At 65.1% G+C, this 54,289-nt stretch carries 55 protein-coding genes; 21 read left to right on the top strand and 34 right to left on the bottom strand.

Features of this window, described 5'->3' with window-relative positions:
* Positions 1 to 33: 33 nt before the first annotated feature.
* The 4 genes from GYB81_RS20370 to pmcY all read right to left on the bottom strand — a co-directional run bounded on the left by GYB81_RS20370 (position 34) and on the right by pmcY (position 2,470).
* Positions 34 to 252: a DUF2788 domain-containing protein gene (locus tag GYB81_RS20370; RefSeq protein WP_161867318.1), complete on the bottom strand. Its 219-nt coding sequence runs from the start codon at positions 250 to 252 to the stop codon at positions 34 to 36.
* Between the two features lie 90 nt (positions 253 to 342).
* On the bottom strand, positions 343 to 822 hold the full coding sequence (locus GYB81_RS20365; protein WP_037051675.1) for an Lrp/AsnC family transcriptional regulator: 480 nt from the start codon (positions 820 to 822) through the stop codon (positions 343 to 345).
* Positions 823 to 1,164: 342 nt separating this feature from the next.
* The gene (locus tag GYB81_RS20360) at positions 1,165 to 2,046 is read right to left on the bottom strand and encodes a cation diffusion facilitator family transporter (protein ID WP_161867317.1); all 882 of its coding nucleotides are present in this window, start codon (positions 2,044 to 2,046) and stop codon (positions 1,165 to 1,167) included.
* 4 nt (positions 2,047 to 2,050) lie between these two features.
* Entirely contained in the window at positions 2,051 to 2,470 is a 420-nt protein-coding gene (pmcY, locus tag GYB81_RS20355) for a periplasmic Zn2+ metallochaperone PmcY (protein ID WP_161867316.1), read from the bottom strand.
* Positions 2,471 to 2,598: 128 nt separating this feature from the next.
* Here pmcY and hrpB point away from each other — a divergent pair, with 128 nt between their 5' ends.
* Both hrpB and GYB81_RS20345 read left to right on the top strand, forming a co-directional pair.
* Positions 2,599 to 5,133: an ATP-dependent helicase HrpB gene (hrpB, locus tag GYB81_RS20350; protein WP_161867315.1), complete on the top strand. Its 2,535-nt coding sequence runs from the start codon at positions 2,599 to 2,601 to the stop codon at positions 5,131 to 5,133.
* Positions 5,134 to 5,140: 7 nt separating this feature from the next.
* Complete coding sequence (locus tag GYB81_RS20345; RefSeq protein WP_161867314.1) at positions 5,141 to 5,947, top strand: TlpA disulfide reductase family protein; 807 nt, start codon at positions 5,141 to 5,143, stop codon at positions 5,945 to 5,947.
* A gap of 4 nt (positions 5,948 to 5,951) precedes the next feature.
* Here the strand turns inward: GYB81_RS20345 and GYB81_RS20340 are convergent, their stop codons facing one another.
* The gene (locus tag GYB81_RS20340; protein ID WP_161867313.1) at positions 5,952 to 6,686 is read right to left on the bottom strand and encodes a substrate-binding periplasmic protein; all 735 of its coding nucleotides are present in this window, start codon (positions 6,684 to 6,686) and stop codon (positions 5,952 to 5,954) included.
* Positions 6,687 to 6,772: 86 nt separating this feature from the next.
* Entirely contained in the window at positions 6,773 to 7,864 is a 1,092-nt protein-coding gene (locus tag GYB81_RS20335) for an endonuclease/exonuclease/phosphatase family protein (RefSeq protein WP_161867312.1), read from the bottom strand.
* Between the two features lie 189 nt (positions 7,865 to 8,053).
* Here GYB81_RS20335 and GYB81_RS20330 point away from each other — a divergent pair, with 189 nt between their 5' ends.
* Both GYB81_RS20330 and GYB81_RS20325 read left to right on the top strand, forming a co-directional pair.
* Positions 8,054 to 8,899: an SDR family oxidoreductase gene (locus GYB81_RS20330; RefSeq protein WP_161867311.1), complete on the top strand. Its 846-nt coding sequence runs from the start codon at positions 8,054 to 8,056 to the stop codon at positions 8,897 to 8,899.
* Positions 8,899 to 9,642: a substrate-binding periplasmic protein gene (locus GYB81_RS20325; RefSeq protein WP_161867310.1), complete on the top strand. Its 744-nt coding sequence runs from the start codon at positions 8,899 to 8,901 to the stop codon at positions 9,640 to 9,642. Before GYB81_RS20330 ends, GYB81_RS20325 begins: the two co-directional genes overlap by 1 nt.
* A 10-nt stretch (positions 9,643 to 9,652) precedes the next feature.
* On the opposite strand, the gene GYB81_RS20320 is transcribed toward GYB81_RS20325, so the two are convergent.
* Genes GYB81_RS20320 through GYB81_RS20310 form a run of 3 tightly spaced genes read right to left on the bottom strand, consistent with a single transcriptional unit; the run spans position 9,653 to position 11,327 of the window.
* On the bottom strand, positions 9,653 to 10,087 hold the full coding sequence (locus tag GYB81_RS20320) for a VOC family protein (RefSeq protein ID WP_161867309.1): 435 nt from the start codon (positions 10,085 to 10,087) through the stop codon (positions 9,653 to 9,655).
* A gap of 30 nt (positions 10,088 to 10,117) precedes the next feature.
* Entirely contained in the window at positions 10,118 to 10,786 is a 669-nt protein-coding gene (locus GYB81_RS20315) for a YciC family protein (protein WP_161867308.1), read from the bottom strand.
* A 55-nt stretch (positions 10,787 to 10,841) separates the two neighbouring features.
* Positions 10,842 to 11,327, bottom strand: a complete 486-nt coding sequence (locus GYB81_RS20310; RefSeq protein WP_178101887.1) for a YbaK/EbsC family protein — start codon at positions 11,325 to 11,327, stop codon at positions 10,842 to 10,844.
* A 50-nt stretch (positions 11,328 to 11,377) separates the two neighbouring features.
* Here GYB81_RS20310 and GYB81_RS20305 point away from each other — a divergent pair, with 50 nt between their 5' ends.
* From GYB81_RS20305 to rhlE1, 3 genes are all read left to right on the top strand, one after another.
* Entirely contained in the window at positions 11,378 to 11,908 is a 531-nt protein-coding gene (locus GYB81_RS20305) for a LabA-like NYN domain-containing protein (protein ID WP_178101886.1), read from the top strand.
* A 147-nt stretch (positions 11,909 to 12,055) separates the two neighbouring features.
* Positions 12,056 to 12,658, top strand: coding sequence for a 3'-5' exonuclease (locus tag GYB81_RS20300; protein WP_161867305.1), 603 nt, complete (start codon positions 12,056 to 12,058; stop codon positions 12,656 to 12,658).
* 350 nt (positions 12,659 to 13,008) lie between these two features.
* Positions 13,009 to 14,352, top strand: coding sequence for an RNA helicase RhlE1 (gene rhlE1, locus GYB81_RS20295; RefSeq protein ID WP_161867304.1), 1,344 nt, complete (start codon positions 13,009 to 13,011; stop codon positions 14,350 to 14,352).
* Between the two features lie 281 nt (positions 14,353 to 14,633).
* Here rhlE1 and GYB81_RS20290 read toward each other — a convergent pair whose 3' ends face one another.
* The 4 genes from GYB81_RS20290 to GYB81_RS20275 form a co-directional block, all read right to left on the bottom strand.
* Positions 14,634 to 14,996 (bottom strand): VOC family protein, encoded by a 363-nt coding sequence (locus GYB81_RS20290; protein WP_161867303.1) that lies wholly within the window; start codon positions 14,994 to 14,996, stop codon positions 14,634 to 14,636.
* Between the two features lie 89 nt (positions 14,997 to 15,085).
* Complete coding sequence (locus GYB81_RS20285) at positions 15,086 to 15,523, bottom strand: PAS domain-containing protein (RefSeq protein ID WP_161867302.1); 438 nt, start codon at positions 15,521 to 15,523, stop codon at positions 15,086 to 15,088.
* Between the two features lie 4 nt (positions 15,524 to 15,527).
* Positions 15,528 to 16,529, bottom strand: a complete 1,002-nt coding sequence (locus tag GYB81_RS20280) for a response regulator (RefSeq protein ID WP_161867301.1) — start codon at positions 16,527 to 16,529, stop codon at positions 15,528 to 15,530.
* 144 nt (positions 16,530 to 16,673) lie between these two features.
* Positions 16,674 to 17,906, bottom strand: coding sequence for a TIGR03862 family flavoprotein (locus GYB81_RS20275; RefSeq protein ID WP_161867300.1), 1,233 nt, complete (start codon positions 17,904 to 17,906; stop codon positions 16,674 to 16,676).
* A gap of 113 nt (positions 17,907 to 18,019) precedes the next feature.
* Between GYB81_RS20275 and GYB81_RS20270 the strand changes: the two genes are divergently transcribed.
* On the top strand, positions 18,020 to 19,150 hold the full coding sequence (locus tag GYB81_RS20270) for an aminotransferase class V-fold PLP-dependent enzyme (RefSeq protein ID WP_161867299.1): 1,131 nt from the start codon (positions 18,020 to 18,022) through the stop codon (positions 19,148 to 19,150).
* A 3-nt stretch (positions 19,151 to 19,153) separates the two neighbouring features.
* Here the strand turns inward: GYB81_RS20270 and GYB81_RS20265 are convergent, their stop codons facing one another.
* Positions 19,154 to 20,074 (bottom strand): histone deacetylase family protein, encoded by a 921-nt coding sequence (locus GYB81_RS20265; protein WP_161867298.1) that lies wholly within the window; start codon positions 20,072 to 20,074, stop codon positions 19,154 to 19,156.
* Positions 20,075 to 20,132: 58 nt separating this feature from the next.
* Between GYB81_RS20265 and GYB81_RS20260 the strand changes: the two genes are divergently transcribed.
* Genes GYB81_RS20260 through GYB81_RS20245 form a run of 4 tightly spaced genes read left to right on the top strand, consistent with a single transcriptional unit; the run spans position 20,133 to position 23,751 of the window.
* Complete coding sequence (locus GYB81_RS20260; RefSeq protein ID WP_161867297.1) at positions 20,133 to 20,693, top strand: GNAT family N-acetyltransferase; 561 nt, start codon at positions 20,133 to 20,135, stop codon at positions 20,691 to 20,693.
* Entirely contained in the window at positions 20,690 to 22,285 is a 1,596-nt protein-coding gene (locus GYB81_RS20255) for a SagB/ThcOx family dehydrogenase (RefSeq protein WP_161867296.1), read from the top strand. The genes GYB81_RS20260 and GYB81_RS20255 overlap by 4 nt, the downstream gene beginning before the upstream one ends.
* Before the next feature lie 6 nt (positions 22,286 to 22,291).
* Positions 22,292 to 23,161 (top strand): acyl-CoA thioesterase II, encoded by an 870-nt coding sequence (tesB, locus tag GYB81_RS20250; RefSeq protein WP_161867295.1) that lies wholly within the window; start codon positions 22,292 to 22,294, stop codon positions 23,159 to 23,161.
* Entirely contained in the window at positions 23,158 to 23,751 is a 594-nt protein-coding gene (locus GYB81_RS20245) for an HAD family hydrolase (RefSeq protein ID WP_161867294.1), read from the top strand. The genes tesB and GYB81_RS20245 overlap by 4 nt, the downstream gene beginning before the upstream one ends.
* A 556-nt stretch (positions 23,752 to 24,307) precedes the next feature.
* On the opposite strand, the gene adeC is transcribed toward GYB81_RS20245, so the two are convergent.
* The 3 genes from adeC to GYB81_RS20230 are packed head-to-tail and all read right to left on the bottom strand — an operon-like array spanning position 24,308 to position 30,044.
* Entirely contained in the window at positions 24,308 to 25,741 is a 1,434-nt protein-coding gene (gene adeC / locus GYB81_RS20240) for an AdeC/AdeK/OprM family multidrug efflux complex outer membrane factor (protein ID WP_161867293.1), read from the bottom strand.
* Complete coding sequence (locus tag GYB81_RS20235) at positions 25,738 to 28,881, bottom strand: efflux RND transporter permease subunit (protein ID WP_161867292.1); 3,144 nt, start codon at positions 28,879 to 28,881, stop codon at positions 25,738 to 25,740. Before GYB81_RS20235 ends, adeC begins: the two co-directional genes overlap by 4 nt.
* Before the next feature lie 14 nt (positions 28,882 to 28,895).
* The gene (locus GYB81_RS20230) at positions 28,896 to 30,044 is read right to left on the bottom strand and encodes an efflux RND transporter periplasmic adaptor subunit (protein WP_024309516.1); all 1,149 of its coding nucleotides are present in this window, start codon (positions 30,042 to 30,044) and stop codon (positions 28,896 to 28,898) included.
* Between the two features lie 179 nt (positions 30,045 to 30,223).
* Between GYB81_RS20230 and GYB81_RS20225 the strand changes: the two genes are divergently transcribed.
* Positions 30,224 to 30,859, top strand: coding sequence for a TetR family transcriptional regulator (locus tag GYB81_RS20225; RefSeq protein WP_024309515.1), 636 nt, complete (start codon positions 30,224 to 30,226; stop codon positions 30,857 to 30,859).
* A 72-nt stretch (positions 30,860 to 30,931) separates the two neighbouring features.
* Here GYB81_RS20225 and GYB81_RS20220 read toward each other — a convergent pair whose 3' ends face one another.
* Positions 30,932 to 31,114, bottom strand: a complete 183-nt coding sequence (locus GYB81_RS20220; protein WP_161867290.1) for a hypothetical protein — start codon at positions 31,112 to 31,114, stop codon at positions 30,932 to 30,934.
* Positions 31,115 to 31,373: 259 nt separating this feature from the next.
* A complete protein-coding gene (locus tag GYB81_RS20215; RefSeq protein ID WP_161867289.1) occupies positions 31,374 to 32,390 on the bottom strand; it encodes a zinc-binding alcohol dehydrogenase family protein in 1,017 nt (338 codons plus the stop codon).
* Between the two features lie 116 nt (positions 32,391 to 32,506).
* Here GYB81_RS20215 and vimR point away from each other — a divergent pair, with 116 nt between their 5' ends.
* The 6 genes from vimR (at position 32,507) to GYB81_RS20185 (ending at position 38,580) form a co-directional block, all read left to right on the top strand.
* Complete coding sequence (vimR, locus tag GYB81_RS20210; RefSeq protein WP_161867288.1) at positions 32,507 to 33,421, top strand: transcription regulator VimR; 915 nt, start codon at positions 32,507 to 32,509, stop codon at positions 33,419 to 33,421.
* Positions 33,422 to 33,663: 242 nt separating this feature from the next.
* Positions 33,664 to 34,050, top strand: coding sequence for a DUF2946 domain-containing protein (locus tag GYB81_RS20205; protein WP_161867287.1), 387 nt, complete (start codon positions 33,664 to 33,666; stop codon positions 34,048 to 34,050).
* Between the two features lie 81 nt (positions 34,051 to 34,131).
* Complete coding sequence (locus GYB81_RS20200) at positions 34,132 to 35,526, top strand: PepSY-associated TM helix domain-containing protein (RefSeq protein WP_161867286.1); 1,395 nt, start codon at positions 34,132 to 34,134, stop codon at positions 35,524 to 35,526.
* Between the two features lie 44 nt (positions 35,527 to 35,570).
* Positions 35,571 to 36,065, top strand: a complete 495-nt coding sequence (locus tag GYB81_RS20195; protein ID WP_161867285.1) for a copper chaperone PCu(A)C — start codon at positions 35,571 to 35,573, stop codon at positions 36,063 to 36,065.
* Positions 36,065 to 36,436 carry a DUF2946 family protein gene (locus GYB81_RS20190; RefSeq protein WP_161867284.1) on the top strand — a complete coding sequence of 124 codons (372 nt, stop codon included), beginning with the start codon at positions 36,065 to 36,067 and terminating at the stop codon, positions 36,434 to 36,436. The genes GYB81_RS20195 and GYB81_RS20190 overlap by 1 nt, the downstream gene beginning before the upstream one ends.
* A gap of 59 nt (positions 36,437 to 36,495) precedes the next feature.
* Entirely contained in the window at positions 36,496 to 38,580 is a 2,085-nt protein-coding gene (locus GYB81_RS20185) for a TonB-dependent copper receptor (RefSeq protein ID WP_161897942.1), read from the top strand.
* Between the two features lie 88 nt (positions 38,581 to 38,668).
* Here GYB81_RS20185 and GYB81_RS20180 read toward each other — a convergent pair whose 3' ends face one another.
* The 5 genes from GYB81_RS20180 to GYB81_RS20160 form a co-directional block, all read right to left on the bottom strand.
* Positions 38,669 to 39,616, bottom strand: coding sequence for an adenosine deaminase (locus GYB81_RS20180; RefSeq protein WP_161867282.1), 948 nt, complete (start codon positions 39,614 to 39,616; stop codon positions 38,669 to 38,671).
* A gap of 243 nt (positions 39,617 to 39,859) precedes the next feature.
* Entirely contained in the window at positions 39,860 to 40,819 is a 960-nt protein-coding gene (locus tag GYB81_RS20175; protein WP_161867281.1) for a 2-oxoglutarate and iron-dependent oxygenase domain-containing protein, read from the bottom strand.
* 213 nt (positions 40,820 to 41,032) lie between these two features.
* A complete protein-coding gene (locus tag GYB81_RS20170; RefSeq protein ID WP_161867280.1) occupies positions 41,033 to 42,115 on the bottom strand; it encodes a BMP family ABC transporter substrate-binding protein in 1,083 nt (360 codons plus the stop codon).
* Between the two features lie 290 nt (positions 42,116 to 42,405).
* Positions 42,406 to 43,761, bottom strand: a complete 1,356-nt coding sequence (locus GYB81_RS20165) for an 8-oxoguanine deaminase (protein ID WP_161867279.1) — start codon at positions 43,759 to 43,761, stop codon at positions 42,406 to 42,408.
* Positions 43,762 to 43,886: 125 nt separating this feature from the next.
* Positions 43,887 to 44,237, bottom strand: a complete 351-nt coding sequence (locus tag GYB81_RS20160; RefSeq protein ID WP_161867278.1) for a MerR family transcriptional regulator — start codon at positions 44,235 to 44,237, stop codon at positions 43,887 to 43,889.
* An 82-nt stretch (positions 44,238 to 44,319) separates the two neighbouring features.
* Here GYB81_RS20160 and GYB81_RS20155 point away from each other — a divergent pair, with 82 nt between their 5' ends.
* Positions 44,320 to 44,736, top strand: a complete 417-nt coding sequence (locus GYB81_RS20155; RefSeq protein WP_161867277.1) for a hypothetical protein — start codon at positions 44,320 to 44,322, stop codon at positions 44,734 to 44,736.
* A gap of 89 nt (positions 44,737 to 44,825) precedes the next feature.
* Positions 44,826 to 45,290, top strand: coding sequence for an REP-associated tyrosine transposase (locus tag GYB81_RS20150; RefSeq protein ID WP_161867276.1), 465 nt, complete (start codon positions 44,826 to 44,828; stop codon positions 45,288 to 45,290).
* Between the two features lie 77 nt (positions 45,291 to 45,367).
* Here GYB81_RS20150 and GYB81_RS20145 read toward each other — a convergent pair whose 3' ends face one another.
* From GYB81_RS20145 to GYB81_RS20100, 10 genes are all read right to left on the bottom strand, one after another.
* Positions 45,368 to 46,294 carry an ABC transporter permease gene (locus GYB81_RS20145; RefSeq protein WP_161867275.1) on the bottom strand — a complete coding sequence of 309 codons (927 nt, stop codon included), beginning with the start codon at positions 46,292 to 46,294 and terminating at the stop codon, positions 45,368 to 45,370.
* A gap of 95 nt (positions 46,295 to 46,389) precedes the next feature.
* Complete coding sequence (locus tag GYB81_RS20140; RefSeq protein ID WP_161867274.1) at positions 46,390 to 47,487, bottom strand: ABC transporter permease; 1,098 nt, start codon at positions 47,485 to 47,487, stop codon at positions 46,390 to 46,392.
* 10 nt (positions 47,488 to 47,497) lie between these two features.
* On the bottom strand, positions 47,498 to 49,045 hold the full coding sequence (locus GYB81_RS20135; RefSeq protein WP_161867273.1) for an ABC transporter ATP-binding protein: 1,548 nt from the start codon (positions 49,043 to 49,045) through the stop codon (positions 47,498 to 47,500).
* A gap of 236 nt (positions 49,046 to 49,281) precedes the next feature.
* Complete coding sequence (locus GYB81_RS20130; protein ID WP_161867272.1) at positions 49,282 to 49,848, bottom strand: MFS transporter permease; 567 nt, start codon at positions 49,846 to 49,848, stop codon at positions 49,282 to 49,284.
* Between the two features lie 162 nt (positions 49,849 to 50,010).
* Positions 50,011 to 50,478: a GNAT family N-acetyltransferase gene (locus GYB81_RS20125; RefSeq protein WP_161867271.1), complete on the bottom strand. Its 468-nt coding sequence runs from the start codon at positions 50,476 to 50,478 to the stop codon at positions 50,011 to 50,013.
* A gap of 64 nt (positions 50,479 to 50,542) precedes the next feature.
* Positions 50,543 to 51,226, bottom strand: coding sequence for an SDR family oxidoreductase (locus tag GYB81_RS20120; RefSeq protein WP_161867270.1), 684 nt, complete (start codon positions 51,224 to 51,226; stop codon positions 50,543 to 50,545).
* Positions 51,227 to 51,383: 157 nt separating this feature from the next.
* Positions 51,384 to 51,950, bottom strand: a complete 567-nt coding sequence (locus GYB81_RS20115) for a DUF922 domain-containing protein (RefSeq protein WP_161867269.1) — start codon at positions 51,948 to 51,950, stop codon at positions 51,384 to 51,386.
* Positions 51,947 to 52,531 (bottom strand): IMPACT family protein, encoded by a 585-nt coding sequence (locus tag GYB81_RS20110; protein WP_161867268.1) that lies wholly within the window; start codon positions 52,529 to 52,531, stop codon positions 51,947 to 51,949. Before GYB81_RS20110 ends, GYB81_RS20115 begins: the two co-directional genes overlap by 4 nt.
* Positions 52,531 to 53,193 carry a TetR/AcrR family transcriptional regulator gene (locus tag GYB81_RS20105; protein WP_161867267.1) on the bottom strand — a complete coding sequence of 221 codons (663 nt, stop codon included), beginning with the start codon at positions 53,191 to 53,193 and terminating at the stop codon, positions 52,531 to 52,533. Before GYB81_RS20105 ends, GYB81_RS20110 begins: the two co-directional genes overlap by 1 nt.
* A 157-nt stretch (positions 53,194 to 53,350) precedes the next feature.
* The gene (locus GYB81_RS20100) at positions 53,351 to 54,268 is read right to left on the bottom strand and encodes a LysR family transcriptional regulator (RefSeq protein ID WP_161867266.1); all 918 of its coding nucleotides are present in this window, start codon (positions 54,266 to 54,268) and stop codon (positions 53,351 to 53,353) included.
* Positions 54,269 to 54,289: the final 21 nt, after the last annotated feature.

The raw sequence follows: 54,289 nt of genomic DNA, 5'->3' as shown, positions 1-54,289 counted from the left end.
CGTCTCGCGCGGGCTTGGCGATACTCTGCTCGCTCAACCGTGAATGCCGCGCGCGGTCTCGATGATGTAGGTGATTACCGGCTTGGCCAGGAAGGCGAACAGGCACAGGCCCAGGCCGAGGAACAGAATGGCAGTGCCCAGGCGGCCGGCCTTGGACTTCTTCGCCAAGTCCCAGATGATGAAGAACATGAACAGAATCAGGCCGCCCACCAGGACGTACATCATCAGCGCTTCGAATTGTTCGGTTTCCATGGTGCCTCATGATTCGGACGGAAAACGCAGGGCGGGAATTATACGCACCCTGGATTGGACCGCAGCATGATCCATTTCGCCCTGCGACTTTCAGTCGCGCAGGTGCTGCAACGGCAGCTGCGTGCTGGAGAGAATCTGCTGCAGTACGAAGCTCGAGCGCACGCTGGACACGCCGTCGATACGGGTCAGGGTGCCCAGTAGCAGCTTCTGGTAATGATCCATGTCCGGCACCACCACCTTGAGCTGATAGTCGGCGTCCATCCCTGTGACCAGGCAGCATTCCAGTACCTCAGGGCATTTGCGGATTTCTTCCTGGAAATGCTCGAAGCGCTCTGGCGTATGCCGGTCCATGCCGATCAGAACGTAGGCGGTCAGGCTAAGACCGAGTTTCTTGCGGTCGAGCAGGGCGACCTGGCCAGTGATGTAGCCGTCGTCTTCCAGTTGCTTGACCCGGCGCGAGCAGGGGGAGGGCGACAGGCCGATGCGTTCGGCCAGCTCCTGATTGGACAGGGCAGCGTTGCGCTGCAATTCGGCGAGAATATTCAGGTCGTAGCGATCGAGTTTGTCCATTTTCTAATCGGCTCGTTATCTGGTTGCGAATAATAGTGCTCCTTTAGCTATTAATTGCGCAACAAGACGTTTTGCAAGCAATCTTCGCAATCTTATTTCGGTGCGGCAGGCGTAAGCTTTACCTCAGTTTCACGGCCCGGACGAGAAGTCCTACCGGCCTCGCCCAACCAGGTGAGCCGGCGCCGACGGTCCTACCGGATCGCACCGGCACCCGGGTCCGCACTGCCCAACCAGGCGGGCGACGAAAGCGGCGACAACATCGCCAGCACCGGACAGATTTCCCGAGGGGGCCGCGAGGCCCCTTTTTTATTGCCCGCAGTTGCGGGTAGCAGACGGCCGTGGTCAGTGCCTGACCACTTCCTGAGGGTCGGCATGTACCAGCACCTCGGCGCGGGGGTAGCGTTCGTGGATGGCCTTTTCCACCGCTTCGCAATGCTCATGAGCTTGCGACAGACTCATTTCACCGGGAAGCTCCAGATGCAATTGGACGAACCAGCGTGTGCCGGAAACCCGCGTGCGCAGATCGTGTGCGCCGAGCACGCCAGGGACGGCGCACGCCAGCTCGTGCATCTGCGTGCTGACGTCGGCGGGCAGTTCCTCGTCCATCAGCACGGCCACCGCGCCGCGGACGATGCTGATGGCGCTCCAGAAGATGTAGAAGGCGATACCGATGGCGAACAGCGCATCCATCTGCTGCCAGCCAAAGCGGGTCAGCAGCAGGGCGACGAGGATGCTGCTGTTGAGCAGGATATCGGAGCGGTAGTGCAGCGAATCGGCGTGGATGGCGGTAGAGCCGGTTTCACGCACGACTTTGCGCTGGAACTGCAGCAGGGCCACGGTCAGTGCCAGCGACAGCAGCATCACCGCGACACCTATACCTTCGGCGTCCAGCGGCTGCGGCGATTGCAGGCGCTCGACGCCCTGCAGGCCGATGAGGATGGCGCTGACACCGATGAACAGCGCCTGCCCCAAACCTGCCAGCGCTTCGGCCTTGCCATGGCCGTAGCGATGATCTTCGTCGGCCGGGCGCAGAGCGAAGTGCACGGCGATCAGGTTGATCAGCGAGGCCGCGCTGTCGAGCAGCGAGTCGGTGAGGCCGGCCAGCAAGCTGACCGAGCCGCTCAGCCACCAGGCAATCGCCTTGGCCAGCACCAGGGTCAGCGCCACCGTCAGCGCTGCCCGGGTGGCCAGGCGCATCAACCTGGCGTGCTGCGGGTTTTGCATGAAGTCAGGCAGCCGGGCGCAGGCCGTAGGCAGCCAGTTGCTCGGCGCTGCCGCTGTGCTGGATCAGGCGCGGATCGTCCAGCGGCAGCTGGTGGCCGGTGCTGGTTTCGATCAGCGTTTTCAGCGCGTACTGGTCGACCTTGCCGTCTGCGCCGATCAGTTGCTTGAGCTGTTGCGGGTCGACCTGAGCGGTCTGGCCTTCCGGCAGGTAGATGGCGCCGGTGGCGAAATCCACGGCGAAGGCAATCAGGCCGGGAATCACGTAGAACAGCAGACCGATGGCGTTGGCACCGGCGATCACCGGGTCGATCCGGCCTTCGATCTGGCCCCGGCGATCCGGGTAGAAAATCGAACCGCACGCGGTCAGTTGAGCGAACAGGGTAGCGGCGACCAGGCCGGCAATAACGCGGGATTTCGTGCGCATGAGCACCTCCAGAAAAAAGTGGCGCAACTATAGCAAGGCGTTGATTGTAAAACTGCTGTGCGCTTTTTATGACTCGCGGGGCGTCTGGCAGTTCGCCGTTATAATCGCCGGCCTGTTGTGGAGATACCATGAACGACCTGCCGATCGACGCCCTGTTACCCGCCCTGTGTGATGCCCTCAGCGCCCGCCACGAAGTGGTGCTGGAGGCGCCGCCCGGTGCCGGCAAGACCACCCGCGTGCCGCTGGCATTGCTCGATGCGCCCTGGTTGCGCGGGCAGAAGATCCTCATGCTCGAACCGCGCCGGCTGGCTGCCCGCGCGGCCGCCGAGCGCCTGGCCAGCGAGCTGGGCGAGCGCGTCGGCGAGACGGTCGGCTACCGCATCCGCCTGGATAGCAAGGTGGGACCGAACACACGCATCGAGGTGGTCACCGAGGGCATCCTCGCCCGCCGCCTGCAGGATGACCCGGCGCTGGAAGGCGTTGGTCTGGTGATATTCGACGAGTTCCACGAGCGCAGCCTGGATGCCGATCTGGCCCTGGCGCTGACGCTCAATGGCCGCGCCATGTTCCGTGCCGAGGATAGCGGCGAGGCGCCGCTCAAGGTGCTGCTGATGTCGGCGACCCTCGAAGGCGAGCGCCTGGCCGCCTTGCTGAGCGACGCCCCGGTACTGCGCAGCGAAGGGCGCATGTTTCCGGTGGATATCCGCTGGGGCGCGCCGTTCCAACCGGGCGAGTGGGTCGAACCGCGTGTGCTGCAGACGGTACAGCAGGCGCTGGCCGATGAGTCCGGCAGCCTGCTGGTGTTCCTGCCGGGCCAGGCCGAGATTCGCCGCGTGGCCGAGCAACTGGGCGAGGCGCTGGCCGGTCGCGACGATATCCTGCTCTGTCCGCTGCATGGCGAGCTGGAACTGTCCGCGCAACGTGCGGCCATCGAACCGGCACCGGCGGGCAAGCGCAAGGTGGTGCTGGCCACCAACATCGCCGAGACCAGCCTGACCATCGACGGCGTGCGTGTGGTGGTCGATGCCGGCCTGGCGCGAGTGCCGCGCTTCGATCCGGCCAGCGGCATGACGCGCCTCGATACCCAGCGCATTTCCCGTGCTTCGGCCACCCAGCGTGCCGGCCGCGCCGGCCGCCTCGAGCCAGGCGTATGCTACCGCTTGTGGTCACAGGCGCAGCACGAACAACTCAGCGCCTATTCCGGCGCGGAAATCCTTGCGGCCGATCTGGCCGGGCTGGCCCTGCAACTGCTGCGCTGGGGTGTGACGCCGCAGGAGCTGAGCTGGCTCGACGTGCCGCCGCCGGCTGCTTATGCCCAGGCGCTGGACTTGCTCGGCCGCCTCGGTGCGCTGGACGAGCGTGGCGCGCTCAACGCACATGGCCAGGCCATGGCCGAGCTGCCCAGCCATCCGCGCATCGCTCATCTGCTGCTGCGTGGCCAGGCGCTGGGCCTGGGCGCTCTGGCCTGCGACTTGGCCGCGCTGCTGTCCGAGCGCGACATTCTTCGGGGGGCTGGCGCCGATCTGCACAGTCGCCTGGCCCTGCTCAGCGGCGAAACCCGCGGCACGCGCGGCGCTCAAGGCGGCGTGCAGCGCGCGCGGCAGTTGGCCAAGCAATTTCAGGGACTGCTCCGGGGCCGGCCGGAAAACCAGGCCGTGAGCGACCCCGAGCACCCGCGCTGGCTCGGCTGTCTGCTGGCTTTCGCCTACCCCGACCGCATCGCCCAGCAGCGCCGCGCCGGTGGCGCCGACTACCGCCTGGCCAACGGTCGCGCCGCGCAGTTCGCTGAAGCCGATGCGCTGATGAAGCACGAATGGCTGGTAGTAGCAGACCTGGGTAGCCGCCAGGGCCAGCGCGAGGAGCGTATCTATCTGGCGGCCGATCTCGATCCGGCGCTGTTCGAGCGCGAACTGGCCGAGCAGGTGCAGACGCTGGAGGTGCTCGACTGGGACGAGCGCGAAGGCGCGCTGCGCGCCGAGCGTCAGCGCAAGGTGGGCGAACTGGTGCTGGAGCGTCAGGCGTTGGCCACACTGGATGAGGACACGCGCAGCCGCGCCCTGGTCGGCCTGGTGCGGCGCAAGGGCCTTGAACTGTTGCCCTGGACGCCGGAGCTGCGCCAGTGGCAGGCGCGCGTTGCGCTGCTGCGCGAGCTCGATTTGCAACAACACCGGCAAAGCGAATGGCCGGATCTATCCGATGCTGCGCTGCTGGCCAGCCTCGAGCAGTGGCTGACGCCCTTCCTGGGCAAGGTCAACCGCCTCAGCCACTTCGCCAATCTCGACCTGCCATCGATCCTGCAAACGCTGCTGCCCTGGCCGCTGCCGCAACGCCTTGACGAGCTGGCGCCGCGCACGTTGGGTGTGCCGTCCGGCTCGCGCATCGCCATCGACTACACGGAAAACCCGCCGGTGCTGGCCGTACGCCTGCAGGAACTGTTCGGCCTGGCCGCCACGCCGCACATCGCCGGCGGCCGCCTGGGCCTCAAGCTGCACCTGCTGTCACCGGCGCGCCGTCCGGTGCAGGTGACCCAGGACCTGGCCAGCTTCTGGGCCAACACCTACGCCGAGGTGAAGAAGGACCTGAAGGGCCGCTATCCCAAACATTACTGGCCCGACGACCCCTTGATTGCCGAGCCCACCGCGCGGGCCAAGCCGAGAAAGTGAGAAACCGATGCTGACCCTGAATGTCGGGCCGCTGGCCCTGGGTGTTACCCATGTGCTGCTGTTCGGCAGCCTGCTGGCGGCGACGCTGGTCGGCTGGCTGATCGGTCGTCGGCATGGTTGCAATCCAGAAGGCCAGTTGTTCCGCATGCTCATGCTCGGGCTGCTGGTGGCGCGGGTGGCCTTCGTGCTGGTGTATGCCGAGTTCTACCGTGATGCGCCGTGGCGCGCGCTGGATATTCGTGATGGCGGCTTCATCGCCTGGCCGGGTGTGCTCGCCGGGCTGGCGCTGGGTGGCTGGTATCTCTGGCGCCAGGTGGGGCTGCGGCGGCCGCTGGGTGTGGCGATGTCTGTCGGCGTGGCGCTATGGCTCGCTGGCAACCTGATGCTGCACGCGTTGGAGCAGGGCACGCGGCTGCCTGATCTTCAGGTGCAGGATATGCGGGGTAACCCGGTGAACCTGCGCGATTACGCCGGTCAGCCATTGGTGGTCAATCTTTGGGCCACCTGGTGCCCGCCGTGTCGGCGCGAGATGCCGGTGTTGATGCAGGCGCAGCAGCGCGAGGCGGCTATCACTTTTCTTTTCGTCAATCAGGGGGAAGGCGCCGCGCTGGTAAGCGAGTTCCTCGCTGCGCAGCAACTGAGCCTGGATCACCTGCTGCTCGACGAACAGGTCAAGCTGGGGCAACTGGTGGGCTCACGCGCACTGCCCACCACGCTGTTCTACGACGCCGAGGGGCGTCAGATCGGCAGCCATCTCGGCGAGCTGTCGCACGCCAGCCTGGAGCGGGCGCTGGCCAGGTTGCGTGACGAATGAAGGGTCAGTACAGCCACAGATCCTCGCCGGTATCCTTCAGCTGTTGATAGGCCCGATCCAGGTCATCACGCAGGCGCTCGGCACCTGGTGCATGGCGCGAGTAGATCATCCTCAGCGGCAGGCGTTGCACTTCGACGAAGGGCAGATCATCCATGCCCAGCTCACGCATGGCCTGTTCGACCGGCGCGCGATAGTCCAGCAAATAGTCGGCACGTCGGCGCTGGAGCATTTCCAGAGCCGAGGTGTGGCTGCGGGTGCGGTGCGCGATGACGTTACGTACCGGATCTTCCAGCCATTGATTGACGTCCTGCCAGTAGCTGTAGCCCGTGATCAGGATCACCCCGCGGTCGTGCAATTCATCCGGGATGATGGGCGCCGGCGTGTCGAGGCGAAAATACAGGTTGAGGGTGATTTCCCCCAGTAGGTGCCGGCCCTCCAGCGTGTGGCCGGCCAGCTCCGGCTTGCCGGATGCGCCGGCCCAGAGCTGGATGCTGCCGTCGAGCAGGCCGGCGTAAAGGCGGGCGCCGGGGTAGGAGCGAAAGTCGGCCTCATAGCCCGCCGCATCGAGCAGGCGCGCGGTGAGCTCCAGCCCCGAGCCGCTTGGCTGACCTTGGGCATCGGTATAGGAGTAGGGCGGAAACTCGTAGTAACCCACATGAATGCGCTGCCTGGTCTCGGCGGCGTGGGCAGCCGAGAGCCAGAACAGGGCGATGAATATCAGGCAGAAGCGTCTTGGCATTTGGCTCGCGGCTCTTCGCCGTCTTTTCATTCTTCAGTGGTGCACCGCGAGGATGGACAAGAGATGGCCGGCTTGTCCAGCCCGGCCTAATCCTCGCTGGGCAGGAAGAAGCGACCGATGACCGGCAGGTGGTCGGAAATGGCCAGGGTATCGTGCTGGCGAACCTGACTGGCGAGCAGGGTCAGGCGCGGGCTGTAGAACAGATAGTCGAGGGTGCGATCGGGGCCGTGTGCGGCCGGGTCGTTGGGGTAGTGGGTGTACCACTGCGCCTGCTTGGTGCCGCTGGCCTGCTGCAGACTCGGGATCATCGGGTAGCGGCGAGCCAGGCCCTGCAGCTCGCTGTCGGCTGCGTACCAGCTGCGTTGGTCCTCCGGCAAATGCCGGAACTGGCCGGGCGGCAGCAGGTTGAGATCGCCGCCCAGTACCCAGGTCTTGCCCGCGCCTTGCAGTTGCTGGAGCAGGCCGTCGGTCATCTGCACCTGGCGCTGCATGGTGTTCTGGCCCTGGGCGAAGGCATCGAAATGGGTGTTGATCGTCACCAGTTCTTCGCCGCCACGAATCGGTAGGTAGCTGACCAGCAGCGCGCGTTTGAGCTGGAACTGGCGGCTTAGCGGATCGGCCTCCAGCATGGGCAGTTGCAGGCGTTCGGCGCGGGCGATCTGGAAGCGGCTGAGGGTGCCCAGCTTCATGCCGACACTGCCGAGAATGCGTGGATGGGGGACGAACGCGGCCTTCCAGTAAAACGCCTGGCTGCTGCACGGATAGAGGTCGCCCAGGCGCGCCTGCAGCAGGGCCAACTGGTCCTGGTGGTCGCTGGCCTTGGCGTTGTCGTGCAGTTCCTGCAGCAGCACCAGGTCGGGCTGCTCGGCGCGCAGTACGCGCACCACTTCTTCGAGCGTCAGCGCCAGGTCCTCGCTGCTCGGGCGCTCGTCCGGACCGTCGCTGCCGGGCAGGTCGTACCAGAACACATAGCGTTTGCCGGCCAGGTACTGCACGTTCCAGGTCATCACCTTGAGCGCCTGGCCAGGTTGCAGCTGCGCTACCTGGCCGGTGCAGGTCACGACCGCGTCCTCCCGTGGCAGCGGGCGCCAGGTCAGGCCGTAGATCAGTGCGACCAGCGCCGCGAGAGAAGGCAGCGCAATCAACAGAAGCAGACGAAGCGGGCGGGGCAGCGACATGGCGAAGCGGGCGACTATGCTCAAAGCTGGCGAGGATACCCGAGCGCGCGGCATCGTCCCAGGCATGCGAGCTGCGCCTACCGCTGCCCGCTTCGCCCTGCCATGCGCCTGCAGTACCATGCCGAAAGGTTCGACAGGCCGGGCGATGGAACGGGCTTGTCGTTGACACTGGGCCGCCGGGAGTCACCCATGTATCGCAAGGTATTTGCCAACAAGGTATTCGACCGCAAGGTGGTGCTGATCACGGGCGGTTGCGCGGGGATCGGTCGGGCGCTGGCCATGCGCCTGGCGCAGGCCGGAGCGCGGCTGGTGATTCTCGATCTGCAGCAGGCAGCGCTGGACAGCCTGGTGCAGCACCTGGCCGACCACCATAACGCCGAGGCGCTGGGGCTGCTTTGCGACGTCGCCGATGCCGAGGCGGTACAGCGCGCCGTGGCCCTGGCGGTTGAGCGTTTCGGCGGGATCGATGTATTGATCAACAATGCCGGCATCACCCACCGCAGCACGTTCGCCGAGACCAGTCTGGAGGTCTTCCAGCGGGTCATGGCGGTCAACTATTTCGGTGCGCTGCACTGCACTCAGGCGGCGCTACCCAGCCTTATCGCCCGGCGCGGGCAGATCATCGTGCTCAGTTCGCTGTCGGGTATCGCGCCCTTGCTTTACCGCAGCGCCTACAACGCCAGCAAGCATGCGTTGCATGGCCTGTTCGAAACGCTGCGCTACGAGCTCAAGGGCTCGGGAGTGAATGTGATGCTGGTGTGCCCAGGCTTCACCGCCACCGACCTGCGCAAGAACGCCCTGGTTGGTGACGGCTCGGTGGCCGCACAGGCGCCCCTGGCGATGGGTAAGGTCGCCTCACCGCAGGATGTTGCCGAGGCCGTCTATCAGGGTGCGCTCAAACGCCGGCGCTTGCTGGTGCTGTCGAATGTCGACTGGCGCGCGCGGGTGCTGGCGCGCTTCTTCCCGAGAGTCTTCGAGCGTGTGCTGTTGCCGCGTCTGTCCGGGTTGCGGCCGCAGGGTTCGGGGCGCCACTGATGCGTCTCTGGCTACTCGTCCTGCTCATGCTGTCGCCGCTGTACCGCGCCGGCGCAGCCGAGCCTTTGCGGGTGATGACCGACCTGTGGCCACCCTTTCGCATGGAAGACGAGAACGGCCAGCTGCAGGGATTGGACATCGATTTGCTCGCTGAACTGTCGCGCCGCACCGGCCTGCGCTTCGAGGTGCAGCGGGCGCCCTGGGCGCGTGGCCTGGCGGCGTTGGAACAGGGCACAGCGGACCTGATGACCGGTCTGGCCAGGACGCCCGAGCGCGAGCGCTACATTCGCTACCTGGACGCGCCTTACTACGCTTGCTCGCCGCGCTTCTATGCCAGCCCGGCGCTGGCCATGCGCTTGAACGACTACGCATCGCTACGCGGGTTGCGCATCGGCTATGTGCTGGAATCGGTTTACTTTCAGCCGTTCGACGATGACAAGTCGCTGGACAAGGTCGGCGTCAGCAGCGAACGGCAATTGCTGGAGATGTTGGTGCGCGGTCGTATCGATGTACTGGTCGGTACCGATTGTCAGGTCGACTACGCCTTGCTTGCCCCCGAACTGGCCGGGCGCATCGTCAAGGCTGCCTATCACCCCGATGCGCGCACGGCGCTCTATATCGGTTTCTCGCGCAAGCGCCTGGCGCGCCAGCCAGCACTGGCCGCTGCGCTCGCGGAGTTGTTGCGCGAGGGCTGGATTGCCAATGCCGCGCTGCGCTATCAGCCGGTGGTGGCACGCCAGTAGGCGAGCCGGGTCAGCCGTGCTCGTGCTGTGCAGCGCCGGCCAGCATCAGTTCCATGTCCCAGAAGGCCGCCTCGATCTTGTGGCCGTCGAGATCCCTGACGAAGCAGCCGTAGTAGGGCTCGCCATACTCGGGGCGCGGTCCCGGCTGGCCTTCGTCCTGGCCGCCCGCTGCCAGCGCTGCCTCGTGAAAGGCATGCACCGAGGCCTTGTCCGGGGCGACGAAGCCGAAGTGACTGCCGTTGCCGAGTGTCGCCGGCTGGCCATTGATCGGCGTTTGCACCCAGAACTCCGGATACTCGCGGCCGAAGGCCACCGCCCCCGGGTGGCGCATGATTTCCCGGCAACCGAGGGTTGCCAGTACCTTGGCGTAGAAGGCACTGGCGGCGTCGAAATCGTTGGTGCCGATGGACACGTGGGACAGGATGCTGGGGTTGGTTTCGCTCATGACGCTCTCCGGGCCGGGAAAACAGCAAGCCTAGTCACTGTTCTCGCTATTTGCCGCCTGCTGGGGTTCGAGCAGCATGAACAGGCGGAACAGCACCACGAGGGCGAACAGTTGCAGGAAGCCATTGCCGGTCTGATGCAGCACCCACAGCAAGGTGTCGCTGTGGTTCGGCTGCGTCCACCAGTCCAGCAGCCACAGCGGCACCAGCACATTGGCCAGGCAGGCGAACACCGGCCAGAAGCGCCCCTCGGTCAGCGCGAAGCTGGCTTGCAGGGCGCGCATTGGCGGCTCCTGGCGCAGCACCAGGATCAGTTCGGAGAAGGCCAGGCGCATCATGATCCAGATGCCCGGGACGATGAACAACGACAGGCCGAGCATGATCGCCAGTGTGCTCAGCCCGGTCATCAGGGCGAAGGACGGCCACAGCTGCAAGCCGGCCGCGAACAGCTGCGCGTTGCCGGGCGTCTGGCCGATGCTGCGGGCGTGCAGGAAGAGAATCAGCGGCGCGGCGTACAGCGGGTAGAAGAGAATGCCGAGCAGCACGCCATAGGCCGGGTTGGCGCCTTCGCCGAGCTGAGCGGCGAGGATCGTCTGGGCGATGGCTTCGAGCAGCAACAGCGGCAGGGTCAGGCGGGCAATGGCGGCGAGGTTGTGGCTGGAGAAGAACCAGGCGTCACGCAAAACGGAAAGTGGGCTCATCGACAGGTTACCAGGTGTCAGGGCTCCAGCACTGTGGCTGGTTGCCGGGATGGGATCAAGAGTACTCCAGCTGCGCATTGGGCTGCGCGGCGAGCAGGCGCGGCAGTTCATCGCCGGGCACTTCCAGGGTCAGCTGCGGCGGGCCCGGCGAATACAGCAGAAAGTCGCAGGCCAGCAGCGCGCGGTCGATCAGCAGGGTGATGGTGGCGTCGTGGCCGAACGGGCAGGCGCACATCGGCACGCAGCCGGTGTGCTCGATCAGCTCCGCGTCGCTGGCGATGCGCGGGCGCTTGCCGAGCAACGCTTTGAGTCTGGCCCAGTCGGCGCGAGCGCCTTCGAGGGTGACCAGCATGGCGTAGCGCTGCGCATCGATGCGCAGGAACAGGCTCTTGCTCTCCACACCGCGCAGGCCGAAACGCTGGCGTACGGCGTGGGCGGTGGGGTAGTCGAGCACCGCTTCGTGCTCGACCAGGCGATGGCTGATTTGCAGGCGCTGGAGCAGGTCGAGGTTGCGCTGGCAGAGGCGTTCTAGAGGCGTCATGGCGGCAAGCATAGGGGCTGCGTCGCGCCCCGGCCAGCCCTGGACGCAGGATGGCGCCGGCTCTGGCATACTGGCGCCTTCGTTGCCCCCGAGGACTCCCGGTGAAGAAGATCGCCGTATTCGCCGATGTGCAGAACCTCTACTACACGGTGCGCCAGGTGCATGGCTGCCATTTCGACTACAGCGTGCTGTGGGCCGAGGTCAGTCGCCGTGGCGTGATCGTCGAGGCCTATGCCTACGCCATCGACCGTGGTGACGCCAAGCAGCAGCAGTTCCAGCAAATTCTGCGCAAGCTGGGTTTCACCGTGAAGCTCAAACCCTATATCCAGCGTGCCGACGGTTCGGCCAAAGGGGATTGGGACGTGGGCATCACCATCGATGTGCTCGACGCCGCCGAGCGCGTCGACGAGATCGTCCTGGCCTCCGGGGACGGTGATTTCGACCTGTTGCTCGAACGCGTGCGCAGTCGTGGCCTGGATGCCATCGCCTTCGGTGTGCCGGGGCTGACGGCGCAGTCGCTGATCCGGGCTGCCAGCCTGTACGTGCCCATCGAAGGCGATCTTTTGCTGCGCAATCACTGAGATCGTGTCAGTCGACGGTGTTCGCATCTCGCGCGTCGGCTGTGCTCGCAATGCTCATGCAGTTCAATACACTCTGCCTGTCGTGCGCATCCCCAACGTGACCGGTCTCCGCTCGCGCCGACTTCTTCACAAGCTCCGAGGTTTTACGTGGAATCCATCGCCGTCATCGACTTCGAAACCACCGGCGTGTCGCCGACCAAGGCGCGTGCCACCGAGATCGGCGTGGCGATCATCGAGGACGGGCGTATCGTCGACCGCTACCAGAGTCTGATGAACAGTGGCGCCTGGGTGCCGCCGTTCATCGAGCAGCTGACCGGCATCAGCAACGCCATGCTGCGCAAGGCGCCGCCGTCGGAGCAGGTGATGAACGAGGTGGCCGACTTCATCGGCGAAAGGCCGTTGCTGGCGCATAACGCGTCCTTCGACCAGAAGTTCTGGGACGCCGAGCTGGCGCGGGTGCGTCGGTGTCGCTTGCAGCCGTTCGCCTGTTCCCTGCTGCTGTCGCGGCGTTTGCTGCCGGAGGCGCCGAGCCACAAGCTGGGCAACCTCAACACCTGGGCCGGCCTGCCGGATACCGGCCGCGCTCACCGCGCCCTGGCCGATGCCGAGATGGCGGCGAACCTGACCCTGCATCTGTTCGGCCTGCTGCGCGAACGCCATGGCCGGTACCAGGCCGATCATGCCTTTCTCTGCCAGCTGCAGAACCTCTCGGCGGCCAAGGTGCGGGCGTTGCTGGCCAGCGCTTGCTGAGCTGGCCTCGTCCTTGTAGGAGCGGCTTTAGCCGCGAGCTTTTATCGCGGCTAAAGCCCCTCCCACGGTTTTTCTTGCGCGTTGGGGATTGCTGCGGCTGAAGCTGCTGCGGGTTGGTAGCCCGGATGCAATCCGGGGAGAGTGGCGCATGTTCCCGGATTACATCCGGGCTACAACGTCTTTCGTTTCTGTGGGAGGCGCTTTAGCGGCGAGCTTTTGTCGCGGTTAAAGCGGAATGCTGCCCTGCCGCTCCTACGGCGTTTTGCCGAGGATTTTCGCGGCTGAAGCCGCTCCTACATATAGGGACAGGTTAAACTGCGCGCCTGTTTCCTTTCCGATTCGGTTGCCCCATGACCTTCGCCTCCCTCGGTTTGATCGAGCCGCTGCTGCGCACTCTCGCCGAACTCGATTACCAGACCCCGACTCCGGTGCAGAGCCAGGCCATCCCCGCCGTGCTCAAGGGCCGCGACCTGATGGCCGCGGCGCAGACCGGCACCGGCAAGACCGCGGGTTTCGCGCTGCCGCTGCTGCAGCGCCTGACTCTGGAAGGCCCGCAGGTGGCCAGCAACTCGGTGCGTGCGCTGGTGCTGACCCCGACCCGTGAACTGGCCGAGCAGGTGCTGCAGAGTTTCCAGGCCTACGGCCGCAATCTGCCGCTGACCAGCTATGCGGTATACGGCGGGGTCAGCATCAACCCGCAGATGATGAAGCTGCGCAAGGGCGTCGACGTGCTGGTGGCCACGCCGGGCCGTCTGCTCGACCTGTACCGGCAGAACGCGGTGAAGTTCTCCCAGCTGCAGACCCTGGTGCTGGATGAGGCCGACCGCATGCTCGACCTGGGCTTCGCCCGCGAATTGGACGAGCTGTTCAGCGCGCTGCCGAAAAAGCGCCAGACCCTGCTGTTCTCCGCCACCTTCTCCGATGCCATCCGGCAGATGGCCGGCGAGCTGCTGCGCGACCCGCTGTCGGTGGAAGTCAGCCCGCGCAACGCCGCAGCCAAGACCGTCAAACAGTGGCTGATCCCGGTGGACAAGAAGCGCAAGAGCGAGCTGTTCCTGCATCTGTTGCAGGAAAAGCGCTGGGGCCAGGTGCTGGTGTTCGCCAAGACCCGCAAGGGCGTCGATCAGCTGGAACAGGAACTGCTGGCCATGGGCGTGTCCGCCGACTCGATCCATGGCGACAAGCCACAGCCGAGCCGCCTGCGCGCGCTGGAGCGCTTCAAGGCCGGCGAGGTGCAGATCCTGGTGGCCACCGATGTGGCTGCGCGCGGGCTGGATATCGACGACCTGCCGCTGGTGGTCAATCTCGACCTGCCGATCAACGCCGAGGATTACGTGCACCGCATTGGCCGTACCGGCCGCGCCGGCAGCACGGGCGAGGCGATCTCCCTGGTCTGCGCTGACGAAGTGGATCAACTGGCAGCGATCGAGAACCTGACTCAGCAGTTGATCAAGCGTGTCGACGAACCGGATTTCATTCCTGATCACCGCGTACCGCTGACTGCGGTCGGTGGCCAGGTGCTGAAAAAACCCAAGAAGCCTAAGCAGAAGCTGATCCCCGGTGCGGGCAAGGCCGCTGGCAAAGGCAATATTCACCTCGGCCGCTGGTTCGAGGAAGAAGACGCCAAGCCCAAGGTCAAGGCAGTACGCAAGGTGCCGAGCTTCGGCAGCAAGCCCAAGGGCGGCAAGAAGTAGTCATCGGAAAAGCTCGCGGCTAAAGCCCCTCCCACAGGCGTAATGTCGCTCTCACAGGAAACGGTCGAACGCCACCAGGCCCCTCGCCCTCTGGAAGAGGGTTAGGGAGAGGGGGGAACTGGCAGTTTTGCGGTGTTTTCAGCCCTCTCCCCAACTGCTCTCCACCAGGCGTGCCCCTAATAAATGGGAGAGCGGAGCCAAGCTCATAAAGCTCTAAGTGAATAGCTTCATTCTCACAGGCGCAGCTTGTTGCATGTGGGAGGGGCTTTAGCCGCGACGAGTCAGCTGTTCTGGCCGATGCGCCAGAGCACGCCGCTGGGGTCGAACGCCATGAACTCGCGCATGCCCCAGGGCTGATCCTGCGGCGCGATCAGGCGCGTGCCGAAACGCTCGTCCAGGCGTGCAGCCTGAATCTGCGCCCACCAGCTATCGACTTCCTCCACCAGCAGGTGCATGACGAAGTTCTCTGCCTGCTCCTTGACGTAGAAGTTCTGCAGCAGGAACGCACAGTGTTCGCCGTGGCTGAAGTAGGCCATCTGATCGTCCGACCAGCCGGGCTTGAAGCCCATGGCCTGGTAGAAGTCCTTGCTCAGTTCGAAGTCCCGCGCCGGGACGAAGGTTTTCAGTTCAACGCTGCGCAGCATGTAAATCCCTTTTTCGTCGGAACCGTAGCCCGGATGCAATCCGGGAGCATCTGGCATCGGCCCCGGATTGCATCCGGGCTACGAGCGCATCAGTTAGTCGATTGTGTCTGCGCCGCCACGGCCGCCGCCGTCATGTCGTAGATCACCAGACACACATGCTCCACCGGCTGGCCGGCCAGTGGCAGCAGGGTGACGTTCTGGTACATGAAATCGGCCTGGCCGGTGATCGGCTGGTAGCTCTTGAAGCGCATCAGGTAGGGGCGCTGCTGCCACAGGCTGAAGGCGCGGGTGCCGAGTTGCACGACGCTTTCCACCTTGCGCTCCAGCCACGAGCGGTCGATGTCGGGGAACAGCTCGAACAGCGAGCGGCCCTGTACCTGATCCGGGCCAAGCCCTGAATGGTTCTCCATGAAGGCATTCCACACCTCGACGCGGTACTGGCGGTCGAGCACCACCACGCCCACATCGATGCATTGCACGATGTCGAGCAGCCAGTGGACTTCCTTGATATCGATCTGCGCGGGCATGGCCTTACTCCATCAGGTAGCCGATCTTGGCGGTCAGGCGCTTGATCGAGTCTTCGGTGAACAACAGCAGCAGGTCGAAATGGATGGCGTGGCCCTCCAGGCTGTAGCTGATCTCCACGGCCAGGGTCTTGCGCCAGCGCTGGCGGTTGACCTGGATGAGCTGGTCGAGGCTGGCATGCTGGCCCAGTAGCTGCGGGTGGCCCTGGGAAAAACGCAGGTCGAGTTGCTCGGCAACGCCGGCAAGGCAGGCACCGATCAGGATGCTGGCCAGGTCCAGCAGCATCTCCGAGGTTTGCGCTTCGTTCTTCGGCTGCCAGCCGAGCAGGCGCGCCATGTCGTTCACTTCCGAATCATGGAACAGCAGCAGCGCCTCGCCGGCGATGGCCTCGCCGATGAAACCCTGGCAGATGGCGCTGAAGCGCTCGCCGCGCTGGGCGTCGAGCAGGGTCATGTGCAGTTCGCTGACCTCGAAGATATTGACCTGCGGCACCGGCAGCTGCACGAACACCCCGAGCACCTTGGCCAGCAGGGCGGCAGCGCGGCCCATGGCGACGTTGCTCACCTCGCGCAGCGCATCACGGAAGCTCACCTTAAGCTCCGACAGCGCCGCAGCCTGGGCCTGCGCGGCCGGTGTGCCCTGAGGGTCGAACAGTTTCAGCTCGATCAGCGTCTGGCGCAGGATTTCCGGGTCGGCTGGTTTCTTGATGAACGCCAGGGCGCCCAGTTCGCGTACGCGACGCACGGCTTCTTCCTGCACGTCACCGGAGACCACGATCACCTGGGTGCTCAGCCCTTCGGCGCGCAGCGCCGCGAGGGTCTGATAGCCGTCGAGTACCGGCATGGTCAGGTCGAGCAGCATGACCTGGCCCAAGCCCTGGCGAATCAGGGCCAGCGCCTCCTCGCCGTTGCTCGCCTGGCTGAGGGAAACCGACCATTCAGCCGGCAGGGCGCGGATCAATTGCTTGCGCGCCATGTTGGAGTCGTCGCAGACCAGCAGCGGAATCACGGCGGGGGATTACCTGTGTGGGAGAGCGCTGGAAAAGAGCATAGCTGCACGCCGAGCGGTGTCACAGCGCTGTGCGCGCTTTTTCAACCGTACCCCGGATGCAATCAGGGGGCATGGCGCGATGTTCCCCGGATTGCATCCGGGCTACTGCAGCCAGTTCAGTACGCCCTGCGCGGCCACCCGCCCGCTGGCGAAGCAGGCGGTGAGCAGATAGCCACCGGTGGGCGCTTCCCAGTCGAGCATTTCACCGGCGCAGAACACGCCGGGCAGCGCCTTGAGCATCAGGCCGTCATCCACAGCCTCGAAGGGCACGCCGCCGGCGCTGCTGATCGCCTCGTCCAGCGGGCGGGTGCGCAGCAGGGTGATGGGCAGCGCCTTGATCCACGGAGCAAGCGCGGCGGGATCAGTGAAGGCCTCGGCCGGGGCCAGCTCGCGCAGCAGGGCGGCTTTCACGCCGTCGAGGCCGGCCTGGCGGTGCAGGTGCTTGGCCATGGAATGCTTGCCGCGCGGCCTGGCCAGTGCCTGCTGCAGTTTGGCCAGCGGCATCTGTGGCAGCAGGTCGAGGTGGATCAGGGCCTGGCCGTCGGCCTCGATGGCGCGGCGGATATCGGCGGAAAAGGCGTACACCAGGCTGCCTTCGATGCCGCCTGCGGTCAGCACGAATTCACCGATGCGAGGCGCCTGGCCGGGCAGCCTCAAGGCGACGTTCTTCAGCGGCGCCCCGGCGAATTTCTCCCTGAGATATTCGCTCCAGCCAGCCACTTCGAAGCCGCAGTTGCTCGGTTTCAGCGCCGCCACCTCGATGCCGCGCGCCTGCAAAAGCGGCACCCAGGCGCCGTCGGAGCCCAGTCGCGCCCAGCTGCCGCCGCCCAGAGCCAGCAGGCAGGCATTGGCGGCCAGTGCGCGTTCGCTGTCTGCGCCGGCGATACGCAGGCTGCCGTCCTGGTTCCAGCCCAGCCAGCGGCTGCGCGTGTGGATGGTCACGCCCAGCTCGCGCAGGCGGCGCAGCCAGGCGCGCAGCAGCGGCGCAGCCTTCATGTCGGTGGGGAACACGCGGCCGGAGGTGCCGACGAAGGTGTCGATGCCCAGGCCATGAATCCAGGCGCGCAGGGCATCGGCATCGAACTCGTGCAGCAGTCTTGCGACCTCGGCCTGGCGTTCGCCGTAGCGGCCGATAAAGGCGTCCTTGGGCTCGGAATGGGTGATGTTCATGCCGCCAACGCCGGCCAGCAGGAACTTGCGCCCCACCGAGGGCATGGCGTCGAACAGCTCCACGCGCACGCCACCCTGCGCCAGCACCTCGGCAGCCATCAGCCCGGCAGGGCCGCCGCCGATAATGGCGACGTGATGAGCATTGGGCTGAGCGGCAGTAGTCATGGCGATGAGCAGACAGGAGAAAGGCTGCGCATTCTACCCGAGTGCTCCCCGGCCTTGTCATTTGCCCCGGGTTGGGGCAGGTTCAGCTCGAACCTTTTCGGCTGGAGTCCGCTATGTCCCAGATCTGCCCCGACATCGATCCCGATGGCCTGCTCGAATATTCGGTGGTTTACACCGACCGCTCGCTGAACCATATGTCGCAGTCGTTCCAGGGCGTGATGCGCGATATCTCCGCCACCCTCAAGCAGGTCTACAACGCCCATGCCGTGGCGGTGGTGCCGGGCAGCGGCACCTATGGCATGGAGGCGGTGGCGCGCCAGCTGGCGACCGGGCAGAAGTGCCTGGTGCTGCGCAACGGCTGGTTCAGCTACCGCTGGACGCAGATCTTCGACATGGGCCGCATTCCCGCCGAGGCCCAGGTGCTCAAGGCGCGCCCGGTCGCCGAAGGCCATCAGGCCGCCTTCGCCCCGGCACCGCTGGAGGAAGTGCTGGCCAGCATCGCCGAGCAGAAGCCGCAGGTGGTATTCGCTCCGCACGTGGAAACCTCCTCGGGCATGATCCTGCCGGACGACTACCTGCGCGCGGTGAGCGATGCGGTGCATGCCGTCGGCGGCCTGTTCGTGCTCGACTGCATCGCGTCCGGCACCCTCTGGGTGGACATGCAGGCCTGTGGCGTCGACGTACTGATCAGCGCGCCGCAGAAGGGCTGGAGTGCCTCGCCCTGCTGCGCCCTGGTGATGCTCAGCGAAGCGGCCCAGGCGCGCGTCGAAGCCACCCAGAGCACCAGCTTCGCCTGCGACCTGAGGAAGTGGCTGCAGATTATGCAGGCCTACGAGCAGGGCGGCCACGCCTACCACGCCACCATGCCCAGCGATGCCCTGGCGCGTTTCCGCGACGCCATGTTCGAGGCCAAGGCCATCGGCTTTGCCAAGGTGCGTGAGCAGCAGCAGGAACTCGGCGACCGGGTGCGTGCGCTGCTGGCGGCGCGCGGCTTCAGAAGCGTCGCCGCCAAGGGCTTCGAGGCGCCTGGCGTGGTCGTCTGCTACACCGACGATGCGCAGATCAAGACCGGCGCCAAGTTCGCCGCCGTCGGCCTGCAGATCGCTGCCGGCGTGCCGCTGCAGTGCGACGAGCCGGCGGACTTCCAGACCTTCCGCCTCGGCCTGTTTGGGCTGGACAAGCTGGGCAACGTCGAGCGCACGGTGAAGACGCTGGAGCAGGCGTTGGACAAGGTGCTGGGCTGATCCTCAGCCCAACCCTCGCGCCGCCCACACCCTTGCGGCGCTGTGATGCAGGATACCGTGGCGGCGGGCGAGGGCGGCGTGATCCTTCGAGTAACCGCCGCCAATCACTCCGAGTACAGGAATGTCGCGGCCCAGGCAGTGCTGCAGCACGGCTTCGTCGCGGGCGGCCAGACCGGCGTCGGTGAGTTGCAGGTAGCCCAGAGCGTCGTCCCTGTGCACGTCGACGCCGGCGTCGTAGAGCACCAGGTCCGGCTGATAGATGGGCAGCAGGTAGTTCAGGGTGTCGTCCACCACCTTCAGGTAATCGGCGTCGCCCATGCCGCGCGGCAGGGGAATGTCCCAGTCGCTTTCGGCCTTGCGCGCCGGGAAGTTCTGCTCGCAATGCAGCGACACGGTGACAGCATCCGGCTCGTTCTCCAGCAGCCGCGCGGTGCCGTCGCCCTGGTGCACGTCGCAGTCGAAGATCAGCACGCGGTGCGCGCGACCGGCTTCCAGCAGGTAACGGGCGATCACCGCCAGGTCGTTGAAGATGCAGAAACCGGAGGGAAAGTCGTAGTGCGCATGGTGCGTGCCGCCCGCCAGGTGGCAGGCCAGGCCATGTTGCAGGGCCAGTTCGGCAGTCAGCAGCGAGCCGCCCACGGCGCGCACGGTGCGCCGCGCCAGCGCATCGCTCCAGGGCAGGCCGAGGCGGCGCTGGTCTTCGTATGACAGCTCGCCGGCCATGTAGCGGGCGATGTAATCAGGGCAGTGAACCAGGGCGAGAATCTCCGCCGGGCACAGCTCCGGGCGTTGCAGCTCTGCATCCGTGGTCAAGCCGCTATCGACCAGGTGATCGCGCAGCAGGCGGAATTTTTCCATGGGAAAACGATGCCCGGCCGGGAAGGGCGGGCTGTAATCCTCGTGGTAGACCAGCGGTAGCGGCATACAATGACGACTCAAGCGAATTGACGGCTTATGGTCGCAGCCAATCGAGACAACTGCCATGCCCCTGATCGAAACCTCCACCGAACGCCTGCTGCTGCGCGCCTGGCGCGACAGTGATCTGCCGGCGCTGGCCACGCTGAATGCCGATGCCGAGGTGATGCGCCATTTCCCCGCGCCACTGGACGCCGAACAGAGTGCACAGCTGCTGGCGCGCTTGCGTGCGCATCATGAGCAACATGGTTTCACCTTCTGGGCACTGCAGCGGCGCGACAGCGGCGAGCTGATCGGTTTCACCGGCCTGGCGCAGGTCGGCTTCGAGGCGCCTTTCGTACCGGCCGTGGAAATCGGCTGGCGTCTGGCGCGGGCGCACTGGCGCCAGGGCTATGCCGGCGAGGCAGCGCGCGCTGCGTTGGCCGTGGCCTTCGAGCAGCTTGGGCTGGACGAAGTGGTGAGCTTTACCGGGCCGGCCAATCTGCCGTCGCAGGCGGTGATGCGCAGCATCGGCATGCAGCGCGACGAGGCCGGCGATTTTCTCCACCCGCGACTGCCGGACGGTCATCCGCTGCAACTGCATGTGCTCCACCGCATTCGTCGCGAGCAGTGGGAGGCCGGACGATGAAGGATGTGCTCGCCTATCACCAGCTCAGCAAGCACGCGCCGGAACGCTTCGCGCCGGGGCCGGGGCAGCTGGACTGGGCGACCCAGCCGGCGCCGTTTCGCCGCTATGCGGGGGCGCGGCTGATCGAGCTGTACCACCGCCCGCTGGAGGAGGGGCCGGGCTACGACACGGCCTTTGCCGGGCCGCAGACACCGTCTGCGCCGCTGGATCGCGCCTGCGTCTCGCAATTGCTGTACGACAGCCTGGCCATTTCCGCCTGGAAGGAAGCCGGCGGCAATCGCTGGGCGCTGCGGGTCAATCCGTCATCCGGCAACCTGCACCCGACCGAGGCCTATCTGCTGTTGCCGCCAGGTGCCGTGGATGAGTTCGCTGTGCTGGCCCACTATGCCGCGGATGTCCATGCGCTGGAGGTGCGCAGCGAGCTGCCCGCGCCGCTTGGCCGGCAGCTTGCCGACAGTTTGCCGCCCGGTGGTTTTCTCCTGGGGTTGAGCAGCATCGCCTGGCGCGAGGCCTGGAAGTACGGCGAGCGGGCTTATCGTTATTGCCAGCACGACCTGGGGCATGCCCTGGCGGCGCTGGCCATCGCCGCCAGCGTGCAGGGTTGGCAGGTGCGCATGCTGCACGGCGTCGCCGAAGCGCGTCTGGACGGCCTGCTGGGACTGGAAGGAGACGACTTTCATGAGGCCGAACACGGCGACTGCCTGCTGTGGATCGGCCCGGCGCAGGCGATGGAGTTCGCGCTGCCCGAAGCCCTGCTGAACGGGTTGGCGCAGCTCGAGCGGGTTGGGGCGCCCAATCGTCTGTCGCGCGAGTATCGCCACTGGCCGCAGCTGCAGCGGGTGCATGGGCTGTGCCGCGCGCCGGCACGTCCTCGCGCGGTCTGGAGTCTGGATGCGGCCAACGCACGGGCCGACAACCCCGGCCTGCCACTGCGGCCAATCCTGCATCGCCGACGCAGTGCGCAGGCCATGGACGGCCGCAGCGGCATCCAGGCTGACCTGCTGCTGGCCTGGCTGCGCCGGCTGATGCCGCAGCAGTCGCCGGTGCCCTTCGCCGTGAACGGAGAGCCGAACGAGATCGACCTGCTGCTGTTCGTCCACCGCGTGCAGGGTCTGGCGCCTGGGCTGTACTGGCTGGATCGCACAGGCAACGGCGTGCAGCCACTGCGCGAGGATTACCAATGGCTGCGGGTGGATGACGGGCTGCCGCTGTACCGCCTGCTCGAAGGTGACGCCCGTGGTCTGGCGGGCTTTCTCAGTTGCGGGCAGGACATCGCCGCCGATGGCTGCGTGGCCTTGGCCATGCTGGCGCGGGTGGAGCGCGCCCTGGCCAATGGCGCCTGGCGCTATCCCAGGCTCTACTGGGAGTGTGGCCAGATCGGTCAGTTGCTCTATCTCGAAGCCGAAGCGGCAGGGCTTTCCGGTACGGGCATCGGTTGCTACTTCGACGACCCCTTGCGCGAGTTGCTCGGCGATGCCGACAGCGGGCTGCAAAGTCTTTACCATTTCACCCTTGGCCGCGCCGTTTGGGATGAACGCCTGACGTCGCTGCCGGCCTACCCGCAATTGCGTATACCCCGTGCAAGGAGATGACACCCCATGACTCAGGTTCTCGATGATCTGGTGGCGCTGCTCAGCCTGGAGCAGATCGAGGAAAACCTGTTCCGTGGCCGCAGCCAGGATCTCGGTTTTCGCCAACTGTTCGGCGGCCAGGTGCTTGGCCAATGCATTTCCGCCGCCAGCCAGACCGTCGAGGAGGCGCGTCACGTGCACTCCATGCACGGCTACTTCCTGCGCCCTGGCGATGCCAGCCTGCCGGTGGTCTATCAGGTCGAGCGCACCCGCGATGGCGGCAGCTTCAGCACCCGCCGCGTGGTCGCGGTGCAGAAGGGCAAGCCGATCTTCTTCTGCAGTGCCTCGTTCCAGTACGACGAGGAAGGCTTTCACCATCAGAGCGAGATGCCGGATGTGCCAGGCCCCGAGGACCTGAAGTCGGAGACCGATCTGGCGCGCATGGTGGCGCCGATGATCCCCGAGCGCATGCGCGAGCGTGCGATCAGCGACAAGCCCATCGAGATCCGCCCGGTCACCCTGATCAACCCCTTCGCCCCGCAGCCTTGCGAGCCGGTCAAGTACGTTTGGTTCCGCGCCGCCGGCGAGCTGCCGGATGACCCGCAGCTGCACAAGTACCTGCTGGCCTACGCCAGCGACTTCAACCTGCTGACCACCTCGATGCAGCCGCACGGCGTGTCGGTGTTCCAGAAGTTCATGCAGGTGGCCAGCCTCGACCACTCGCTGTGGTTCCACCGCAACCTGCGTATGGACGACTGGCTGCTGTACGCCATGGACAGCCCCTGGGCCGGCAATGCCCGCGGCTTCTCCCGCGCCAGCATCTACAACCGCCAGGGCGAGCTGGTGGCCTCGGCCGCGCAGGAAGGTCTGACCCGCGTACGTGAGGACTGGAAGTGAGAACACTGCGCGACGCGCGCCACTGGGTGTTCGACATGGACGGCACCCTGACTCTGGCGGTGCATGATTTCCCCGCAATCAAGCGGGCGCTGGGCATTCCTGAGGAAGACGACATCCTCCATCACCTGGCCGCGCTGCCGGCAGAGGAGGCCGCGGCTAAGCATGCCTGGCTGCTGGAGCACGAACGCGAGCTGGCCGTGGCCTCGCGCCCGGCGCCGGGCGCCATCGACCTGGTGCGCGCGCTGTGCGAGCGCGGCTGCCAGCTCGGTATCCTGACCCGCAATGCCCATCCGTTGGCTCTGCTGACCCTGCAGGCCATCGGCCTGGATGACTGCTTCGCCACGGCCGATATCCTTGGCCGCGATGAGGCGCCGCCCAAACCGCATCCGGGCGGACTGCTGCACCTGGCCGAGCGCTGGGCGGTCAAGCCGCAGGAGCTGGTGATGGTCGGCGACTACCGCTTCGACCTGGAATGTGCCCAGGCTGCGGGTGCGCGCGGCGTGCTGGTCAACCTGCCGGACAACCCCTGGCCGGAGCTGACCGAGCTGCATGCGCAGGATTGCGCGCAGCTGCTGGCTGCGTTGGGCTGACATTCGCGGTTCACGGCGTTTTTCCGGACTTTGTCGTCGTGGGACTTGGCACTATCCATTGGCGCGTTGTTGGATCTGATGGGTTTCGCCCCTTACGGGCGAGTCACTTGATTCGCTGCGCTCACCCTTCGGGCCAGCCTGCGGCTGTTACTTCGCTGCGCTTCGTAGCTCTTGCTTGCCCAAGAGAAAGTAACCAAAGAGAAGGGCACCCGTTCATACGGCCCCGGCTGCGCCGGGGTTCCCTCGCTCCATCACCGCTCCAGGGGCACGACCGGATGCGGCCCACCGACGAAGGGCCATCCCTGGCCCATCACGGCTCTCGCGACATCCATGTCACTCAACCCCTTCCACGGTGATTCCACTCGGCCTCCTGAAGGGGGCTTGGGCGTCGTCTGTGAGATCCGGGCTTCAAGAGCAAAAGCCAAGACCCGGCCGCCGCAGGCCTAGGGGGATTACGCTCGGTCTGTAAGCAATACGAAGCACAAAAAAACGCCCCCGCAAAGACTGCAGGGGCGGCGCGTTGGGTAAGGTCGTCCTTGAAGCGGGTTACGCGCGGTCAACCTTGTGGGGCGTTGCTCCCCGTATCGCTCCAGCCACCACCCAGAGCCTTGTACAGCTCGACTTCACTGCTGAGCTGGGCCAGGCGGTCGGTGATCAGCTGCTGGCGCACGCTGAACAGCTGGCGCTGGGCGTCGAGCAGGGTCAGGTAGCTGTCCACGCCGGTGCGGTAGCGGCGCTCGGCCAGATCGTAGTAGGTCTCGGTGGTTTCCAGCAGGGCGCGCTGGGCGTCCAGTTGCTGACGGTAGGTGGTGCGCGCGGCGAGGCGGTCGGCGACTTCCTGGAACGCCACCTGGATGGCTTTCTCGTACTCGGCGACGCGGATATCGTTCTGCAGCTCGGCATAGTCGAGGTTGGCGCGCAGGCGGCCGGCGTTGAAGATCGGCAGGCTGATCTGCGGCTGGAACAGCCAGGTGCCCGAGCCGCTGTCGAACAGGCCGGACAGCTGACTGCTGGCGGTGCCGGCATTGGCGGTCAGGCTGATGCTGGGGAAGAAGGCCGCGCGCGCCGCGCCGATATTGGCGTTGGCCGCCTTGAGCTGGTACTCGGCCTGCAGCAGGTCGGGGCGACGCTGCAGCAGGTCGGCGGGCAGGCCGGCGGGAACCTGTTCCAGCAGTTCGGCGTTGAGCGCCAGGCCCTGCGGCAGATCGGCCGGCAGACCGGTGCCGAGCAACTGGGTCAGGGCGTTGCGGTCCTGAGCGACCAGGCGCTGATACTGCGCTAGGCTGACGCGTGCGCTGTCCACCGCGCTGCGTGCCTGGCTCAGGGCCAGGGCATCGGCGACGCCGACGTCGAAGCTGCGCTGGGTCAGCTGATAGCTTTCCTCGAAGGTCTTCAGGGTGTCCTGGGTCAGCTCGAGCAGTGCCTGATCCGCCTGCCATTGCAGGTAAGCGTTGGCGACGCTGGCCACCAGGCTGATCTGTGTGCTGCGCTGCGCCTGTTCGGTGGCCAGGTACTGTTGCAGGGCCTGCTCGCTGAGGCTGCGCAGGCGGCCGAAGAAATCCAGCTCCCAGGCGTTGACGCCCAGCGTGGCGCTGTACTGGCCGCTGGTGCGAGCTTCGCCGGTCTGGTTCAGATCGGCCGGCAGGCGCTGGCGCGTCCCGGCGCCGTCGGCGGATACCGAAGGCAGCAGGTCGGCGCGCTGTATGCGGTACAGGGCACGGTAGGCTTCGACGTTCAGCGCGGCGACGCGCAGGTCGCGGTTGTTCTCCAGCGCTACCTGCACCAGTTGCTGCAGCGCCGGGTCACGGAAGAACTCGCGCCATTGCAGGTCAGCCGCGGCGCGGCTGCCTTCGCTGGCGGCGCTGCCGTAGGCCTCGCCCTGCGGCCAGTCGGCGGCCACCGGGGCCTCCGGGCGCTCGTAGTCGGGAATCAGGCTGCAGCCGCTGAGCAGAGCGGCGGCCACGGCCAGGGACAACAGGGACTGCCTCATTGCAGTACCTCCTTCTCGTTTTCACGGGTCGGCTCGGGGCGCTTCTTCTCGAACAGCGAGCAGACCACTACGTAGAACAGCGGGATCCAGAAGATCGCCAGAACCATCGCGCTGAGCATGCCGCCGATAACGCCGGTGCCGATGGCGTGTTTGCTGCCCGCGCCGGCACCGCTGGCGATGGCCAGCGGCAGACAGCCGAGCATGAACGCCAGCGACGTCATGATGATCGGGCGCAGACGCATGCGGCAGGCTTCGATGGCCGCTTCGGCGAAGGTCATGCCCTGTTCGTACTGGGCCTTGGCGAATTCGACGATAAGGATCGCGTTACGCGCCGACAGACCAATGGTGGTGAGCAGGCCGACCTTGAAGAACACGTCGTTGGACAGCCCGCGCAGCTCGGTGAACAGCAGCGCGCCGATGATCCCCAGCGGCACCACCAGCATCACCGAGAACGGGATCGACCAGCTTTCGTACAGCGCTGCCAGGCAGAGGAATACGACGATGGCGGAAATCACGAACAGTGCGGTGGTCTGCGAGCCTGCCAGGCGTTCCTCGTAGGACAGACCCGTCCAGGAGTAGCCGACGCCCTGTGGCAGTTGCGAGGCGATTTCCTCGACGGCGGCCATGGCATCACCGGTACTGTAGCCGGGCGCTGGTGCACCGAGAATTTCCACTGCCGAGACGCCGTTGTAGCGCGCCAGCTTGGGCGGGCCGTAGGTCCACTCGCCACTGGCGAAGGCGCTGAACGGCACCATGCGACCCTGGTCGTTGCGTACATACCATTTGTTCAGGTCTTCCGGGGCCATGCGCGCGTCGGCCACGCCCTGCAGATAGACCTTCTTCACCCGACCGCGGTCGATGAAGTCGTTGACGTAACTGGCGCCCCAGGCAATCGACAGGGTGCTGTTGATATCCGCCAGCGACAGGCCGAGTGCGCGGGCGCGCTCGTCATCGATCAGCAACTGGTACTGCGCCTCGTCACGCAAGCCGTTGGCGCGCACGCTGTCGAGCACCGGATGCTGGTTGGCCAGTTGCAGGAACTTGTCGCGCGCCTCGTTCATCACCTGATGGCCGACGCCCGCCTGGTCCTGCAGGAAGAAGTTGAAGCCGGTGGCGTTACCCATTTCCATCACCGCCGGCGGAGCGAAGGCGAACACCATCGCGTCGCGGAAGCTGAAGAAGTGCATCTGCGCACGTTGCGCCAGCGCCGCCACGCCATTCTCCTCACCCGGACGTTCACCCCAGGGCTTGAGCATGATGAAGGCCATACCGGAGCTCTGGCCGCGGCCGGCGAAGTTGAAGCCGGTCACGGTGAACACCGACTTGACCGTGCTCGCCTCGTCTTCCAGCAGGTACTGACGCATTTCGTCGACCACCACCTGGGTACGCTCCGCACTGGAGCCGGACGGCGTCTGCACCTGGGCGAAGAGCACGCCCTGGTCTTCCTCGGGGAGGAAGGCGGTGGGAATGCGGGTGAACATCCAGGCCATGATGGCGACGATCACCAGATACAGCAGCAGGTATGGCGCCTTGCGTTTGATCATGCCCGCAACGCCGCGCTGATAGGCGTTGCTGCCGCGCTCGAAGGTGCGGTTGAACCAGCCGAAGAAGCCGCGTTTGGCCTCGTGGTGATCGCTGTCGATGGGCTTGAGCAGGGTGGCGCACAGCGCCGGGGTGAAGATCAGCGCCACCAGCACCGACAGGGCCATGGCCGAGACGATGGTGATGGAGAACTGCCGGTAGATCACCCCGGTGGAGCCGCCGAAGAAGGCCATCGGCAGGAACACCGCCGAGAGCACCAGGCCGATGCCGATCAGCGCGCCCTGGATCTGGCCCATGGATTTCTTGGTCGCCTCCTTGGGCGACAGGCCGTCCTCGCGCATCACCCGTTCGACGTTCTCCACCACCACGATGGCGTCGTCCACCAGCAGGCCGATGGCCAGGACCATGGCGAACATGGTCAGGGTGTTGATGGAAAAACCGAACGCGGCGAGCACGCCGAAGGTGCCGAGCAGTACCACCGGCACCGCCATGGTCGGGATGATGGTGGCGCGCAGGTTCTGCAGGAACAGGAACATCACCAGGAACACCAGCACGATGGCTTCGAACAGGGTGTGCACCACCCCTTCGATGGAGGCCGAGATCACCGGCGTGGTGTCGTAAGGGAAGACTACTTCCATGCCGGCCGGGAAGAACGGCTCCAGGTTGGAGATGGTCTCACGCACCGCCTTGGCGGTGTCCAGGGCGTTGGCGCCGGTGGCCAGGCGAACCGCCAGACCGGAGGCCGGCAGACCGTTGAACTGCGCATTGATGGCGTAGTTCTCGCCGCCCAGCTCGACCTTGGCGACGTCGCCAAGGCGCACCTGAGAGCCGTCGGCCTGCACCTTGAGCAGGATCTTGCGGAACTCTTCCGGGGTCTGCAGACGGGTCTTGCCGATGATGGTGGCGTTGAGCTGGTTGCCCGGCGATGCCGGCAGGCCGCCGAACTGGCCGGAGGAAATCTGCACGTTCTGCGCCTGGATGGCGCTGCGCACGTCCACCGGGGTCAGCTGGAAGCTGTTGAGCTTGGCCGGGTCGAGCCAGATGCGCATGGCGTACTGCGCGCCGAACACCTGGAAGTCGCCGACGCCCCTGGTCCGGGAGATCGGGTCCTGCAGGTTGGAGACGATGTAGTCGGACAGGTCCTCACGGGTCATGCTGCCGTCTTTCGACACCACGCCGATGACCATGAGGAAGTTCTTCACCGACTTGGTCACGCGGATACCCTGTTGCTGAACTTCCTGCGGCAACAGCGGAGTGGCCAGCTGCAGTTTGTTCTGCACCTGGACCTGGGCGATATCCGGGTTGACCCCCTGCTCGAAGGTCACGACGATTTCCATGCTGCCGTCGGAGTTGCTGGCCGAGCTGACGTAGCGCAGGCCGTCGATGCCGTTGAGCTGCTGCTCGATCACCTGCACCACGGTGTCCTGCACCGTCTGCGCCGAAGCGCCCGGGTAGCTGACCTGGATGGACACGGCAGGCGGCGCGATGCTGGGGTACTGGTTGATCGGCAGCGATAGGATGGACAGGCCGCCGGCCAGCATGATCACCAGGGCGATCACCCAGGCGAAGATCGGCCGGTCGATAAAGAATCTGGACATTCAGTACTTCTCCGTTAGTCCTGGCCGCTGGCTGGTTCGGCGTCTTGGGCAGGCTGTTCGGTCTTGACGTTGCTCGCCGGCACGGCCTTCACCTCGGCGCCGGGCTGCACGAACTGCAGGCCCTCGGTGATCAGGCGGTCGCCTTCCTTGAGGCCATCCTCGACCAGCCAGGCACTGCCGGCGGTGCGATCGGCCTTGAGTACGCGCAGTTCGACCTTGTTGTCGGCACCCACCACCATTGCCGTCGGCTCGCCACGCTGGTTGCGGGTCACGCCCTGCTGCGGGGCGAGGATGGCGTTTTCCTTGACCCCGGACAGCAGCTCGGCATGCACGAACATGCCCGGCAGCAGCAGGTGATCGGGGTTGGGGAATACGGCGCGCAGGGTCACCGAACCGGTGCTTTCGTCCACCGCGACTTCGGAGAATTCCAGGGTGCCTTCATGGGCGTAGCGGCTGCCGTCTTCCAGCTTCAGCGCGACCTTGGCTGCGCTGTCGCTGGCCTTCTGCAGACGTCCCTCGGCCAGGTCACGGCGCAGACGCAGCAACTCCTTGCTCGATTGGGTGACATCGACATAGATCGGATCGAGTTGCTGGATGGTGGCCATGGCACCCGCCTGGCCATTGCTGACCAGTGCGCCTTCGGTCACCGCGGAACGGCCGATACGACCGCTGATCGGCGCCAGCACCTTGGTGTAGCGCAGGTCGATGCGCGCCTGCTCCAGCGCGGCGTCGGCCTGCAGGCTGGCGGCGCGGGCTTCGTCATAGGCCTGCTGGCTGACGGCCTTGTCATTGACCAGCAGCTTGTAGCGATCAGCCAGGGACTTGGCTGACAGCTGGGTGGCCTGGGCGCTCTTGAAAGCGGCCTCGTAGGTGGCCGGGTCGATCTGATACAGCTGCTGACCCGCCTTGACCTCACTGCCCTCGGTGAACAGGCGCTTCTGGATGATGCCGTTGACCTGCGGGCGTACTTCAGCGATGCGATAGGCGCTGGTACGGCCCGGTACTTCGCTGGTCAGGGCGAAGGGTTTGGCTTCGAGCGTGACCACTCCGACCTGGGGCGTTTGCTGGGTTTGGGGGGCGCTGGATTCCTGGCAACCGGTAAGACCGAGCATTGCCACGGCGATGGCGGAAACCAAGACAGCGAAGGCTGGCTTCGAGTGCATCTGAGAACCTCGTTTTTATCGAATCATGGCCCAAAGGGCGAAGGGGACGAAGGCAGGGAAAAAGCGATGCAGGAATATACTTACATACGTGAATGTTTGTAAATGCCTAAAGCTGCCTGCATACTCTCGCCCGTCCTCCTTTACCGGAGCTTTACATAGAGGCGTAATCAGGTAGACAGATGGCCAGAAGAACTAAAGAAGAAGCGCAGGCGACGCGGGTGCAGATACTCGATGCTGCCGAGCGGGTGTTCCATGCCCAAGGCGTTTCCCGTGCGTCTCTGGCCGAAGTGGCGAAGGAGGCCGGCGTCACCCGCGGCGCCATTTACTGGCACTTCGAGAACAAGATAGACCTGTTTCAGGCCATGCTCGAACGCCTGCGCCTGCCCCTCGAAGAACTGGCGCGTGCCAGCGAGAGCGAGGACGAGCCTGACCCGCTGGGCTGCATGCGTGAATTGTTGATCAAGGCACTGACGCGCCTGGCCTGCGAGCCGCAGACCCATCGCACCCACGACATCCTGCGTTACAAGTGCGAATACACCGGTGAGCTGCTCGGCCTGCGCGAGCGCATGCAGGCGCTGAGCATCGAGTGCGATCAGCGCATCGCCAAGGCGCTGGGTAATGCGGTCAACAAGGGCCAGTTGCCCAGCGACCTGGATTGCGCGCGCGCGGCCATGTGCCTGCATGCCTATATGGAAGGCATCGAGGCCAACTGGTTGCTGGTGCCCAACTTCGACCTGGCACAACAGGCGCCTGCACTGGTCGACACCGTGCTGGATATGCTGCGCAGCCCGGCGCTGCGCCTGATGCCGGTGTAGGAGCGAATTTATTCGCGATTGCATTGCGGATATTGCGGATAAATCTGCTCCTACAAGGCTCTGGGCCGAGCCTCAGCCCGCCTTACGTTGCTCGGGCCAGTCAGGCAGGGCGTGTGGCGCGAGCAGTCGCGCTTCCAGTCTGGCGACGAACTGCTGCGCCTCTGCTTCGCTGCGAAAACTCACGCGATGCTGATCCAGGCGGACCTGCCACAGGCGTTCGCCGCCCTGATCATAGGGTTGGACGACAATCTTCATGTTGACCACCTCCCTGAGCTGCGATGCCTCGCAGCGCTTGTTGGGGAGGCTCAGCATAGTCCCCGTGCATGACCTTTTTCTGACGTGGATCAAAACAGCCGACCAGGGCGATGACGGCTTTGCGATAAGCGGTACCGCGAAGGAAACGTGACCGGGTCGAACGAAGCGGTGGGCTGAAACGGATCGCTGCCCGGGCCATCCCACACGCCGTGACACGTAGGGTGGGCTTCAGCCCACCACAGACCCACCACCATTGGCTTCAAAACCCTTCGAGCACGATCTTGCCCTTGGCCTTGCCACTTTCCAGCAGCGCATGGGCGCAGCGCAGGTTGGCGGCGTTGATGGTGCCGAAATGCTCGCCGAGGGTGGTCCTGATCACGCCGCTGTCGACCAGCCCGGATACCCTTTGCAGCAGGCGATGCTGCTCGATCATGTCATCGGTCTGGTACAGCGAGCGGGTGAACATCAGTTCCCAGTGCAGTGAAAGGCTCTTGCGCTTGAGCTGCATCACGTCCAGCGGTTGCAGCGGGTCATCGATCAGCGCCAGACGCCCCTGCGGCTGCAGGCACTCGATCAGTTGCGCGTAGTGCTGGTCGGTCTGGGTCAGGCTGGCGACATGGCTGACCTGGCCGATGCCGATACGCGCCAGCTCCTCGCTCAGTGGTTTGTTGTGGTCGATCACATGATGCGCGCCCAGCTCGCGGACCCAGGCCTGGGTTTCCGGGCGCGAGGCGGTGCCGATCACGGTCAGGCCGGTCAGGCGTCGCGCCAGCTGGGTGAGGATCGAACCAACGCCGCCGGCCGCGCCGACGATCAGCAGGCTCTGGCCCTGATCGGCCGAGCCTTCGGCGATCTGCAGGCGCTCGAACAGCAGCTCCCAGGCGGTGATGGCGGTCAGCGGCAGGGCCGCCGCCTCGGCGAACGACAGGCTTTGCGGCATTTTGCCGACGATGCGCTCATCGACCAGGTGCAACTCGCTGTTGGCACCAGCACGGTCGATGGCACCGGCATAGAACACCCGGTCGCCGGGCTGAAACAGGCTGACTTCGCTGCCCACCGCCTTGACCACGCCGGCTGCGTCCCAGCCCAGCACCTTGGCTGCGCCGTTTTCGGGGGCGACGCCTTTGCGGATCTTGGTGTCGACCGGGTTGACCGAGATGGCGCGTACCTCCACCAGCAGGTCGTGCGGGCCGGGGGACGGCGCGTCCAGTTGTACGTCCTGCAGGGCTTCGGGATGGTCGGTCGGGAGGGATTGGTAGTAGGCGACGGCTTTCATGCTAGGGCTCCGGTTTACGGGTTCAGGCAACGGCGCTCATGGTCATCTGTTCTGCTGGTTGAAAAAAGCGCCTGCGGATAGAGTCTCTTTCATCATTATTTTGAAAGTGAGCCGCCATGCTGCGTTTCGACGACCTGCAACTCTTCGTGCGTACTGCCGAAACCGGCAGCCTGTCGGCCGCCGCGCGGCTGCTGGATGTCTCGCCGGCGGTGGCCAGCGCCGCGCTCAAGCGCCTGGAGCAGCAACTGCAGGTGCGCCTGTTGGCGCGCTCGACGCGTAGCCTGCGCCTGACGCCCGAGGGTGAGCTGTATCTGGTGCACGCGCGCCTGGCCTTGCAGAGCCTGGAGGAGGGACGCCAGCAACTGGCCGGCAGCCAGGACGGCATTCGCGGAATGCTGCAGCTGTCGGCCCCCTCGGACTTCGGCCGCAATACCCTGTTGTCCTGGCTCGACGAATTCCAGGGCGAGCATCCGCAACTGCAGTTGCGCCTGCTACTGGCGGACCGGGTCGCCGACCTGTTCCGCGAGCCGGTGGACATCGCCCTGCGCTATGGCGCACCGGAAGACTCCAGCCTGGTGGCCTTGCCGGTGGCGCCGGACAATCGCCGCGTGCTCTGCGCCTCGCCGGCCTATCTTGCACGGCAGGGGACGCCGCAGACGGTGGAGGAGCTGCGCCAGCACAACTGCCTGCTGTACATGCTGCACGGCCGCGTGCATGACCGCTGGCGCTTCCATGACGGCAAGCGCGAGATGGTCATGAGCGTTGCCGGCAACCGGGTGTGCGACGATGCCGATGTCACCCGGCGCTGGGCCGTGGCCGGGCAGGGCGTTGTGTACAAGTCCTGGCTGGACGTGGCCGAGGATGTGCGCGAAGGCCGGCTGCAGGTGCTGCTGCCCGGCTGGCGGGGCGAGCCGACGCCGCTGTATCTGGTCTGCGCGCACCGGGCGCAACTGAGCAAGGCGGTGCATCTGCTGCGCGAGTTCCTCCAGGTGCGTTGCGAGACACTGCTGGCAGCAGCGCCCTGGCGTTGACGATAAAGTGCCGGGCGCCTGCTAGCAGGCTGTTAAAAAACTATCTGCGTTGCCACTGCTGCGTTAAAAACAGGCTCAAAATACTCATTTACAGCTTGTAAACTCCGCTTTTTCGCCTGTTTTTGCCTTGCATTGGCTGCCTCGTCTACGTTTATTCAACGGCCTGCTAGACTCCCGTACCAGACCTCTGCGGCAACGTACCGCAGTGTCGCGCTGCCATCCTCTGTTTAGAGTCACGCTCCATGAAACTGGCCCGCAAAGACCGCTCACTGACCGCCTGGGTGCTGTACTTCAGCATTCTGTTCAGTGCGTTCGTCTGTGCCATCAGCCACGGCCAGATGGCCGGCATGCAGCTCAGCGGACTGGACGGGCAGTACTGTTCGTTCGAGGGCAACTTCGGCGCAGGGGCTGATCTGGACGGCTCCGGCATCGTCGCGCCGAACCCGGCCACCGGCTCCAACTGCGCCCTGGCCAGCCTGTTCAGTGCCAGCATTCTTGCGGCCTTCTTCGGTCTGCTCGGGCTGCTGGCTGTAGAGCGCAGCTGGTCGGCGTCCGCGCTGCATCTGCCGCGCATCAGCCGTTATCGCTGGCCTCCGGCCAATCCCCGCGCTTCTCCCTTTTTCGCCTGATCCGTCCGCCCGCTCCGGGCGTCCCTATCATGCGAATGCCTGACCGCGTGTCCATGACCGCGGTGGGCTGGAGAAAGCTTCATGGCGTCTTCCCCCGATAGCTCCGCACCTGTTCGTGCGGCCCCGTCTTTCTACAACCTGGCCTGGCGCTGGCATTTCTATGCCGGCTTGTTCGTCATCCCGTTCATGATCCTGTTGTCAATCACCGGGATGATCTATCTGTTCAAGCCGCAGCTCGATACCTGGCTGTACCCGCATCTGATGCTGGCGCCAGCGGCCGAGCAGCGCGTCAGCGCCGACCAGCAGCTGGCACTGGTCGAGCAGCTGTACCCCGGTGCCTCGGTGAGCAAGTACCTGCCCCCTGTTGGCGAAGGGCGCAGCGCGCAGTTCGTCATCGAGCAGGATGGCCGTCTGCTCAACCTGTTCGTCGATCCCTACCGCGGCACGCTGCTCGGCGAGCAGGACGGGCAATGGAACCTGCAGGCTGTGGCGCGCACCCTGCACGGCGACCTGATGATCGGCACCCTGGGCGACCGGCTGATCGAGCTGGCCGCCGGCTGGGGCATCGTGCTGGTGGTATCCGGCCTGTACCTGTGGTGGCCGCGCGGCAACAACCCGGCCGGCATACTCTGGCCGCGCCTGCATGCGCGAGGGCGCCTGCTGTGGCGCGACCTGCATGCGGTGACCGGGTTCTGGGGCTCGCTGCTGCTGTTGTTCATGCTGCTCACCGGGATGACCTGGACCGGGTTCTGGGGCGCCCAGTTCGCCGGTGCCTGGAATCAGTTTCCTGCGGCGATGTGGGATGACGTGCCGAAATCCGGGCAGCTTGCCGGCAGCCTCAACAGCAGCCGCGAGCAGACCGTGTCCTGGGCGGCGGAGGTCACACCGCTGCCGGCATCCGATCCGCATGCGGCGCACCGCGGCCATGCCGGTCAGGATCACGGCCCGGCTGCGCCGCGCATCAGCCTGCAGCAGGTGGTCGATACCGCCGATGCGCGCGGCGTGCAGCGCGGCTACAGCATCAGCTTCCCGCAGGGCGCCGCGGGTGTTTACAGCATCGGACTGTTCGCCGACGACCCGCGCAACGACGCCACCCTGCACTTGGATCAATACAGCGGTGCAGTACTGGCCGATGTGCGCTGGGCGGACTATGGCCCGGTAGCGCGGGCCGTCGAGAGCGGGGTGAAGCTGCACGAAGGCAAGATGTTCGGCCTGGCCAACCAGATACTGATGGCGCTGGTCTGCCTGCTGATCATTTTCAGTGCGCTCAGCGGCCTGGTGATCTGGTGGAAACGCCGCCCGGTCGGTCGTCTCGGCGTACCGCCGCTGCGCCATGACCTGCCGCGCTGGAAGACCGCCATCGGCGTGATGATCGTGCTGGGCATGATCTTTCCGCTGGTGGGCGTCTCGCTGTTGCTGATGTGGGTGCTCGACCGCTCGCTGTGTCTGCTGCCCGGAACCCGATTCGCCAACTGAAGAAGTGTCATGTTTTCAACCATACCCACCCGGAGACAATCCCTATGAACCTGCGCAAAACCCTGCTGGGCCTCGCTCTGATCCTGCCCGCGATGCTGGCCCAGGCCCACGAGTACGATGTCGGCCAGCTGCATATCGATCACCCCTGGTCGCGCGAGATGCCGCCCGTGGCGCCGACCGCGGCGGCCTATTTCGTCGTGCACAACAAGGGCAGCGAGGCCGATCGCCTGCTCTCGGTCAGCAGCCCGGTGGCCGGCAAGGCCGAGCTGCACGAGCATAAGCACGCAGATGGCGTGATGAAGATGCAGCAGGTTCAGGACGTCGCCATCCCTGCCGGCGGCGAGGTCAAGTTCGAGCCCATGGGCTACCACGTCATGCTGTTCAACCTGAAGCAGCAGGCCAAGGACGGTGAGCGCTTCCCGCTGACCCTGACCTTCGAGAAGGCCGGCAGCGTCGAGGTTGAGGTGGCCGTGCAGCAAGAGGTACCGGCCGGCCATGACCATGCTGCCGGCCACGACGCAGGCAAGCACCAGCACTGATGATGATCACGGCGCGCAGACGGACCTTCGCCGCCCATCTCGGGCTGCTGGCGCTGGTCCTGGTCGTGCTGGCGCCTCTGGCGTCGCAGCTGCGTGCCGAGCCCACTGACTGGCGCTGGCTGAGCGAGCTGGCCTGCCATGAGGGCATTGATCCCGCTGCGCGTGCCAGCGATGTCGGCGAGCCGCTGCTGCAGGTGGATGCCTGCGGCTACTGCTCGTTGTTCTCCCATTGTCCCGCGCTGACGGACAGCCATTGGGCGCTCACCGGGCGGTTGTCGCCCGTTCAAACGGGCGCAGCGCTCCCGCTTGCACCGCCGTCCTGTACTCATTTCCCCCGTGCGCTGTCACGCGCACCGCCCATGCATGCCTGAGTTGCTCTCCCGCGAGGGCTAACCGGCCCTTTTTGCAAATCGACCATTCAGGTATCCGCATGTCCGTTTCCTTCGTTCCGGGCGCTGTTTCCGTTCGCCCTCGTTTTCCCCTGTCTGCCCTGGCCATCGCCTGTGGCCTGTGCGCCATCACGTCGCTGCATGCCGAGGAGCATGTGCATGAACTGCCGCCCACGGTGATCACGGCAATCCAGCAGAGCTCACCGCTGACCGTGGTGGCCGACCCCAAGGACCCACGCCAGCCCGTGCCGGCCAGCGACGCGGCCGATTACCTCAAGACCATTCCTGGTTTCTCGGCGATTCGCAGCGGCGGCAGCAACGGCGACCCTGTGCTGCGCGGAATGTTTGGCTCGCGCCTGCTGTTGCTCACCGACGGCGGCCAGATGCTCGGCGCCTGCCCCGGACGGATGGACGCGCCAAGCTCCTATATCGCTCCGGAAACCTATGATCTGCTGAGCGTGACCAAGGGTCCGCAGACGGTGATCTGGGGCCCCGGTGCCTCGGCCGGCGTGGTGCGCTTCGAGCGCGAGCCGGAGCGCTTCGGCGAGCTTGGCGCGCGCCTGCATGCCAGTATGCTGGCCGGTTCCAGCGGCCGCTTCGACCGCCTGCTCGACGGCGCCGTGGGCGGTGAGCAGGGTTACCTGCGGGTGATGGCCAACCGTTCGCATTCGGATGACTACGACAACGGTGACGGCGACACCATTGCCTCGAGGTGGGACAAGTGGAACACCGACGTAGCCCTGGGCTGGACCCCGGATGCCGACACCCTGATCGAACTCAGCGCCGGTCGTGGCGATGGCGAGGCGCGCTACGCTGGCCGAGGCATGGACGGCACCCAGTTCAAGCGCGAAAGCCTGGGCTTGCGCATCGAGCGCAGCAACTTCGGTGGTGCGCTGGATAAGGTCGAGGCCAAGGTCTACTACAACTACGCCGACCACATCATGGACAACTTCCGCCTGCGCGTGCCGGACCCGACCAGCATGATGGCCATGCCGATGGCCTCGCAGGTCGACCGGCGCACCCTCGGTGCCCGATTGGCGGCGACCTGGAAGTGGGACGACCTCGAGCTGATCACCGGTATCGATGCGCAGCGCAGCAAGCACCGTGGCCGCCGTTCCACTTACAGCATGATGACGGGCTACACGGACGCCGATCGCTTCCCCTGGAGCAAGGACGCCGTGATGCACAACTACGGCGCATTCGCCGAGGCCACCTGGAACCTGGCCGAGCGTGATCGGCTGGTTTCCGGGGCGCGGGTGGATCGGGCCTCGGCCAAGGATTACCGGCAGAGTTTTCGCAGCATGATGGGCATGGCGCGGCCCAACCCGACGGCGGGCCAGACGCGCGCCGAGACCCTGCCCAGCGGCTTCGTGCGCTACGAGCATGACCTGGCCGGTTCGCCGACCACCCTTTATGCCGGCCTCGGCCATGTGCAGCGCTTTCCGGATTATTGGGAGCTGTTCTCCGCCGGGCTGAACGGCCCGGCCAGTTCGCGCAATGCGTTCGACGGCATCGAGCCGGAGAAGACCACTCAGCTCGATATCGGCATCCAGTACCAGGACGACAAGCTGCAGGCCTGGGCCTCGGCCTATGCCGGGCAGGTGCGCGACTACATCCTGTTCGACTATCGCGGCATGGGCACCCAGGCCGACAACGTCGATGCGCGCATCATGGGCGGTGAGCTGGGCGTGGCCTACGCCTTCGCCTCCAACTGGAAGGCCGATGCGACCCTGGCCTACGCCTGGGGCAAGAACAGCTCGGATGGCGAAGCACTGCCGCAGATGCCACCGCTGGAAGCGCGCCTGGGCCTGAGCTACCAGCGTGACGCCTGGAGCGTCGGCGCGCTCTGGCGTGTGGTCGATGGCCAGGGTCGCACCGCCGACGGGCGCGGCAACGTGGTAGGGCAGGACTTTGGCGACAGTGCCGGCTTCGGCGTGCTCTCGCTCAACGGCGCCTACCGCGTCAGCCGGCAGGTCAAGCTCAGCGCCGGTGTGGATAACCTGCTCGACAAGAACTACGCCGAGCACCTCAACCTGGCGGGCGACGCCGGCTTCGGCTTCCCGGCCGAAAGCCGCATCTCTGATCCCGGCCGCACGCTCTGGGCCAAGGTGGATTTCGACTTCTGAGCACCCGCCCAAGACCTGCTGCGCGTCCTCGCCTGTCCCGGCCGGGGCGCCACGGCCTCTAGCTCACGAGGTTGCGCAGCGAGCAGGTTTAAGCCAGGCGCGCGTCCAGGCTGTTCTGCGCCAAGCGGCGAGCCTGATCTTCGGTCATGCCCAGGTGCTCGTGCAGGGCGGCGAAGTTCTCGCCGACATAGCCGCCGAAGTAGGCCGGGTCGTCCGAGTTCACCGTCACCTTCACGCCGCGTTCGAGCATGTCGAGGATGTTGTGCTGGCCCATGTGCTCGAACACGCACAGCTTGATGTTGGACAGCGGGCAGACGGTCAGCGGAATCTGCTCGTCGATGATGCGCTGCATCAGCCGCTCGTCCTCGAGGGCGCGTACGCCGTGGTCGATGCGCTTGACCTTGAGCAGGTCCAGCGCTTCCCAGATGTATTCGGGCGGGCCTTCCTCGCCGGCGTGCGCCACCGCGTGCAGGCCTTCGCTACGCGCCTTGGCGAACACCCGCTCGAACAGCCGCGGCGGGAAGCCCTTCTCCGAACTGTCCAGGCCGACACCGATAAAGGCATCGCGGAACGGCATGGCCTGCTCCAGCGTCTTGAACGCCTCTTCTTCGGGCAGGTGGCGCAGGAAACTGAGGATCAGGCCGTGGCTGATGCCCAGCTGCTGCTCGCCGTCGCGCAGCGCCTGCTGGATACCGCGCAGCACCACCTCGAAGGGGACGCCGCGGTCGGTGTGGGTCTGCGGGTCGAAGAAGGGTTCGACGTGAATGACGTTCTGCGCCTTGCAGCGCTGCAGGTAGGCCCAGGTCAGGTCGTAGAAATCCTGCTCGGTGTGCAGCACGCTGGCGCCAGCGTAATACAGGTCGAGGAACTCCTGCAGGTTGTTGAAGGCATAGGCTGCGCGCAGGGTCTCGACATCGCTCCAGGGCAGGTCGATCCGGTTGCGTTCGGCCAGGGCGAACAGCAGCTCGGGCTCCAGCGAGCCCTCCAGATGCAGGTGCAATTCAGCCTTGGGCAGGGCGTTGAGCCATTCGGGCATGGTCGGGTTCTCGTGATCAGGCTTGGACAGGGCGAAGTTTAACCGCTGGGACAGGATCGTGCTGCGCTGGCGAGCCAGCTGTAGGGTGGACAGCGCTTTTCATGTCCACCGATATGGATGTGGCGGTACCGAAGCGGTGGATGAAAAGAGCGTCATCCACCCTCCGGCTGTACGTTCTGTAGGAGCGGATTCATCCGCGAATTTCGCGACTGAAGTCGCTCCTGCAGTTGGCGGCATTCAGCTCTATGCCTCCTCACGCCGATAGGCATAGGTATCGGCGAAGCGCGACAGCAGGTACTCGGCGCTGGTCACTGGCGAATACTTGGCCGGGTTGTCCGTGCTGGAGCAGTTGGGCAGGCAGTCGATCAGCGTGTCCGGGTGCGGTTCGGCGAAGAACGGCATGGAGTAGCGGTCCACCCCCAACGGGCTGATCACCCGGTGTGGCGTCGAGGTGTAACGGTCGTTGCTCCAGCGCGCCATCATGTCGCCGATATTGACCACGAAGCTGCCGGCAATCGGCGGCGCGTCGATCCATTCGCCGTTACGCGCGCGCACCTGCAGGCCACCGGCATCGTCCTGGTAGAGCAGGGTGATGCAGCCGTAATCGGTGTGCGCGCCTGCGCCTTGCTGCTCGCTGCTGCTGGCAGTGTGGCGCGGCGGGTAGTGGATCAGGCGCAGCACGCTGATCGGCTCATGAAAGCGCGTGTCGAAGAAGTCGTGCTCGATGTCCAGCGCCATCGCCATGGCGCGCAGCAGGGTCTTGGCCAGGTCCTGCATGTCGGCGTAATGCTGTTCCATCAGCTCGACCCATCCGGGCAGGTCCGGGTGGCGATTCGGCCCGCGCAGCGGTTTGCCGGCCAGCACCTCTGGGTGATCGGCTGGCATATGGAAACCCATGTCGAAGGTTTCCTTGAGGTCGCTCGGTTTGCTCGGGTCGAGCTGTTCGGTGGCGATGGCGCCGTAACCGCGGTGGTGGGCGGTCTGGGTGATATCGATCCTGAGTTTTGCTTCGGCGGGCTGGGCGAAGAAGGTCTTGGCCGCACCGAGCAGGGCGTCGATGCGCTCGGCACTGATCGGGTGACCGATGATGTAGAAGAAGCCCCAGTCGCGGCAGGCGCGGTCGATCTGCTCGGCCACGGCTGGCCAGGCCGAAGCGTCGTCGGCGTAGAGAGGGGCGATGTCGATGATGGGTAATGCGTTCATGTTTAGCCTCGGGTGGGCGGTGCTGCGAGTCTTCTCGTACCCAGGGCAGCGATGCGTGGCACCAAAGGCCGGCGCCACGGTGATGCGGTTCTGCTGAGATAAGCAGGGACGGCATCAGTGATTTTCAAATTATCGCGGCTGAAGCCGCTCCTACAGGTGTGGGAGTAGGAGCGGCTGGGCGGCATCCCGCTTCAGCCGCGATGCTTTGCGTTGTTACTTCGGCATTTCGGCCTTCACGTTTTCCACGTAGTAGTTCATTGCGGCCAGCTCGGCATTGGTCGCACTCACGCCTTCGGCGATGCGCACCGCGCCGCTCTGATCCTTGATCGGGCCGGTGAAGGGGTGGAAGGTGCCGCTGCGAATATCCGCGATGATCTGCTCGGCCTCGCTCTTCACGTCGGCCGGCACCAGATCGCTGATCGGCAGGTCGATAGTGTCCTCGGCCAGGCCACCCCAGAAGTCCTGCGGCTGCCAGGTGCCGTCGATCACCGCCTGGGTGGACTTGATGTAGTGCGGGCCCCAGTCGTTGACGATGGAGGTGAGCACGGCCTTGGGCCCGAAGTGGGCCATGTCCGAGGCGTAGCCCACAGAGTAGATACCACGACGCTCCGCAGTCTGGATCGGCGCCGGGCTGTCGGTGTGCTGGAACATCACGTCCACGCCCTGGTCGATCAGCGCGTTGGCGGCGTCGGATTCCTTGCCCGGATCGAACCAGGTGTTGACCCATACCACCTTGATCTCGGTACCGGGGTTGTACTTGTCCAGCGCCAGCTGGATGGCGTTGATGTCGCGGATCACCTCGGGGATCGGGAAGGAGGCGATGTAGCCGACCTTCTTGGTCTTGGTCATCTTCGCCGCGAGGAAACCGCCGACGTAGCGGCCTTCATAGGAGCGCGACAGGTAGGTGCCGACGTTCTTGTCCTGCTTGTAGCCGGTGGCGTGTTCGAAGGTGACCTTGGGGAATTGTTTGGCCACCTTGATCGTCGGGTTCATGTAGCCGAAGGAGGTGGTGAAGATCAGGTCGAAACCGCCCTTGGCCATGTTGCGGATCACCCGTTCGGCGTCGGCGCCTTCCGGCACGTTCTCGACGAAGCTGGTGGTGACCTTGTCGCCCATTTCCTTGATCAGCATCTGCCGGCCCTGCTCGTGCTGGTAAGTCCAGCCGTGGTCGCCGATGGGGCCGATGTAGACGAAACCGACCTTCAGAGGATCGGCTGCCGAGGCGCTGAGCATGGCGCCAAAGCCCAGGGCAGCGACGAGGGTGCGCAGCAGCGGTTTCTTGCTCTTCTTGTGCATGGTGGGTGCAGCTCCAGTCTTGGTGTTGGGGTGGCCGTTGGTTGGCTGATCCCATGACTGCAAAAAGCTGACCAAAAGGACAGATAGACGGGGCGACGGCGTTCTGCCTGTGCGCCTGCTCATGCGTTGGGGGCGGTATTGGTGCGCGGCAGACTTGTATGGCGTGTTGTGGTGCGTCGCTCCTGTGAAACGACGGTCGCGGCTGAAGCCCCTCCCACAAGAACAGCGCCAACAGGTGGATGGGCTTTTGTGGGAGGGGCTTTAGCCGCGACTCAGGCAGTTAGCGGATTTCAGCCCGCGATCAGCTCACGCGCTGCCTGCCGGTGATCTGCGATCAGTTGCGCCACATCCAGCCCCTCGATCTGCCCGTCTATGACGCGCCAGGTGCCGCCGATCATCATTCGATCGGCGCGGTCGGCGCCGCACAGCAGCAGTGCGGCGATGGGGTCGTGGCTGCCGGAAAAACGCAGCTCATCGAGCTTGAACAGCGCCAGGTCGGCCTGTTTGCCCACCGCCAATTCGCCGATGTCGCTGCGGCCCAGCAGCTTCGCCGAGCCCTTGCTGGCCCAGCCCAGCGCCCGCTCGGGCGTGATCGCCTCGGCGCCGTAGCGCAGGCGCTGGATGTATAGCGCCTGGCGCGCTTCGAGGATCATGTTCGAGGCATCGTTGGAGGCCGAACCGTCGACGCCCAGGCCTACCGGCACACCGGCTGCCTCCAGGTCGTGCACGGGGCAGATGCCCGAGGCCAGGCGCATGTTCGAGCAGGGGCAGTGGCAGACGCCGGTGCCCGCAGCGCCGAGGCGGACGATTTCCTCGGGGTTGAAGTGAATGCCATGGGCCAGCCAGGTGCGCGGGCCAAGCCAGCCGACGCTTTCCAAGTAATCCACGGTGCGCAGGCCGAACTGGCGCAGGCAGTAGTCCTCTTCGTCGAGGGTTTCGGCCAGGTGGGTGTGCAGGCGCACGTCGAGTTCATCGGCCAGTTCGGCGCTGGCGCGCATGATGTCGCGGGTGACCGAGAAGGGCGAGCAGGGCGCCAGGGCGATCTGGATCTGCGCGCCTTCGCCACGTTCATGGTACTGGCCGATCAGGCGCTGGCTGTCGGCCAGGATCGTCTCGCCACTTTGCACCGTATGTTGCGGCGGCAGGCCGCCGTCGTCTTCGCCCAGGCTCATCGAACCGCGGCTGAGCATGGCGCGCATGCCCAGTTCACGAACGGCTTCGACCTGCACGTCGATGGCATGCTCCAGGCCGCCGGGGAACAGGTAATGGTGATCGGCGGCGGTGCTGCAGCCGGACAAAAGCAGCTCGGCCAGCGCCACCTTGCTGGCCAGGGCCAGTTTCTCGGGGGTAAGGCGTGCCCAGACCGGGTAGAGGGTCTTCAGCCAGGGGAACAGCGGCTGGTTGACCACCGGCGCCCAGGCGCGGGTAAGGGTCTGATAGAAGTGGTGATGGGTGTTGATCAGGCCCGGCAGCACCACGTGCTCGCGCGCATCGAACACCTGCTGGCAGGGCGTCGAGGGTTGCCGGCCGGCGCCGAGCACCTCACTGATACGGCCATCCTCAATCACCAGGCCGCCGGAAGCGTCCAGGTCGTTGGCGGTGAAGATGGCGAGCGGGTTCTTGATCCAGATACGGGTAGCAGCCATGAGCGGCTCCTCTGAGGTTGATGTCAGGTAAGCCAGCTCAGTGTTGACCCTGTCTGCTGATCCAGGTTCGTCAGAAATGACGTGCGGCGAAGATAACTGACCTCGGGGTCAGCATGCAATGCGCCTCAGGGGCGCAACGGACAGGTCGTTGCCAGGCGCTGCAGCAGTTCGTTTCTCAGTTGCTGCAGCTCGTCGATGCGGTTTTCGATCAGTGCCAGCTTGTCCTGCAGCAGTCGGGTCACGGCTCGATCCGGGTCGCTGGCCTGCCACAGGCCGCCGACATGCTGGCTGATCTCGCCAAGGCTGAAACCCAGGCGCTGCGCGGTCTTGATATAGGAGACAAGCTGCACCATCTCGACGGGGTAGTCGCGGTAACCGTTGGCACTGCGTCGAGCGGCGATCAGCCCGCGTTGCTCGTAGAAACGCAGGGTGTCGCGGCTCACTTCGCAGGCCTCGGCCAGTTCTCCGATTCGCATCTTTTCACTCGGTGGGGTGTTGACCTTGGAGCATACTCCAGGCCTTAGCCTGGGTGCTCCTTGAATGATTGGAGCAATACCCATGTGGACCCCCGAACACTATCGTCACCTGGTACGGGCCAGTGGCTGGTACGACCTGCTGGTGGCCGCCCCCTTTGCCACGCCCTGGAGCCTGATGGTGCTGCATGGCCTGCTGCAAAGCCTGCATCACGGCCTCGGCCTGCCGGGCGCGCTACCGGCCTTCGAACCGATGCACATGATGCTGGGCAACCTGATGGGCTCGATCATCTGCGTCTGGTCGGTGCTGCGTATCCGCGACCCGCAAGCAGTGTTCGGCCGCTATGACGCGGCAGGTCGGCTGTTGTTTTCCACCTGGCAGATCTACGCCCTGTTGCACGGCGCAACGCCACTGATCGCGATCTTCCTGGTCTTCGAACTGGCCTGGGGCGTGGCGCAGTTGTGGCCGGTGAGGGCGCCCCAGCAAGCTTTTCGCGGCTGAAGCCGCTCCTACGGGAGGTGCTGTTTTTGTTGGAGTGGCTTCAGCCGCGATCAGCTATACAGAACCAATCACGATCAGGCGGCAAAGGAATGCTTCGTTCAGACAAACCGCATGCAGGCGTATTACGGCGAGGACGGTTTTCCGAATCCGGCCGCGTCTACTTGCTGACAGCCGTACTAAGTGAGCGTGAAGCGCTTCTCAAGGATTTCACGCTTGCTAGGTTGTTGGTCGCCGAGCTGCGCGATGCTCATGAGAATGGCCTGGCGCACTCACTGGCGTGGGTGGTGATGCCTGATCATCTGCATTGGCTGGTGCAACTGGAGAGCACCACCTTGAATGAGCTGATGCGCCGGGTCAAAGGTCGTAGCTCACGACGGATCAACCAGCGTTTGTCGCGAACAGGCCCGTTATGGCAACACGGCTTCCATGACCGGGCTTTGCGCCGGGAGGAGGATTTACGAGCTGTCGCACGTTACGTGATTGCCAATCCTGTGCGGGCAGGCCTGGTGAAGCGGGTGGCGGATTACCCGCTATGGGATGCGGTGTGGCTCTAGCGCTTATCGCGGCTGAAGCCGCTCCTACGACAGGCGACGCATATCCCGTAGGAGCGGCTTCAGCCGCGATTGATTGTTCAATGCCCCGGCTGCCACGGTTGGCCGAGGGATACCGGCGCATACAGCCGGGTTTTGATCGCATCGCGCGAGAGCAGCACCAGCACCAGGATGGTGGCCACATAAGGCAGCATCGCCAGCAGGTTCGACGGGATCGACAGGCCGATGCCCTGCGCCACCAGGTGGAGGATGCTGGCCAGGCCGAACAGGTAGGCGCCGAGCAGCACGCGCAGGACGCGCCAGCTGGCGAATACCACCAGCGCCAGGGCGATCCAGCCGCGGCCGGCGGTCATGTTTTCCGCCCACATCGGCGTGTAGGCCAGCGACAGATATCCACCGGCCAGCCCGGCCATGGCGCCGCCGAACAATACCGCCAGGGTGCGCACGCGCAGTACCGGCAGGCCCATGGCGCTGGCGGCGTCCGGGTTCTCGCCGACGGCCTGGATGATCAGGCCGATACGGCTTTTCAGCAGCACCCAGGCCATCAGCGCGAACAAGGCGAAGGACAGGTAGATCAGCACGTCCTGGGCGAACAGCATGCGCCCGATCAGCGGAATATCGGACAGCAGCGGAATGACGATGGGCTCGAAGCCGATCAGCGGCTTGCCGACCCAGGCCGCGCCGACGAAGGTGGACAGGCCGACGCCGAAGATGGTCAGGGCCAGGCCGGTGGCCACCTGGTTGGCGTTGAAGCCCAGGGCCACGGCGGCGAACAGCAGCGACAGCAGCATGCCGGCAGCTATCGCCAGCAACACGCCGAGCCACAGGCTGCCGGTGCTGAAGGCGACGATAAAGCCGATCACCGCGCCGAACAGCATCATGCCTTCCTGGCCGAGGTTGAGCACGCCGCTCTTCTCGCACACCAGCTCGCCCAGGGCCACCAGCAGCAGCGGTGTGCCGGTGCGCACCATGGCGTAGAAGATATTGGTCAACAGATCGAGATCCATGGGGATTCCTTTGCATTCATGCTCTTTGTGGGAGGCGCTTCAGCGGCGAGCTTTTGTCGTGGCTACAGCGGAATGTCGCCCAGCCACTCCCACAGTCAGGTAGTCGCCTCGGCGAGCGTTTCGCCGCGTGCCCATTTCCACTTCAGCCGTGGCCGGTAGAGGATCAGTACGTCACAGGCCAGCAGGTAGAACAGCATCATTCCCTGAAACAGCTGGGTGATCGCCTGCGGCAGATTCAGGTTCATCTGCGCGTTCTCGCCGCCCAGGTAGAGCAGGGCCATCAGCAGGCTGGCGACGAGGATGCCGAGCGGGTTGAGGCGCCCGAGAAAGGCCACGGTGATCGCTGCGTAGCCGTAGCCGGGCGAGACCTGTGGTACCAACTGGCCGATGGGTCCGGCTACTTCGCCCACACCCGCCATACCGGCCAGGGCGCCGCTGACCAGCAGTGCGAACCACACCAGGCGCTTCTCGCGAAAACCGACGAAACCGGCGGCGCGCTTGTCCAGGCCGAGCACCTTGATCTGAAAACCCAGAAAGCTCTTGTGCAGCAGCACCCATACCGCCACCAGAGCCAGCAGCGCCAGGTACAGGCCGCCATGCAGGCGCCCGTCCTCACTGACCAGCGGCAGGCGGCTGGCATCGCCGAACATGGCCGATTCGGGAAAGTTGAAGCCGGCCGGGTCTTTCAGTGGGCCATGCACGAAGAACAGCAGCAGGTTCAACGCGATGTAGTTGAGCATGATGCTGGTGAGGATTTCGTTGGCGTTGAACTGCGTGCGCAGCCAGGCGGTAAGCCCGGCCCAGGCCGCGCCCGCGCAGGTGCCGGCCAGCACCACCCAGGCCAGTGCCCAGCGGCTTTCCCAGTCGATCAGTTGCAGGGCCATGGCGCTGCCGGCCAGGGCGCCGATCAGCAGTTGGCCTTCGGCGCCGATGTTCCAGATGCGCGCCTGGTAGGCCACCGCCAGGCCGAGAGCGCAGAGCAGAATCGGCAACGCCTTGACCAGCAATTCGGATGCGCCATACCAGTCGCTGACCGGGGCGATCAGCAGGGTGTGCAGGGTTTCCAGCGGGTCATGGCCGAGCAGGGTGAACAGCAGCATACCGCTCACCAGGGTCAGTACGCCGGCCAGCAGCGGCGACAGCCAGAGCATGGGGCGCGATTGCTGGCCGCGCGGTTCCAGGGATAACAGCATGACGACTCCGTCAGCAGGCCGCGGCGGCGGCGGGTTGATCGAATTCACCGGCCATCCAGCGGCCGACTTCCACGGTGGATACCTTCGCCGTCTCGGCCAGCGGCGACAGGCGCCCGCTGCACAGCGCGCCGATGCGGTCGCTGATCTGGAACAGCTCGTCGAGGTCTTCGGAGATCACCAGGATCGCCGCGCCGGCATCGCGCAGGGCGATCAGCGCGCGGTGGATGGCGGCGGCTGCACCGACGTCCACGCCCCAGGTCGGGTGCGCAGCCACCAGCAGTTTCGGGTTTTGCAGAATCTCGCGGCCGAGGATGAATTTCTGCAGATTGCCGCCGGACAGGCTGCGCGCAGCCGTGTCGGCATCCGGCGTTTTCACCGCGAAACGCTGGATGATCTGCTCGGCCAGCGCGCGCACCTTGCCGCGCTGCACCAGCCCACCCTTGACCAGGCCCTGACCGAAGGCGGTGAGCAGGGCGTTGTCCACCAGGCTCATCTCCGGCACGGCGCCATGGCCGAGGCGCTCGGCGGGCACGAAGGCCAGGCCAAGCCCACGCCGCGCATCCGGATGCAGATTGGCCACTGGCGCGGCATCCAGGCTGACCCGCTCGCGCTCGCCACGCGGCAGACGGGTTTCGCCGCTGAGCAGGGCGAGCAATTCGTCCTGGCCATTGCCGGCCACCCCGGCGATACCGACGATCTCGCCGCTGCGCACCTCCAGGCGAATGCGGTCCAGCGAGCAGCCGAAGGGATCGGGATTGTGCCAGCTGAGATCATCCACGCGCAGCCGTGGCAGGCCGCCGCTGACTTTCGGGTAGCTGCTTTCCAGTCCCTCGGCGTCGCCGACCATCAGCCGCGCCAGCTCCAGATCGCTGCATTCGGCCGGCACGCAATGGCCGGACACCCGGCCGCCGCGCAGCACCGTGGCGCTCTGGCACAGCGCGCGCACCTCGCCTAGCTTGTGGCTGATAAACAGAATGCTGCAGCCCTCGGCGGCCAGGCGTCGCAGGGTGACGAACAACTCGTCGGCCTCCTGCGGCGTGAGTACCGAGGTGGGCTCGTCGAGGATCAGCAGTTTGATGTCCTGCATCAGGCAACGCACGATCTCCACCCGCTGGCGTTCGCCGATGGACAGACTGTGCACCAGGCGCGTCGGCTCCAGCGCCATGCCGTAGCGCTGCGACACCTCGCGAATCTTCGGCTCTAACTGCTTCGGCGTGCCTGCGTCCGCCCCCATCGCCAGGGCGATGTTCTCGGCGACGGTCAGGGTCTCGAACAGCGAGAAATGCTGGAACACCATGCCGATGCCCAGGCTGCGAGCCATGGCCGGGTCGCGCATCGTCAGCCGCTCGCCCTGCCAGCGAATCTCGCCGCTGCTGGGTTGGGTGACGCCGTAGATGATCTTCATCAGCGTACTCTTGCCGGCGCCGTTCTCGCCGAGCAGGGCACGGATCTCACCGGGGGCGAGGGTCAGATCGATACGGTCGTTGGCCAGGCAGCCGGGGTATTGCTTGCTGATGGCGGTCAGCTGCAGGCGTGGGGATTCGGGTGGGGCGGACATGGGAGGCGCTCGTTGCAATAACTGAGCGGGGCTAAAGCAAAAACTTGGCCAGGAGGTCAGAAAAGCAGGCGGCGGGCGTTAGCGTCAGCCGCCTGTACAGATTCGTGCGCGGGATTGGTGCGAACCAGCGCACTGGGTGCGCTAAATGCACTGGGTTTGAGCGTACTGAGGCGAATGCCATCCGGGAGGCGCAGGTAGCCGCGCCTGACGTGCTCGCCCGATACCAAGGCGAGCAGTCATTCTCCGATGAAGAGCGCGCCTATAAAGAGCAGCCATAGCAAGGCCCCGGGGGCCATGCACAGCAGGTTGAGGCCGCTGATAGTTGCGTTGCTCTGCCCGTTTTCGTCGCCGCTCGCCTGGTTGGCTTGCTGCTGGATCAGTGCCAGGGGCATGGCGGGCACCATGATGATGGCGAACAGTATGAGCAATTCAAGAGCGCCCCCTGGGCCGTCGATTCGCGACAGGCGATTGGTGACGATGGTCAGGATCACGTAGGCCCAGGCGGTACCCGAGTAACTCCAGGCCGCCTGACCCAGGCGCTGCTTGTGTTCGCTGATCAGCCTGCACAACGAATGGGTGAAAAATATCTGAAAGATCGAGCGTGCCGCCGGCCAGATCTTTTTCGGCAGCATTGCGCTGCGCTGAAGGTCCCACTGTTTGTAGAACCAGTAGAAGGAGTACAGGCTGAAAGTGGTGAAGTACAGCAAATAGAACTTCTTCAGTGAGGTGACGAAGAAGGCGCTACGGGCTTGGGATTGTTCGTCGAGCAGCTCGGCTTTGGGGGGCTGATACAGGTTGTCCATTGACCTGGTTCCGATTGACGGTTGTGTGGGTGACTCGCATCCAGCGAGTGTTATAGCGCGCAAGAGTATACGAATTCCGAGGCGCTCTGACTGTGCACGCAGGCGCGAAATGGCAACAGCCTATCCGGTCCGGTAGAGACGCAGAGCGTCGCGGTATTGCCTTCACGCTGATGCCTGGGAGCTATTACCTTGCGCTGCTATGTGCACGAGTTGGCGCCGCATTTCAATGAGCTGATGCTCGCCGACGATTTCAACGTCCTTGATGAACTCAAACCCAAATTTTTCGTAGTAGCCTTTCAGGTGGCTGTGAGCATGAAGGTCAATGGAGGTGGCACCTATGCTCTGCGCATGCTGCATCAATGCCTGGACAACTGCCGAGGCTACTCCCGCGCTCCGATAAGGCTCGCTGACCGCCACTCTGGCCATGGTAGAGGAACCGTCCTCTTTTACTGTTAGACGGGCGGTGGCAATTGGCTCACCTTGTTCAGTTGCCAAAGCATGGAAGGACGTCTCATCCAATCCATCAAGGTCCAACTCTTTAGGAATCCGTTGTTCACATGTGAAGACCTGATAGCGGATACCTTGAGCCAAGCGGATCAACTCCGGTTCATTACCGATACGTATTTCCATCGTTCTTCTTCTCCTACGGAATTGCACGGCCCGCCTGGTGCGGGCCGATATCCAGCGCTGACGCTTACCAGGGCAGCGGGTTGCCCTCGAAGTCCTGATAGCGCAGGCCGGCTTGGCCAACGGCGGCGCTGACCTGCTGGACCATGCCCTTGCAGCTGCTGTCGATATCCAGCGGGGCGTCGGCACCGCCCATGTCGGTGCGCACCCAGCCAGGGTGCATCAGCATCACGCCGAGGTGCGGATTGTCCTGAGTGCGTACGAAGCACTGCACGAGGTGGTTGAGCGCGGCCTTGCTGGCGCCGTACAGCGGCATGCCCAGGCCGGCGCCCGTCTCGATGCTGCCGAGGATCGAGCTCATGAACACGATCAGCCCGTGCCCGGCAGCCAGGTTCGGCAGCAGGCGCTCGGCTACGCGGAGCGGGGCGACGGCATTGGTCAGGAACAGCTGACCCATCTCCTCGGCGCTGGCCTGTGCGGTGCTGTGGTGTGAAGGCCCGGCCACTCCGGCGTTGACGAAGATGACGTCGAACTGCTGGCCGCTCAGGCGTCCGGCCAATTGTTCCAGGCTGTCCGGGTCGGTCATTTCCAGCTGTTCGACGCGAACGCCGAGCCCTTGCAGAGGGGCTTCCTGTGCGGCGCTGCGCACCGTGGCGGTAACGGCCCAACCCTGGGCGGCGAATTCACCGGCCAGACCAAGGCCGAGGCCGCGTGAGGCTCCAATGATCAGGATGGATCGAGAGGCAGTCATGTCGGACTCCATGGCGGTTGAGAAAGAAGATCAGCATAGCGAATGCCGACCCGATAATCCCGGCACGGCAATCCTCTGTAGGCGTCTCGCCTCGGGGCGAAGCTTATCGGGCGCGTCCCGCCATGCTTCGCGGCGGGGCGTAGCTCTCGCTGCAGTGTTATTCCGCCAACCAGGCACCCTGTGTGCGGCCATGGCCGGTTTCGCGGTCGTAACGGCGTTCATGTTCGACATGCCGTTGCAGGACGGCATTGGCGCGGCGGTTGGCCTGCTGTTGCAGCTCGGCGCAACTGGGGTATTCCGGCGTCGCCAGCAGCGCCGCGTCGATCTCGGCGGCTGCTGCCTGGCCGATGCGGTAGTGGCCCAGCTCATGTTCACGCAGCGCGCCGAGATACTGCTGGAAACGCTGACGCTGTTGCGCATCGCCGCCCCCGAGGCGGGGCAGGGTGATGGTGGCGTTCAACCGGGTGCGGGTGAGGTCGATCTGGCAGCGACCGTCGCGTTGCTCGCGCCACCAGAAATTCCATTGCACCTGCCAGCGTGTGTAGGCGTGGTAGATCTGCCCGTTCTGGCGAACCGGTGAGGCCTGGCTGATGGCACGGCTGAGGGACTCACCGGACGCTACCTGCAGGTCGTAATACTGCTCTTGCAGCCGCTGCTGTACTTCGGCGTGAACAGGCAGCGCCAGCCACAGCAGTGAAAGCAGTGCAGTGATCGTTCGTTTCATGGTGCCTTCAGGCTCTCCCGGCCACGGCTGATATCACCCAACAGACGCTCCAGCTTTTCACGCTCGGCCGGTGCCACGGCCAGGTGCAGGCGCGCGCCGCTGGCGTCGTAATCCTCGCTCTCGATCAGGCTGTCCAGCTCGCCCAGACGCGCCTTGAACACGGGGAGTTCGGCGAACTGCAGGTGGCAGGTGAAGGCCTGACGCACGACCAGTTCGCGCCGCTCGCCGGCCTGCAGGCATTTGGCTGCGCTGCCGCCGTAGGCGCGGGCCAGGCCGCCGGTGCCGAGCTGGATGCCGCCGTACCAGCGGATCACCAGCACCACCACCTGGTCGCAGTCCTGTCCTTCGATGGCGGCGAGTATCGGCCTGCCAGCGGTGCCGCCCGGTTCGCCGTCGTCGTTGAAGCGGTACTGGTTGCCGACCTTCCACGCCCAGCAGTTGTGCGAGGCGGCCGGATCGCCGTGGCTGTCGATGAAGGCCTGTGCGTCCGCCGCGCTGGCAACCGGCGCGGCGAGGGCGAGGAAGCGGCTCTTGCGAATCTCCTCGCGGTATTCGCAAGGCGCGGACAGGGTGAAGGCCATCAGGCTTTGGCGACGGGCGTCAGGCCGCAGCCCTTGAGGATGATCTGTACCAGCTGGTCGGAGGCTTCCTCGAAGTCCTGCTTGGTCAGGCGCGAGCACTGCTTCACCCGGCAGATCTGCGAGGCGAAGTCGGCGTAGTGCTGGGTGCTGCTCCACAGCAGGAAAATCAGGTGGATCGGATCGACCGGGTCCATCTTGCCGGCGGCGATCCAGCCTTCGAACACCGCGGCACGGCCACGGAACCAGTCCAGATAGTTCTGGTTGAAGTACTGCGACAGGCAGTCGCCGCCGCTGATCACTTCCATGGCGAAGATGCGCGAGGCCTTCGGCTGGCGCCGGGAGAACTCCATCTTGGCGCGGATGTAGCGCTCCAGTGCCTCGGCCGGGTCGTCCTCGACGCTGAGGTTGTTGAAGGTGCTGTCCCACAGCTCGAGGATATTGCTCAGCACCGCCAGATAAAGGCCCAGCTTGTTGTTGAAGTAGTAATGCAGGTTGGCCTTGGGCAGGCCGACATTCTGCGCGATGGTGTTCATGCTGGTGCCCTTGAAGCCGTGCCGGGCGAACTCTTCCTCGGCAGCCTTGATGATGGCTTCTTCGTTCTTCTGGCGAATGCGCCCGGCGGGTTTGCCGGTGGTGCCGTGGGCGGGGACTTCGAAGGTCATGGGGTGATTCCGAACTGATCAGGGAGCCGAGCGATTGCACAGATACCCCAGCGCCGCCTGGGTGACAAGTGCGCTGCAAGGAAAATCGCCGTGATAGCACAAATGCACCAGGGCTGTGCATGCTCGAGCCGTTTTTCGGTACGGTCGTTCTATGTGTTCAGGCTTCAGCCAGGGCCTCGAGAAAACTCTCCAGCACCAGGTGCGCGCGACGGCCCTTGCGCGTTACCGCTGCCAGGTTGATGTCGTAGTAGCGAGTGGATGCCTTCAGCGCGCGCAGGCGACCCTGCTGCACCCAGGCCTGGGCGTAGTGGTCGGGCAGGTAACCGATATAGCGACCGGTGAGGATGAGAAAGGCCATGCCTTCGCGGTCCGATGCGCTGGCCGTACAGTTCAGCGCCTGGTAATGGTTCTGCACCTCGGGCGGCAGGCGGAAGGTCGGGGCGATGGCTTCCTGGGCATTGAGCCTGTCGTCTTCAAGTTGTTGGTCGTCGACGTAGAACAGTGGATGGCCGACCGCGCAGTAAAGCAGCGAGCGTTCATCGTATAGCGCCTGGTATTCCAGGCCGGATAGGGCACCGACTTGCGGCACCACGCCGATATGCAGGCGGCCGTCGAGCACCCCCTGTTCCACTTCCGACGGGGGCGTCATGCGGATGTTGATACGCACGTCCGGCCCCTGCACCTTGAGGCGGGCCAGGGCGTTGGTGATGCGCATGTGCGGGATGGTCACCAGGTTGTCGGTCAGGCCGATGTTCAGCTCGCCGCGCAGGTGCTGATGCAGGCCGTTGACCTCGGTGCGAAAGCTCTCCAGCGCCGCCAGCAGCTGCAGGGTGCTCTGGTACACCTCGCGGCCTTCTTCGGTCAGGGCGAAGCCGGCACGGCCGCGCTGGCACAGGCGCAAACCGAGGCGTTGTTCGAGGTCGCTCATCTGCTGGCTGATGGCCGAGCGGCCGATGCCCAGCGCGCTCTCGGCTGCGGAAAAACCACCGCATTCCACCACGCTGCGAAACAGTTTGAGCAGGCGGATTTCAAAGTCGCTGACCTGGGCCAGCGGGTCGGGGCGGCGGCTGCTCATTTGTTTAGTCGACCTTGAACT

It is taken from the genome of Pseudomonas yangonensis (assembly GCF_009932725.1).
GTDB classification, from domain to species: Bacteria; Pseudomonadota; Gammaproteobacteria; order Pseudomonadales; family Pseudomonadaceae; genus Aquipseudomonas; species Aquipseudomonas yangonensis.
The sequence above is the reverse complement of the archived record's forward strand: the minus strand, read 5'-3'. Positions and strand labels throughout refer to the sequence as shown.

What these genes read in the sequence shown, in the direction of transcription:
- GYB81_RS20155 (WP_161867277.1), top strand. Translation starts at nt 44,320, where the DNA reads ATGTGGACCCCCGAACACTATCGTCACCTGGTACGGGCCAGTGGCTGG.
- GYB81_RS20115 (WP_161867269.1), bottom strand. Translation starts at nt 51,950, where the DNA reads ATGAAACGAACGATCACTGCACTGCTTTCACTGCTGTGGCTGGCGCTG.
- GYB81_RS20175 (WP_161867281.1), bottom strand. Translation starts at nt 40,819, where the DNA reads ATGAACGCATTACCCATCATCGACATCGCCCCTCTCTACGCCGACGAC.
- GYB81_RS20140 (WP_161867274.1), bottom strand. Translation starts at nt 47,487, where the DNA reads ATGCTGTTATCCCTGGAACCGCGCGGCCAGCAATCGCGCCCCATGCTC.
- GYB81_RS20165 (WP_161867279.1), bottom strand. Translation starts at nt 43,761, where the DNA reads ATGGCTGCTACCCGTATCTGGATCAAGAACCCGCTCGCCATCTTCACC.
- GYB81_RS20145 (WP_161867275.1), bottom strand. Translation starts at nt 46,294, where the DNA reads ATGGATCTCGATCTGTTGACCAATATCTTCTACGCCATGGTGCGCACC.
- rhlE1 (WP_161867304.1), top strand. Translation starts at nt 13,009, where the DNA reads ATGACCTTCGCCTCCCTCGGTTTGATCGAGCCGCTGCTGCGCACTCTC.
- GYB81_RS20225 (WP_024309515.1), top strand. Translation starts at nt 30,224, where the DNA reads ATGGCCAGAAGAACTAAAGAAGAAGCGCAGGCGACGCGGGTGCAGATA.
- GYB81_RS20205 (WP_161867287.1), top strand. Translation starts at nt 33,664, where the DNA reads ATGAAACTGGCCCGCAAAGACCGCTCACTGACCGCCTGGGTGCTGTAC.
- GYB81_RS20345 (WP_161867314.1), top strand. Translation starts at nt 5,141, where the DNA reads ATGCTGACCCTGAATGTCGGGCCGCTGGCCCTGGGTGTTACCCATGTG.
- GYB81_RS20190 (WP_161867284.1), top strand. Translation starts at nt 36,065, where the DNA reads ATGATGATCACGGCGCGCAGACGGACCTTCGCCGCCCATCTCGGGCTG.
- GYB81_RS20100 (WP_161867266.1), bottom strand. Translation starts at nt 54,268, where the DNA reads ATGAGCAGCCGCCGCCCCGACCCGCTGGCCCAGGTCAGCGACTTTGAA.
- GYB81_RS20325 (WP_161867310.1), top strand. Translation starts at nt 8,899, where the DNA reads ATGCGTCTCTGGCTACTCGTCCTGCTCATGCTGTCGCCGCTGTACCGC.
- GYB81_RS20365 (WP_037051675.1), bottom strand. Translation starts at nt 822, where the DNA reads ATGGACAAACTCGATCGCTACGACCTGAATATTCTCGCCGAATTGCAG.
- adeC (WP_161867293.1), bottom strand. Translation starts at nt 25,741, where the DNA reads ATGAGGCAGTCCCTGTTGTCCCTGGCCGTGGCCGCCGCTCTGCTCAGC.
- GYB81_RS20170 (WP_161867280.1), bottom strand. Translation starts at nt 42,115, where the DNA reads ATGCACAAGAAGAGCAAGAAACCGCTGCTGCGCACCCTCGTCGCTGCC.
- GYB81_RS20335 (WP_161867312.1), bottom strand. Translation starts at nt 7,864, where the DNA reads ATGTCGCTGCCCCGCCCGCTTCGTCTGCTTCTGTTGATTGCGCTGCCT.
- GYB81_RS20255 (WP_161867296.1), top strand. Translation starts at nt 20,690, where the DNA reads ATGAAGGATGTGCTCGCCTATCACCAGCTCAGCAAGCACGCGCCGGAA.
- GYB81_RS20260 (WP_161867297.1), top strand. Translation starts at nt 20,133, where the DNA reads ATGCCCCTGATCGAAACCTCCACCGAACGCCTGCTGCTGCGCGCCTGG.
- GYB81_RS20200 (WP_161867286.1), top strand. Translation starts at nt 34,132, where the DNA reads ATGGCGTCTTCCCCCGATAGCTCCGCACCTGTTCGTGCGGCCCCGTCT.
- GYB81_RS20105 (WP_161867267.1), bottom strand. Translation starts at nt 53,193, where the DNA reads ATGACCTTCGAAGTCCCCGCCCACGGCACCACCGGCAAACCCGCCGGG.
- GYB81_RS20360 (WP_161867317.1), bottom strand. Translation starts at nt 2,046, where the DNA reads ATGCAAAACCCGCAGCACGCCAGGTTGATGCGCCTGGCCACCCGGGCA.
- GYB81_RS20215 (WP_161867289.1), bottom strand. Translation starts at nt 32,390, where the DNA reads ATGAAAGCCGTCGCCTACTACCAATCCCTCCCGACCGACCATCCCGAA.
- GYB81_RS20315 (WP_161867308.1), bottom strand. Translation starts at nt 10,786, where the DNA reads ATGAGCCCACTTTCCGTTTTGCGTGACGCCTGGTTCTTCTCCAGCCAC.
- GYB81_RS20185 (WP_161897942.1), top strand. Translation starts at nt 36,496, where the DNA reads ATGTCCGTTTCCTTCGTTCCGGGCGCTGTTTCCGTTCGCCCTCGTTTT.
- vimR (WP_161867288.1), top strand. Translation starts at nt 32,507, where the DNA reads ATGCTGCGTTTCGACGACCTGCAACTCTTCGTGCGTACTGCCGAAACC.
- GYB81_RS20265 (WP_161867298.1), bottom strand. Translation starts at nt 20,074, where the DNA reads ATGCCGCTACCGCTGGTCTACCACGAGGATTACAGCCCGCCCTTCCCG.
- GYB81_RS20135 (WP_161867273.1), bottom strand. Translation starts at nt 49,045, where the DNA reads ATGTCCGCCCCACCCGAATCCCCACGCCTGCAGCTGACCGCCATCAGC.
- GYB81_RS20125 (WP_161867271.1), bottom strand. Translation starts at nt 50,478, where the DNA reads ATGGAAATACGTATCGGTAATGAACCGGAGTTGATCCGCTTGGCTCAA.
- GYB81_RS20270 (WP_161867299.1), top strand. Translation starts at nt 18,020, where the DNA reads ATGTCCCAGATCTGCCCCGACATCGATCCCGATGGCCTGCTCGAATAT.
- GYB81_RS20305 (WP_178101886.1), top strand. Translation starts at nt 11,378, where the DNA reads ATGGCGCCGGCTCTGGCATACTGGCGCCTTCGTTGCCCCCGAGGACTC.
- GYB81_RS20230 (WP_024309516.1), bottom strand. Translation starts at nt 30,044, where the DNA reads ATGCACTCGAAGCCAGCCTTCGCTGTCTTGGTTTCCGCCATCGCCGTG.
- GYB81_RS20370 (WP_161867318.1), bottom strand. Translation starts at nt 252, where the DNA reads ATGGAAACCGAACAATTCGAAGCGCTGATGATGTACGTCCTGGTGGGC.
- GYB81_RS20120 (WP_161867270.1), bottom strand. Translation starts at nt 51,226, where the DNA reads ATGACTGCCTCTCGATCCATCCTGATCATTGGAGCCTCACGCGGCCTC.
- GYB81_RS20160 (WP_161867278.1), bottom strand. Translation starts at nt 44,237, where the DNA reads ATGCGAATCGGAGAACTGGCCGAGGCCTGCGAAGTGAGCCGCGACACC.
- GYB81_RS20290 (WP_161867303.1), bottom strand. Translation starts at nt 14,996, where the DNA reads ATGCTGCGCAGCGTTGAACTGAAAACCTTCGTCCCGGCGCGGGACTTC.
- pmcY (WP_161867316.1), bottom strand. Translation starts at nt 2,470, where the DNA reads ATGCGCACGAAATCCCGCGTTATTGCCGGCCTGGTCGCCGCTACCCTG.
- GYB81_RS20330 (WP_161867311.1), top strand. Translation starts at nt 8,054, where the DNA reads ATGTATCGCAAGGTATTTGCCAACAAGGTATTCGACCGCAAGGTGGTG.
- GYB81_RS20320 (WP_161867309.1), bottom strand. Translation starts at nt 10,087, where the DNA reads ATGAGCGAAACCAACCCCAGCATCCTGTCCCACGTGTCCATCGGCACC.
- GYB81_RS20150 (WP_161867276.1), top strand. Translation starts at nt 44,826, where the DNA reads ATGCTTCGTTCAGACAAACCGCATGCAGGCGTATTACGGCGAGGACGG.
- GYB81_RS20130 (WP_161867272.1), bottom strand. Translation starts at nt 49,848, where the DNA reads ATGGACAACCTGTATCAGCCCCCCAAAGCCGAGCTGCTCGACGAACAA.
- GYB81_RS20285 (WP_161867302.1), bottom strand. Translation starts at nt 15,523, where the DNA reads ATGCCCGCGCAGATCGATATCAAGGAAGTCCACTGGCTGCTCGACATC.
- GYB81_RS20180 (WP_161867282.1), bottom strand. Translation starts at nt 39,616, where the DNA reads ATGCCCGAATGGCTCAACGCCCTGCCCAAGGCTGAATTGCACCTGCAT.
- GYB81_RS20195 (WP_161867285.1), top strand. Translation starts at nt 35,571, where the DNA reads ATGAACCTGCGCAAAACCCTGCTGGGCCTCGCTCTGATCCTGCCCGCG.
- hrpB (WP_161867315.1), top strand. Translation starts at nt 2,599, where the DNA reads ATGAACGACCTGCCGATCGACGCCCTGTTACCCGCCCTGTGTGATGCC.
- tesB (WP_161867295.1), top strand. Translation starts at nt 22,292, where the DNA reads ATGACTCAGGTTCTCGATGATCTGGTGGCGCTGCTCAGCCTGGAGCAG.
- GYB81_RS20310 (WP_178101887.1), bottom strand. Translation starts at nt 11,327, where the DNA reads ATGACGCCTCTAGAACGCCTCTGCCAGCGCAACCTCGACCTGCTCCAG.
- GYB81_RS20220 (WP_161867290.1), bottom strand. Translation starts at nt 31,114, where the DNA reads ATGAAGATTGTCGTCCAACCCTATGATCAGGGCGGCGAACGCCTGTGG.
- GYB81_RS20275 (WP_161867300.1), bottom strand. Translation starts at nt 17,906, where the DNA reads ATGACTACTGCCGCTCAGCCCAATGCTCATCACGTCGCCATTATCGGC.
- GYB81_RS20235 (WP_161867292.1), bottom strand. Translation starts at nt 28,881, where the DNA reads ATGTCCAGATTCTTTATCGACCGGCCGATCTTCGCCTGGGTGATCGCC.
- GYB81_RS20110 (WP_161867268.1), bottom strand. Translation starts at nt 52,531, where the DNA reads ATGGCCTTCACCCTGTCCGCGCCTTGCGAATACCGCGAGGAGATTCGC.
- GYB81_RS20340 (WP_161867313.1), bottom strand. Translation starts at nt 6,686, where the DNA reads ATGCCAAGACGCTTCTGCCTGATATTCATCGCCCTGTTCTGGCTCTCG.